Origin of the sequence: Methylotenera sp. (genome assembly GCF_029945535.1) — a bacterium.
Taxonomy (GTDB): domain Bacteria; phylum Pseudomonadota; class Gammaproteobacteria; order Burkholderiales; family Methylophilaceae; genus Methylotenera.
The window spans coordinates 1-57,671 of sequence record NZ_JAQSCU010000006.1; the positions used below are offsets into that span (position 1 = coordinate 1).

Here is a 57,671-nt window from a genome sequence, read left to right on the forward strand (position 1 = left end):
ACCTGCCAGTTGTGATTAGTATCGCTGAAAACAGGATGGAGTGACTATATTGGGTCGAGAGCACTAGTTGAGTCGAAAATGAGGACTGTCTGCTTCGTTATTGATTGGAGACATTTGAATTCTTTGTGGATAATTCTTGATAATTATATCTGGCTCTTTTGAAATAATTCTAAATGGCTCATTTCATAGGAATACTCACACCTAAAACCAAAATTCAGCTTTATGCCAATATTTAGTATCAAAATTCAGGCTTATGGCAATAATCTAATTTTTATATGTCAATAATTTGAGTGTATCTATTTGATTTTAATAGGTAGGTAATTTAGCTATATGGAATTACCTACATTTTTTGTGCGATGAGGCATAAGCTGCGATTCGGCTAGCATAAGTTGAGTGTGGGTCAAACCAAAATGCAAATGGCGGATCGAATTGAGATGCAATTCAACATTCCTTATAGCAAATAGTGATTAACCTGGTATTTCAGTATTTAGCGCAAGTTTGCCGATTACGCATAATTGGCAATAAACTGCTCAATCTCATCATTTAATTCAACGTGCGCTGTTAAACCATTCACCCAGCGCTTTGGTATAGAACTTACACCCAATGCAGCACCAAGTATTGCGCCTAACACGGCTCCTCTATGGCAGTTATCGCCGCCAACATTGGTATTAGCAATTAGTGCACCTTCAAAATTATCATGGTAGCGAGCGGCTAGATAGAGTACGGAAGGAAACGATTGGTCGATATAGCAGGCAGGGCTAAGTAAACCACCAATAACATCAATATCTGAGCTTTTGTTGCGGCGAACATTCTGAATAACTTGAGCTGCTGGGAAACCAAGTTTGCTGGCAGCTGCGCAAGCAAGCTGTTCTGTATCTGGATTCACATCATTAAAAATATGAAACAGTAACTCACTGAGCTCAAGTGCGTGGCGTTCAAGCAAGGATGAACGATGCGTAAGACGTTGTTGCGTTAAAGCAGCTGCATTTGTCGTCGCTAAATCACCATCACGTAAGGTAGACATAATGACTATCGGTAAGCTAACCAACCCACCCATTGAGGCTGTGTCATGTCCTTCTGCTCCTGCGCAGTTTTCGGGGGCGATGCCTTTTGCATAGTTTGCAAAAAAGTCACGATGGTAAGATTCTGCGTAAGTATCGTTGTGTCGGTCTGGCTCTGTCATAAAACGAATATATTCGTGCAAAAAATCTGTTGGGTCGTAATGGCCATTGGTAGTAAGGGAGCGCAACAATACGCGAGAGCACAATAAATTAAGGGTGTTATTCCCTGCTTGCATGCCTTGATGGTAATGGCGATTAGGTTGACCCCAATGATGTTTTTTTCCTTTCAGAATCACCTCACCAACAATATCTCCATCTTGCGAACCACGTCCCGCTTTTCCAGTATTCGCTAACGCCATAATAGAGTTTGGATGGTGCGCTTTAGGTGCCTGATAATCGCGTATCTGACCGAAATCTTGCCACAGTGCCGCGATGTTGTAATACCAATGCACAGGCATCGCCAATGCGTCGCCAACAAACATTCCCCACAGGGCACCTCGCATGCGGTCAGCTTTATTGAGTTGATTGGTACTCATGATGTCATCCTATTAATTTAATATTTTGTAAACCAAATCAATAGTTGAGGCCACTATTTGTCGTTGAAGTTCAAACATCAGGCAAATCGAAAAGTACAGTTGACTCTAGGCAATTTCGCTCACCTAGTTGTATAGCTTGGACACTTATTCTCCAAGCGTATTTTCCAAGAAGATTTGATCCCTTCGCTAGCTAATTTAATCGATTATTTACAGGTTTTCTTGTAAGTAGGATGCATAGCCCTTCTTAAGCGTAGCAGACTTTGGTGAAGTTGGCGTATGACTAAATAATTCAATTTGAATTCTTGAGCTGGAGCAAACTCACTTAGCATTACACCAGCTTTTTCGTAGTTTGAAGTATGTCACTTAAGGGTAGGAAGTTTGAGTGATAAATGGCCGCTTTGATACTATTTAAATTTTTATTTTGTCAATGGCCGACTACCGGCAAGCACTTTGCAAATACCAATTCATACGCTTTGGTATATGCTGTCTTATTGGCACTTGCTTTTTGTACATGCCCTATTAAAGAGTCGTTTATATGAAAAATATAATTCTGAAAACTATTATTATCTTCAGCCTGTTTACATTTTTAAATCAGGTCGGTTTTGCTGCTTCAAGTGCAAAAGTCATGGTCGTGGACTTTCCACTTAACGACCTCACAGACTTACCTAACCCACCAGAAGAGCTGGCGAGAATCGCCTATTTCAACGTCACTTTTAAACAGCAATTATCTGATGAAGGCATAGAGGTTATTCCAATGAGTGAACAGATTAAAGCGATATTGGCGGCGCAGTCTGCAACCTATCTGTTTGATCATACTGATATTGCTGCCAGCATGGCTGAAGATAGTGGTGCGGATTACATTATCGTAGGTGTGGCCATGAAGCCGACTTATCTATTTGTCTATCCGAGGCTTTTGTTGGTGGATATAAAGACGAAGCGGAAGGCCTTTAGCGCTTACGTCCAGATGGAAGGTTCTTGGTTGGAAAAAGACACCACTGCAAGTAGCGCAAAAAACCTTGCAAACAAGGCCATTGTTGAACTAAAGAAATTGGCAGGACCTGCAAACTGATATGAATCAGGTCTGTTTGCATTACAGTTGCTTCGGATTGTAGACGCTGAGGTAGATATGCCGATATGGGCGACTCCATAAGTTAGTGCCGTCTGATATCAGGCTTCCAAAAAGCAGTCTTTTGACTTGAAAACTTCGGGCCCAACAAACATTGGCAAAGATATAAACAAAATTGTTATCCACCACCAGTTCAAGCGTAATTTGTGGACACTAGACCGAAATTAAAACCAATATCTAACTTAGCTTTGTAGACCAAGACCAGTCGACTGGTCTAGTTTGAAAACATAAAAGTGCACAAAATCACTAACCAGTAACTCCAAAAAACTCGATTGGCTACATGTGTTGGATTGGTAAATATAAGGTAAAACTTGTACCCATGCTATTCGCATCCCATTTAACTTTAGCACCTATTGCTTCGGCGCGACGCATCTGATTTGATAACCCTCTACCACCGCTCTTTAGGGCTGTATCAATATTGAAACCTTGACCGTTGTCTGTTATGGTCACTACAGCATAGCCATTTTCAACGCCAGTTACAGCGCGAATTTCTGTAGCAGGAGTATGTTTTATAATATTAGTAAACGCTTCCTGTAAAATTCTTAGAATATGAAGCGCCTTATTGGGATCAAGCCAGTCTAAAGGAGGCACGTCCTTAATCTCCCAGCGTAGCTTTATGCCAGAACTCTCTAACCTTGGCCCGATGCGGTAACGCAGTGTCGCCAGCAATAGCAGTAAATCTGCCTCCAATGGTTCCATTGAGTCTATTGCCAGTTTAAGGTCATCGATACAATCTTTAAGAATCTCACTGATAATAATTTCACTAATATTACCGTACTCCACTACACGTAATGCACTAATGAGCGTTGATCCTAAACCATCGTGCATGTCTTGCATCATGCGCTGTCGCTCCTGCGCTAACATTTGGCGTTGTTCAATTTCACGTAAGCGGTGATAGCTTTTCTGTAACTCCGCACTTTGTGCTTGTAGCAAGGTTTCTAAGTCATTGTTTTGCTGCTTAATAGTATTAGTTGCGCCAATATAGCGACGAAATAAAATAATCATGAAAATGAGGAAGGCGCTGATGTTGGTGTAGGGTCCAAGGTAAATACTTTCGATGCTTATATAGTTATTCACCAATAACAAGTCATATATACCGAACATCATGCCTATCACTCCCCAGCCAGCCAGCATCAATCCATCGTTGGATTTGGATAGTCTTGAGTTTTTCCAGCCTACTAGTGAGATAGATGTTCCCATAATAAGTAATAGAATGTATGCAGGCGAAGCAATTGCATAAGCGTTTTGCAAGATAGATGTAAGTGGTAGGGTAAGAACTCCAAAACATAGCGTTATGACTGCAATAAGCCAACTTAACCAGCGTCGTGGACGACCATGCAAGTAGCTTAGGAATACATGTACTAATCCGACTAGCCAGAATAGTGAATTAATGGTCAGCCAGCTAAACCAAGCATCGGAAATGGGTAATGGTTCTGAGCCAAGAAAATAATGCATGCTCCGTAGATATGCCACCAAAGATACGCAAAAAAATAAGCCATACAACCACTCATTACGTTGTTTAATCCACACAAATAATGAAAAAATCCCGACAGCCAAAAAGGCTGCACTACTCATGAAAGGTAATTGAACTTGTAGTGCGTCACGCACATGATAACGCCAGCTTATTTCAGCAGCCTCACCCAGCCAGATGGATGAGATTCCTCCACCTGAACTGCGAGGTCGTTCAATACGAATAAATATCACCTTGGGTGTGGTGGTCCCCGCAGTTTCTTCTAATGGTATCCATAAGGGGATATTCCAGCCATTCCATCCCATATTGGCGTGAGATTGATAAAGTATGTGGCTGTCCCCATAAACGGCAATTCGCCCATCGGTTTTCCAACGTGGGATATAGATAAATTGCGGGTGATTAGTAGACGATAATTTAGGTACATGTAGGCGATACCAAGTCACAATGGTAGGCAAGTTGAGTAGGCCATCGTCTATTAACTTGGGGATTAGCGCAGGTATTAGGGCATGCGGCAGGCTGACAGATTGCCACTTTCCATCAAAATCTACGTCATTTACCGTGTAAGGCGGTGGTTTATATCCGATTCCAGGGGTAGATAACATTTCTGCCGATGTGAAATGAAGCGGCTCAGCAGCGTGTGCAGATGATAAGTAAAGAATCATGCTCAGCACTAGCCCTTGGACTGTGAGCAATAACCATCGATGGTTCTTGTTGTGACTATATTGATCAGAGTTTGGAGCTACAGCCTCAATCACTAAGTAAGCCCTGATTACGTGCTTTATAAATAGCTGCAGCTTTTGAGTTCACTTCAAGCTTAATGTAAATTCGACGAATAAAAGTTAGCACAGTGTGACGTGAGACAGATATCAACGAAGCAATTTCATCAGATGTAAATCCTTTGGTGATATATTCCAGCACTTCTTGCTCACGAGCTGATAATGCTGCATGTTGTTTGGGATTAGCGGATGCTTGTTTAGGTGGGGTGTTATCCTGCCGAAAGCGCGTTAAAATCTGTCGCGCAATTAGCGGACTTATGGGACTACCACCTTGATACAAGCTGCGAATTTCAAAAATCATTCGCGAGGGTTCGCTATCTTTGAGTAAATAGCCTGATGCGCCAGCTTCCAGTGATTGCATTACGTGTAGTTCATCGCCAAATACAGTGCTGACCATGATGTTGCATGAAGGGAATTTTTCATGCGCCTTGCTGATAATATCAATTCCAGAGCCGTCAGGTAGCCCCAGATCAACCAGTAGCACATCAATCGATGTCGTACTAAGTATGTGCAATCCTTGCGCACGAGTGCTGGCTATATTGGTTAATACCATGTCGGGGGCTAATTGCATCGCAGCTATCAGGGCATTCTGAAAATTAACATCATCTTCTACCAGCATCACGCGAATTGCAGGTTGTTGCATAAAATCCTTAGGGATATTTTTTATTGACCGTCTAGTGCAAAGAGGCAAAAGGCCGAACACATGACGAATATTGCCACAATTTTCAAATTACTTTGTCACTAGTTTGGGGGACATACAAATACTACTTCTGCGTTTATTATGGTATTAGTATGGCTATGAATGAATGTGCGGTGCTAAGCACTATAAAAGCATAAAGACTAAGCCTTATGAAATGTTAAATTAACATGCCAAACCTACTGTAAAGTAGGGACGGAAAGCCACGGGTCCTAAGGTGTTGAGGATAGCCAGGTTACGATTTGAATGTAATCTGATTTATCTAGTCCGTGCATCTGCGGACTATCATCATAGGGGTAGTTATGAAGCGTTCCGTCCAAGGTTTTCTTTCTCGTCAGTATATGTGCGTTTTGCGTCGATGTGCTTGGGAGAATGCTTTATCATACTTCATCAACGCCACGATAGCCGTTTCTGGCACCGCTGCTTTTGCGGATGGCATCACCACTGATGGCCGAACCCAGACACAACTCACCGTAAGCGGGAGTGTCACCGACATTACCACCAAGACTGTGCAAGGGGTTAATGCAATTAACTCCTTCCATCGTTTTAATATTGGCAATGGTCAAACGGTTAACTTATACCTGCCGACTGGAACGGCTAATCTACTTAATCTAGTGCATGATGAACGGAGCTATTTTGATGGCGTATTAAATGCGTATAAAGATGGCCGCATTGGCGGCAATGTTTATTTTCTAAATCCACATGGCATGGTAGTTGGCGCTGGTGGCGTGCTAAATGTCGGCAGTTTAATGATGGCGACACCTACAAGCCAATTTATGGATTCTCTTATTTCCCAATCTGGCGTGGTGAATGCTGGTGCCGTTAGTAATGCACTTTTGGGATACATCCCATTAACAGACACTGGATTAATTCAGGTTAAAGGGCGCATCAATGCCGCAAATGCAGTAACGTTGTCCGCTGGAAGTGTTGCAGTTGATGCTGGGGCTAAAGTGGTTGCTGGGCAACAAGCACAGGCTAGTTTTGGTGACCTTGTTAATATTCAGGGCCTTGCAACGGCGTCTGGGGTAGAAGTTAAAAATGGCGTGATTAAAATTACCGCTAGCAATGACGTTAATGTGGCGGGGCAAGTGGCTACAGATGGCATAGCTGGTGCTAATGCAGGTACTGTCGATATTCATGCAGGTTCAAATATTACTCTTGCATCAGGTGCTGACATTAGCGCAAATGGTCAAGGTGCAGCTTCGTCTGGCGGGAATGTAAAGATCTATGCTGAAGGCGATGCCACGTTGGGAGTTGGCGCACACGTTTCCGCTAATGCAGGCAGCAGTGGAGATGGTGGCTTTGTAGAGTTTAGCGCAAAAACTACGGTGAACATTACAGGTGGCCAGCTAAATGCTGGTGCACAAAATGGTAAGGCGGGTACTGTACTTATAGATCCTACTAATGTGAATTGGACTGGAAGCGGTTCCGATGTTTTTTCTGATGGGACTAATTACCAGATACAAGCGACCAAGAGCATTGTGCTGGACAATGTGTTTATTTCTACGCGCAACTTGGCTGCTTCTGATAATAATCGTGCTAATGCCATTTCAGCCGCTTCAGAAGGTAAGTCTGGTGACATTACGCTGAAGGCTACTAAAATTGAGCTAAAAAATGGCACTCATCTACTTGCCGAGGGTGACGCAAATTACTTAGGCGGAAAAGTAACCTTAGAAGCTCGTGACGAGTCAGTTTTACCTTCACTTGGCTGGGCAACGGCAACGGCTCAAATTGATATTAGCAATACCACTATTAAAGCCAATGAAGTGCTTATTGATGCTAAGTCTAATATTGATTCACAATTTGTCTACTCAAGCGAAGATCCTCTGGGTAGTACATTGAATGTGGCAACGGCTACAGCGCAGCAAATTGGTGGCTTCTTAGCATCCTTGGCTGGTGTAGAGTTAGTGGTGTCTGATGTCAATGCTAAAGCCTACGTCAATATCAACAGTGGCGCGAACATTGAAGCCAAGACAAGTGTTACCTTAACAGCTGAGAATGTGACCAAAGCAGGTATGGCAAAGCAATTGCCAAGTCCGGGCGTACAGTTTAATACGCCACTTGGTATAGGTGCACTTTGGGTGAGTGATCAATCTGATGCCAAAGTGACTGTTGGCTCAGGCGCAACGATTAAATCAGCAGATCTGACGGTGCGTGCTCATAACAATGCTTCATTAGAAGGCTCTATAGCTTCTGCAAACAATCAATCAGAAAACTCCAATTTCACAGCTATTGCGGTGGGTATCACAAAAGCGGACGTTAAAGCCACTGCCAACGTAGCGAGTGGCGCAAATATTCAAGTATCAGGCAATTTAACAGTGGCTGCTACTAATGTCGGGAGTTATAGTAATGAGGTGACTTCAGAGACTGGTCCTAATGGTCGTGCAGCAGCAGCAATTGCTTATTCAGATCATCAGTCTGGCGTGACAGCTTCACTGAATGCGAATGTTGGCGATGCGACCAAAGTTCAAGTGATAGCGATTAATGACGTATTAAAGGACCAAGCGGTTGCCTTGTCAAAGGTTGGTGGAGGCGCAATTGATTCTGTTGTTGCATCAGGCAAACGAAAAGTTGCCGCAATGATCGGAGCGGAGGATTTCTTTTGGGGTAAGTTAGGACTTTCTGTACTCAAGCCAGACAATAAGTCATCGCCTACACAACAGTCATTCCGCATTGGCGGTGCAATTGCCTATGATACTAGTACGCATAAAGCCTTAGCTGAGATTGGAGATGGGGCTGTTGTCCACGCAACAGACTCAGTTTCAGTATTATCACGTATTCGTGCTGAGGACATGAAGATTGCAGCCCAATCTGCTGCCATATCAACTTCTGCAAGCAAACCTTCGGCTAACGATACTGCCCGTGCGGCCTACTCTGTAGGATTGGCAATTGGCGATTACACACATGATGCAGTTTCTAGAGTTGGTGTAGATGCAGATGTCACAGCGCCAAAAATAGCAGTTTACTCAGATACGATTCTTCCTATCCGAGATAGTTTGTTATTTGGCAGTAAAGCCGCAACTGATAACTGGACACGCTGGGATGGGCTTGAGACCATTATGGGCGCGCTCAATAGCATTAGTAATATCACGGATGTGTTTAATGGTTTTTCGTCAGCTAAAAGTACATCTGATGGATCTAACGGATCAATTAATCTATCAGGCTCAGTGAGTCTTCTAAGTTATACCGACAATAGCCGTGCAATTCTAGATAAAGGGGCAAAACTTAATGTGTCTGGTAACCAATCAGGCGCTTGGGTAGGTGGTTTTGAGCTACAACCTGAAGTTAAACATTACGATAAATTAACTGGCGCAATATTAGTATCTACCGATTTGGCGGTTAAAGAAGATTTTAATTTTGCTGCACCCGTAAGCGTGCAAGCTAAGCATGATGCAACACTATTATTTCAAGCAGGCGAGATTTTGCCCGCAGAGAGCGGAGAGAAAGGCTTAGGTGTTGCTTTTGACCAAGCTTCTATTGCTAGTGTAACTGAAGCTATTGTTCGTGAAGGTGTCGTTATTAAAGGTATAGATGAAACTTCTAATGCTCAGCCATTAGGCAGTAGAACCTGGACACAAACTGCATCACACGCAACTAATGAAGTGAATGTTTCAGCTGTCAGTAATGAGCGTGTAATTTCGTTAGCCGTGAGTGGTGGCTATGGTGCGACCTTTGGTGCGAACGGCACTTATTCTCAAACGAGCCTAAATAATGCGACCCATGCTTTCGTTGATGACGAAGCCTCGGTTATTGCGAAAAAGTTTAATGTGTCGGCGACAGCGTCGCCTGTACTTTGGTCTCTTTCTGGTGGAATTAATATGTCAAAAAATGCCAGTGTTGGCATAGGCATTGCGATTAATGATGTGACTGGCAATACGCGCGCTGAGATTGCAGATAATGATACTTGGTCTTCGGATGGTGTGGCTAGGGCATCTCTGGTAACTGTGACGGGTGCAAAAATTACATCGCCTGATCTAGCCGTGGAAGCTAAAACTAGCGGTCGGCTTGAGGCCATTGCGGTTACCGGTGCTTTGGCTAATAACGCTCCTAACCCGCCAGGTCAACCTGGTTTTGTTGAGAGAATGAAGAATAAATCTGGCTATACAGCCTTGCTTACTAAAGCCGAAGAGTTAACAAGCACTAAAAAGTCAGACGTCAAAAAAGTAGATGCATCAAGTAGTGCGCAAGAAAAAGAAAAGAAACCACCAAGTTATAGCTTTGCTGGGGCTGGTAGTGGTGCAATTAATGTCACTGAGGTTTTGACAACAGCAAAGATTGATGGGATCACCATTGATCAAACATCAACTAATGCAGCTTCTCTGGTTGTAAGAGCAATAGCAGATTCTGATATTACCGCTGCTACTGGTGCTGCAGCTATTACACGTGCAAATGATCCTAATACTACAAAAACAGTGGGGGTAGCTGGCAGTGTTGCTGTTAACTCTATTGGTAATGGTACGGAAGCGTGGCTCAAAGACAGTAATGTTAGCAACGCTGGAGATGTAACCGTTCAGGCACTCTCTGGTGGAGAGCAATTAGCAGTCGCGTTGGGAATGTCAGTGGATGCGAGTAAGGGAGCCGCAGTTACTAAGTCTGATTCTTTTGTGGGATCGCTATCGCTAACACTCGCGCAAACTGATGATAACGGCGACTCTAAAAATAAGACGGTTGCAAAAATAGATAACTCCACCGTTACGGGTAACGCGGCAACTGCTGATCGCGATGTGGATGTGACAGCCTACAATCGAACCTATATTGGTACAGGTGGAGGCTCACTGTCAGTTCAGGCAGGGTCTGCAAAAAGTGGCACAAGTGTAGGTGCGGCGGTAAGTTGGGCGAATGTGCGTAATGATGTAATCAGTGGTATTTACCGGAGCTCTAGTATTACTCAAGTTGATACAGTCAACGTGCACGCATTTAACGCTACCGAAATAGGTTCAGGTGCGGCGATGGTTGGCCTTTCTAAAGCTGAAGGCGCTAATAGCTTTGCGGGCTCAATGGTCTATAACCAAATTACCAACAATACGACTGCTGCCATTGAAAAATCAACCGTTACTGCTACGGGCCTTGTTGATGTGGAGGCTAAAGATAAAGGTGCTGATAGCTCACTGGAGGCACTTATAGACCCAAGCGGGAAACGTAATAATGTTGCAAAAGGCTTAGATTATTGTGGAGAAGGTGCGGGTGGTGCATCGCCAAGCGGCAATTGTATTACTGCAGTTGCTGGTACAGTGCAGATTGGTGCTGGCAATAACTATGGTGTCTCTATTGCCTATAACCAGATCGAAAATAATTTAACAGCAAGAATTAACGACTCGCTTGTCAGTGTGACGGACACTGCTGTTAGCAATAAAATTAACGTAATTGCTGAGTCAGATACTTCTATCTTAGGTGTCGCTTTTGGTGTGGGTGTGTCGACTGGTAAGTTCTCTGGCGCTGGGTCTATTTCTATAGCCGGTATACAAAACAAGGTGGTAGCAGAAGTCGGACAATCTCTTGTGGCAGGCGTTGCAACTACACTTACTGCCCCTACAGTGACTATTTCTTCGACAGATGATTCGGATATTAATACGCTTGCAGGGCAGGTGAATGTCAGTTTTAAAGCTAGCGCACTGGGTGCGGCTTTTGCTTATAACGAAATCGATAATGAAGCGCGCGCTATCGCCGATAATGCAACCATTACGGCGAGCAATACCGTTGAAATTACGGCAACTGAGAAAGCCAGCATTTCATCGTTATCTGCTGCAATTGGCGCGGCCAAAGAGTCTGCGGTAAGTCTGTCTGCATCACTAAACTTTATCAGTAACGCCACAGAGGCTCGCTTGAGCAATAGCTTGATTGAAGATGGCAGTTCAGGTACTAACACTGTAAAAATTAAAACATCTGATACCTCTACCATCGAATCAATATCAGGTAGTGCTGCAGGTGGTAAGGATAATGGAGCGGGTGCAGCTTTTTCACTTAATCAGATTGGTAATACCAATAGTGCGGTTGCAGAAGACTCAACAATAGACGGTGCTCAAACACTTGAGTTGATGGCCTATGAGAATGCAACGATTTCAACGCTGGCAGCGGCTTTGGGCGCGGGTAGCAATGGATATTCTGGTTCTATTACTTTAAATAATATTGGCCAGTCTTTTGTCGGATCCCATCCAAATACAACGACAGCTGAATTGAAAAACTCTACGGTTAAAAATGGTAATGGCTCCACAGTAACAGTAGAAGGTAAGGATGAATCACAGATTAACTCTATTGCAGGTGCGCTCTCAATTGGCTTGTCTGGATCAGGCTTCGGTGGAGCAGTGGCTGACAATAATATACAAAGTACTGCTAAAGGCACTATTTCAAATTCATCAATACAAAACAACGCTTCACTAAGCGTGAATGGTAAGAATAACTCTAAAATTAAATCTGCATCTGTTGCGGGCGCCGTTGCCAGTGGAACAGCTTTCGCTGGCTCCGCCTCAACTAATCGCACTTCAAACAATACTGCTGCAGAAATAATAGGCTCTGAAATTACGGGCTCAGCATCCAATGTAAATGTTGATGCCACCAATACCTCAGAAATTTCAGCACTATCAGGTGGTGCGGCCGTGTCTTTTGGTAGCGCCGCTGGTGGAATTGCCGTATCCGTCAATCAAATTGATGATACGACAGCCGCACATGTATCAGGTAAAAAAGCACTAAGCAGTGGATATGCCGTTAAAAATATGAACGTTGCTGCTACTTCTTTAGCAACAATGAAGGCGCTTAGTGTTGGCGTAGGCGCTTCAGGGGGTAATGCTGGTGCGGGTAGTATTGCAGTTAATTTAATTAGCAGCGATACCAATGCCTATATTGATGCCGGTGCAGTAGTGAAAGCTGAGAACAATGTAGGTGTTGTTGCAGAAAGTGATAGCAGAATTACCGTTGCTTCAGGTAGCGCTGGTCTTGGATTTGGTGGCGCGGGCATTGGTGTTTCATTTACGGTAAATTCAATAGGAGGTGATACCAGTGCTTATATTGAAGGCGCAACAACGAGCGTAACCGCGCTTGCTAAAGATGCTAATGATACGATGAGCGTCAATACTGGAGAACTTACAGCAGGCGTAAACCTTGCTGACCAGATAGATTTAGCAAAATATAATCAATTAGACCTAAAGAGCAAGAAAGCTAAACAAGATATTACTGGGGTTGCTGTTAATGCTTCTTCTACGCAACACATAGAAAACATTAGTACAAATATTGCTGGCGGTAGTAGCTTCGCTGTAGGGGCTGCTGCGAGTGTTAATACCATCGGCGGAACTACTCAAGCTTATGTGCTCAATGCAAAAATTAATAATGATAATACGGGCGCTGGTGCAGCACAGGAAGTAGCGATTACAGCAAGTAATATTTCCTATGATAATAGCTTTATTGGCACGGTTTCTGTTGGCGGGTCAGCTGGTGGACTTGGTGCTGATACACATTTGATGAATCGAACTACGACCGCATATGCGGCTGGAGGAAGCATTGATGCTAAAAACGCTGTAGGTGTGAAAGCGCTTTCTACACAAGGCGTATCCTCATTGGCAGTGGGCGGTGCAGTAGGCGGTAACGCTGGTGCAGGTACGTTGTCAATGGCTCTGTTCACTAACCATACCGATGCTTATGTTGATAGCACTCGTGTGACAGCTTCTGACTTGGATATCAACGCTAAAAATACTAATGATATGTTCCTTATGTCTGGCGCCGTATCTATTGGTGGCAATGCCGTAGGTGGCGCATTTGCAGTAGGCTCCAGTGATTCTACAACGACTGCAACACTGAAAAATGCAAAAGGTGCTAATCGTGTTGATGTGACTGGAAGTGTGAATGTTGAAGCGACCAATAAAACCGATATTAACCATATTGTTGTCAGCGGTGCAGGCGGCGGTGCAAATGGCATAGCAGGTATGGCAGATGTGAACTTAGTTACTGACAAAACTCTAGCTACGATTGAGAGTTCAGATGTAGGTGCTTCTGCAGATAAAGTTGCTTCTGTAAAAGTTGCAGCAACGCATACTGTCACTATTGATAGTAAAGCTGGCGCATTAGGTGTAGGTATCACTGGTGGTGGGATAGGCGCAGGTGCGAGTGTAAATATAGTAAAAGCTAAAACGGTTGCAACAGTGACTGATAGCAATGTTTATTCTAGCGGTAAAGCAGAAGTTAAGGCATTGAGTGTAACGCATGTTGATGCAACAGCCTTGACAGCGGGTGTTGGTGGTACGGTTGGTATTGGAGGCGCTGCAGTAGTCACTTTAATTGGAGACGATGTCGCTGGCGAAAGTGCAAAAGAAGTAAATAAAGGCGGCTCAGGATCTCTTTCAGCAGTGAATACTTTCTCAAGTGGTGATAAGTTTGCTGATTTGCCTGATACGGGTGCTGGTGGACCACAGATATTAAGTACATCTGATAAAGCCTCAATGAATGCTGATACAAATAAAAGTACTACAGCAGTGACCGGCTCGGCAGGTGGGTACGCATTTAAAACAGCTGCAGAAGTGAATGGTACCAACACCATTACGGCTGGTAGTTTAGATGTTACTGCAACCGATAAAACAGATACCAAAACATTAGTAGGCGGCTTCGGCGCTAGCTTAGGTGGCGGTATTGGTGGTGGTGTAGCGGTAACAACAGTGAAGGCAAATGTGGCTGCTAATGTGTCGGGGACTGCACTTACAACCAATGGCAACGTTAATATAAAGGCCACAGCTGATAATGATCAAGGAAAAACAATTGAAATATTAGCCATTGCGGGTGGCGCTGGCTTAGTGGGTATTGGCGCTGCAGTAAGCTATGCAGATATTTCTAATCACGTAGACGCTAACCTTGTTAGCGGTGCGAATGCTGGCACGGGTACTGTAACCGTTACAGCTGAAGATAATACAGATATTGACTCAGATGCTAAAGGTGCCGCATTAGGCGCTCTTGCTGCTGGAATTGTGGTATCTGACATTTCTAAAAGTAGCATCATCAATGCAGTCGTCGGTGGCGTGGTGACTGCAACCGCGGTGAATATCAGCGCTGCTGATTCAGGTAAAGTCAAAGCGTTAGGTCAAAGTGCGGCAGGGGGCTTGTTAGGTGCTGGAAGTGGGGCGTTTGTGAGTGCTTCTGACGACTCAACAATTACTGCTAAAACGGCTAACAATTCAACATTTAATCTTGGCACGAGTACGCTTAGTGTCACAGCAACGGCGACGCCACAAACTGAAGCTGAGGCAGATGGAGTAGCCGTTTCAGGGGGAGTTGCTATTGGCGCTTCTATTGCGGATGCCAAAGCAACTACAACGATAGAAGCCTCACTAGGCAGTAGCAATACCATTAATGCTGGCGGATTGACAGTCACTGCTCAGCAATTACGCAGTGGTAGCAGCGAGAGTGCTAAATCAACAGCGTGGGCGGCTTCAGGCGGGTATTTGTTTGGTGGAAGTGCAACGACCAGTGATGCCGATGCAGTTATTCATGTGAGTAGCTATGTTGGCAGCAACAGCACCCTAAATTTAGGCTCGGGCACAGCAACTGTTAAAGCGAGTGTAGATTCTAAACAATACTCCAAAGCTAGTGGTATTAACGCCGGTATCGTTGCTGCTGGGTTCAATGATGCGACCGCGACTTCAGATAATTTAATCAATGCTTATTTAGGGACGGGTGTAAAAGTAACAGCAGGCACTCTAGATGTTAATTCAGGTGGTGCAGATAATAACTTAGCCGACGCTATTGCAGGCTCAGGCGGCGTGTTCTCAGGTGCAGCATCTGTTGCTAACACTTCAACTAAGAGTACAACTAAAGCCTATATTGATAGCAGTTCTGCTGCACGCAATATTGCTGTTACGAACTTTAAGCTTACAGCAGACCACACTTCAAATTTCAACAGTACTGTAGACAGCACCAACGCATCTGTGGTTGGTGCAAGTGGTGCATATGCGCATAACAAAGTGGATAAATCCGTTGTTTATGTAGGCATTGGTGATGGCGTTAATATTGCTGCAACCAGCATAGATGTAAACGCAAATAACCGTGTTCATAAGTCAGCCGTTAGTGGATTTAACGTAGTTTCAGCATCAGGTGGCTTGTTTGATGCGGCCGCTACGCATAGCGATACGGTAGTAAACCTTGATACAGATGTTGTGATTGGAAGTAATGCCAAAATTGAAGCTTCAACGGCTAGCCTTAATACACAAGGTCATATGGCAATCAATGCGCTTAATGACGTTGAACTATTTGATGCTGCGAAAATGGATTCTGGCGGTGCAATTGCGCTAGCTAAGGCTGAGTCTTTTATCTATAACGATCAAAATGATGCTGATATTACTGTAGGGAGTGGAGCCTTAATTAAGAGTGATAACACCATCACACTTGAAACAAAAACACTCGCTAAAGCCGATACCGAAGTTCAATCAAAGACCTATGGTCTAGCCGGTGCAGCTCAAGGTAGTTCTATTAGTAGAGTTGGAACTAGCAACGAAATTTCAATCAATGGCGCACGTCTAGAAAGTGATGAAAATGTTGTACTGCGTGCGGGTTTTAATAATGTAATTACCGCAGATGCTGAAACGCGTTTATGGAACAGAACGCTGCTCCCTGTAGAAACTAGCCCAGATGCACATGGGCAAATTACGCAAGACAATAAAATCACTGTAGGTGCTTACGTACCAAGCATTGGAGTCGCACCACAGGGTGCAAGTTCTGAAGATCAAATTGATCGTGCTGCCATTGCTTCAGTAAAAGACATTTACTTACAAGCCGGTGAGGGTACGCATACCACGCGTGGCTATGGTCGTGGTACAGATCTATATCGAGAGTTGATAGCAGCATTCGTTAAATTATTTGGCGCAAATATCAGCTTGGACATCACTGGCGGATCAACTTCTGATAATTCGAAATCTAGCGTTGCCATGAATGGTACGGCATTTGCAGGAACCCACTTTCATCAAATTCTTCAAGTAGAACAAGATGGCAGCATCAGTAAGCAATCTGAAGGCATGGCCGATCCAACTTATAGAAATAATGTGGATTTAGCGCGAGATATTCAAGCTAGAATTAATTCACTTCAGGCTTTGGTCAATGAGTACAAAAACGATAATCCTGATATTGCTAATGGTTTTCAGGCAGATATTGATACCTTAAATGCTAAAAAAGCTAGACTTGGTGTTGGCGCTACTGCCGATTTCATGGATATTCACCCAGCAGCTGCCTATACTGGGTATATCTTTGTCAATGGTGACTCTTTGACGGGTACAGGAGAGTTATTAGCACCAGGCGATGCAAAAATTGAAATTATCAATAAATCTAACAAATTTCTTGATATTGGAAAGTATGCTGGCGTTGAAAATAGCTTATTTATCTCGGGCGATTTGGGTGGTGTTATTACACTAAATGGCGTGCGAGTCAGTAAAAACAGTGAAATAAACGCCATTAATCAAGATGGAAAGTCGTCAAGTTTCAGTCATATTCTCGATCGTCAAACTTCAGATGATCCTGTAATTCTGGTACAGAATACTTACGAAGATCCAATCAACCTGAATGCTCTTAATCCAGAGATTCATATTGATGGAGATATTAGCAATACTAGGGGGCTAGTTAAAATAGATAGCCCAGGTAGCGTTCAGGTAAGCTCCAATATTGTCGCCAAAACTATCGTGATTAACACTAAGGGCGATTTTATTAAAACTTTCACCACAGGATTTACGCATCAAGGTGGAGACCCTACGCTGAATCTACCTCAGAATTATGCTCCCCTTACATACACTGGCACAGATGGACATGTATATCCTTACACCTTAGATTTATATTACGAAGATCTGTTAAGAGGTATTTACCCTAACAATACTGCTCATCCTACTTCAGGGGTTATTACTACGACTAGGACTGATACTGTCACTCCACCAGTTCAGCTGTCTTCCGTAATCGCGGGTAATAACGTATTTATCAGTGGCGAAAAGCTCAATATCAACGGCTTGATTCAAAGTGGTCTTCCAAGCTTCAATGTGAATATCACGCAGACAGTTGCAGACGCTGCTGTAGCAAATGCAGGAACATGGATACCTGTTGCTATGCAAGAAAACGGGGAGGCTGTTGCAGATTTATTTAGCCCTAAAGTACGTTATGTGAATGGCCAAATTGAGTTGCAAAGCCTAGCTGTGAGTGGTGGATATATTCAACTTTATGGCGATATATTTAGTACTGGCAATGGCCGTTTAAAGGTACTTGATGGTTACGGTAAAATTGTTGTCAATAACACCTCTAATAAAAACTTGGCGGTTAATAGGCTAGATACGGGTCCAGGTGTGGCCGGTATGATTAAGATCACTGATACCAGTACAAAATATAACGGTAAACCTTTAATTACAACCATTACGCTAGAAAATGATGTGATTAAGTACGCCTATGAAAATATGAACCTTGCTGATTACAGACATCCTAGTGGTGTTTCGTATGGCAGCACTCGAACAGGGGCTTACAATACTCGTGCAGATCGTAGGTTGGAATGGATGGATGCAGATGTTTATACAAACTACGAGTGGGCTACATATACTAAATCTTGTTATGCAGGATGTGGCTGGGGCCTAGGCGACCTTCTAAGCGCCGATCCTGGAAATCAGACTGGAGGCGCGAGCTCTCATACAAGCTACGTTCGCCCAAATGGTGAATGGCTAGCTGATTACAACTACACAAGTGCAGCGCGACCTGATTATAAGGTGGACTACCAAAAAACAATTTCACCAGTGGATTACAAAGCTTTTGAAAGTGCTCATTACTGGACTGATACTTGTGTGGCGAACATATGTGTTGATGATCGTGAATATTATGAAACTAAGAGAGAATGGCGTTGGACAGAGAGTAACTACTATGTGCATAGCTTAAATGCCTCTAAGCCAATTTCTATTGAGTTTTCAGGTTTTAAAACGGGTGAGCTTACTGTAAACAATGCCTCTAAAGACCTGCAGTTGCAAGGTGCTGTGCGTAACCTTACGGGTACCACAACACTAACTGCCGCAAGTATTAATGCGGCAGATACAGTGATTGTTACTGCAAAGGACCTCAATTTGACAGCAAGTGCGGGCAATATTGGTATTGCCTCTCTTACAAATGACGCATCAAGTTATATCAAAACAAATCTGCAAACTGGCGGTAAGCTTAATGCCACGGCTACAGGTGGCATTGCATTGTGGGAACAAGATGGATCAATGTCTATTCAGGGCGCTCATGCTGGCGGCATCGTAAATATTAAATCTGATGGCGATTTAATTAATGTGGCAACTGGAGTTGCAGTTTCTGGCAGCAGTGTTCGCCTGACATCTGACAATGGTGCTATTGGATCTGGCACAGCTATGTTGGTTGACACTACTTCGGCCACTGGTAATTTATCTGCGTTAGCTGCTAAGTCAATTGATATTACAGAGAGCACAGGAGACTTACGCCTAGATAGCGTGACTTCTATAGGTGGTGATGTCAATCTTACCGCCCTTAACGGCAATATTATTGATGACAATAGTGTTTATAAAGTAGATGTTGAGGCAAAAGCTGCATTACTTGCTGTAGCAGACCGTGCCGGTCTACGTGGCACAAGCGCTGCTGAAAGCGAGCAAAATACTGTTAAAGGCTATAACCTTGCTAAACAACAGGAGTATGCGCGCTATTGGCAAATGCGTAATGTGCACAAGGATAGCAATGGCGCTTATGTGGCCGATGCTTATTCAACCACTTATGCTTATCACTTAACTGCATCAGATATAACTGAACTAAAAACAAACCAAAACTGGACTGACTTGCAAGTCAGCCAATATGAGGCGCGTCAAACTACCATTTACCATAAAGCGAACCAGTCATTTGGTACGCAGGCTTTTAGCGCTTCATTTGCTTATGATGTTAAAACTCAAGATACAGCCACCTATCAGCAGTTGATTGCAGGTAGCACATGGAGCGATGAGCAGATTACCAACCGCGTAGCAGCAGGCATATTTAAAGATACGGCTGATACGGAAGTGTTGATAGAAGACGCTAACGTAGTAGGGCATAACATCACCTTAACAGCAAATAACGGTGGTATAGGCGCTGAAAAAGCATCTAAATCTATTAGCTTCGTAAATCCTAATGCATGGACAGATGATGAACGTCTTGCCTTGGCCGCGGCTGATCGTAAAGATACCGTGATTGATTACGATGCTAAAACCATCACTATTCGCCAAAAGGATGACATTGACATTACCTTGAAAAATGCAGGACAACTGATTGCGAATGCTGAGTCTGATATCTACATTGGTTCAGAAGATGATATTCGTGTTAAACAAGTTGCTGCCCCTGTTAATTTTGATGTAAGAATCAAAACGGGTGCTGCATTAATCAATGTTGCAACTTCAGGCGCAGCAGTTACCGGACGTGATATTACAATAGAGGCGGGTGGGGCTGATTTGGGTTCAAGTGCAACTCCATTCTTGATTAATGCATCAGGTACACTGACAGCACGAGCAAACGGTGATTTATACGTCAATAACACTTTAGGTAATATGCGTCTGGAGCAAGTATATGCAACCAATTTGGCCAAGTTAACATCAGTGGGTTCTATTGTTGAAGATCCGAATAATCATAATCTTCAAACAGATATTCAAGCCTCACATATCTGGTTGACAGCGGCGACCACTATTGGCGAGGCTGATGTTACTGGACTGAAGTATTTGGATATAGGAAGTGATAAGCTTGGCTGGGTTGATATGTCTGCCCCAGATGGTATCTATGTATATAGTCCATCTAAATTCCTTAACCTTCGTAATATAAATGCGGGTAATGGCGAAGTGAATATGAATTCATTTGCGAGTAGCTTTGGCATTATTGGTAACGTTACAGGAAGAAATGGCGTAACACTTAATGCAGGTGAAGCTATTCTCTTTGATATTAATGGAAGTGTTGTCAGTTCAAATGGTGATATAGCATTGAGTAGTTTAGGATATTGGCTAAATAGTTCGTCTGACCCATTATTAGCTGAAGATCTTACAAAATATGGTTTAAGGATGGTTGCTGGCTCATCAATATTAGCCGCAGGAAATGTAACGGTTAAAACTACTTATGATATGGTGCTAACATCGTTGAGCGCATCCAATAATGTGGTTCTAGATTCAACTGGTGGGTTAACAATTAAAGGATTAGTGCATAGCGATACTAGTGTAAGCGTTAAGGCAGATAATGATGTATTACTTGATGGCGGAAGTATTACAACGCTAGGTGCAGTGGCAATAATTGCTGGTGCAGATGGTACTGGTAGCGTAGTGGTCGAGCCAGAGTCGACTGGTGCATATGCCATAGATACTGCTTCAACATTAGCAATAACTGCTGCTAATGATATCGTTCTTAAAGGCCGCATCCGTGCACTGGGCAATAACACCCTTAAAGCTGGCGATGACATACAGTTAAAGGGTGGCAGTTTAGCTAGCAATGCTCAAGTGAGCCTTACAGCCGGTACTGATGGTACGGGTAATGTGGATATTGGTGCGGCATCGAATGGCGGTAATGCCATTTACACACCTGCAAGTATTGATATTACTGCGGCAGACGACATTAACATCAGTGGTGATATTCGCGGTGATGTTGGTTTGGTTCTAAATGCTGTAAATGGTGGTGTAAATATGACAGGGGGTACACTTAGCACTGGTGGACAGCTGAATATTGCCACAAGCGATACGCTAACGATAGGTGGTGACATATTTGGTGGATTAGGTGTTGGGCTTAGCACGCTAAATGATGTTGTATTTGCAGGTGGTAGTGTTAGTAGTAACAACGACGTTAGGATTGTTGCAGGCACCGATGGTACCGGTAGTATTTTTGGCAGTGCTACAAGTGGGGTAGATATTATTGCACTGGGTGCTTTGACCCTTCAGGCTCCAAATGGCATCGGTGAAGGCGCACCATTAGTCGCTCAAGTAACGAGTCATGCAACACTTTTATCATCCAATATCAACGCTGATATTTCAACAACGCCCTTAGCAAATCCGTTGTCATTAACGGTTTCTGATATTGGTGGGGGACCAGCGGCAAACGTAGTCATGCATGTTGCATCTGATAAGCAAGTGAGCTTTGAAACTTTCAACGTGGGCACAGCAGAAGTTACTGCTGAAACACCAAGTTTGCAGTTGCCCAATGGCAATATCACGAACTATGCTGTGTTTAATATGCCGCATTACGCTACTCGTATAGACACTTTGAGTCGCGCTCAGCATCTTGGATATGATGTGAATGCCTTTACACTGAATGGTAGTTTTAGCTTAAATGCATTAGAAAACTCTGTTGCGATTGATTCTTTCATACTCATTAAGAATCCTAATTTACAAGTGATGGGTAACCCTACCGATTATGTTGAGAACACTGTTGAAGAAAGTTTGCAGCTCCAACAAATAGGCAGAAATGGTAATAATCCATTGCAATTTGAAATTGGAAGTTTCGGTCTAGCTGCGCCTGATGACGATGATGTTCTAGTGAATGTAACCACAGACTGGATTGGCCCAACTAGTCAATTAGCCCCAGTAACCACTGAAAATAAAAAAGAGATTTAATCAATTGAAAAAACTACAAAAATATTATCTTTCAGTGCTGTTAGGTGCCATTAGCTTTCCTGCAAATGCGGCAGTATTGCCATCGGTTGATCCTGCAGCAATTCAAAGACTGGATCAAGATCGACTAGACTCCTACAAGCAGGAGGAGAATCTTAAAAAAGCCCTGCCTGTTGCACCAGAAGTTACCTTGCCAGATCAAGATTCTGCTATTAAAAACGCCTCAGATATTAAAAACATCCCTGTTGCCAAGTTTGATATTGATCACTCAGATTTACTTACAGACGATGAACTTAAGCAGATTTTATCGCCATATCAGGGACGTGACGTTAGCTTAAAGGAGCTTTTTGAGGCTGTATCGAAAATAAACCAACTTTACGATGCCAAAAACATTAAAACAGCGCGCGCCATACTTCCTCCTCAAGAAGTTAAAGGTGGAACAGTCAAAATTCAGCTAGTTGAGGCTAGGCTTGGCGGAATAATAATATCTGGCGTAAAGGAAGTACGTAGTGGTTTCGTTGAAGATCGTATTCACGTAAAGCCTGGCGAATTGATTTCTGTCACTAAGCTGGAAGAAGATCTTATAAGGTTTAATGCGCTGTATGAACCAAAGTTACGTGCTGATGTTAGAGCTGGCGCGGAAGTTGGCAAGACTGATATTACTATCGAAGTACAAGAGGCAGAAAAGTACCACCTCACTACTTTCGCGGATAATGCAGGTCGGGATACCGTTGGTGAAAGTAGAATTGGTGCGATTTATAAGGTCAATAATTTGTTGGGTGTTAACGATAGTATTCAAGTTGTTGCAACCGGCACAAGTGGTTCTAGAAGCTATGGGTTCAGTTATTCAATTCCAGTCTCAAAAGATGACATGCGTCTAGATGTTTCATATAACTATGGCAATATTAAAATTGTGAATGGTCCGTTCGTGCCACTGGATATTACTGGGAGCTCAAGGGATTTAACGGTTGGGCTAACGCAACCTTTTTCGGTTGGTATTAATCGTCAATGGGCGGCCTATAGCCGACTATCTTCTAGAAATTCGATTAGCAAATTCAGTGGCTTCACGCAACAAGACCTTGATTTAAATGTGATTGCGTTAGGCTTGAGCGGTGAAGCACACTACAACACTTATGCTTGGTCGCTGGATAATAGCCTTAATTTTGGCACAAAGTCATTCGGTGGCGAAGACAGTTTCACTTACTATCGCGTCAATGCCAGTCGTGTGGATAGATTAACTGATCGACTTCAATTGTTGACTAAAGCTGGACTTCAATATTCATTTACACAAGTTATCCCTTCGGGCGAACAGTTTCAAGTTGGTGGCTTATACTCGGTAAGGGGATTCTCTGAAGGTTTACTCTCTGGTAGAAATGGCTATTTTGGTAGCGTAGAGTTAAGAGCAGCACTTAATTCTCCCCCACAAAATTCACCAACGGGCTTTCCTCCGCTTGTGCAAGGCTTGGTATTTTTTGAACATGGTGCAGCACTACCATACAGGCCAGGGCAGAGTATCACCAAAGATGATTATTTAACCAGTGCTGGAGTTGGTCTTATGATGGATTTTGGAAGCCGAATTTCCACTAGACTTACATTCGCCTACCCGTTAGATAAAAACCCTAATGAAATGAACCAACGTTCACCCAGAATATCTGCAGGAGTGAATGTTGCTTGGTTTTAAAAGTAATTATCTTGGTTTTTAAAAAGTGCTCAAAACGTCGAACAACTCCTTTGGGAGTTTTGCATCCAGACCTAAGTTTGGATCTTCTGCATAGGGCGCAAGCACTAGTTCGCAATGGGCTACATTATGGAAGCACAATGCTGAAATTGTACCCGTTAGGAACTCGCAGGTTATACCTATTCGTTGTGTGCAAAAACGCAACAATTGCCTAGTTTAAATCTCAACTTATTCGATCTCTAATCGAACTAACTAATTGATTCTATTAACTGTGTAATCGTAGCAAGTGTAGCCCGTAATCCTTACGGGCTACGCTTGCAATATTTCTAGATGGTTTTAAACAGCTTGGCTTAGCTTTAAGCTAATTCAGCTAAACGCTCTAAATATACGGTTTTAAGCAATGGCGCGAGGTTAGGGATTTTTAGGGCTTTGTTGAGTAGTTGTTTAGGATCATCTGTGGCTAGTGCTAAATCTAGTTTTTGTAAAATAAGCGCGGTGCGAATAGTAATTGAGTCTGTTGCGCGGTCTAGCAGTGTGATTTCATCGCCAGCTTTTATAGAGCCTGCTGTGAGTACACGTTGGTAAAAGCCGCTGCGGCCGCTGTTTAAAAAAGTTTCTAGTATGTCTGGTTGGCCTATTTTGTGTCCAAACTTAAAACATGGGATTCTAGGCATCGTGACTTGTACGATTGCTTCACCAATTTTCAGGGTATCGCCAATTTGAATGGAGTCTTCATTAAAACCAGAAATGGTTAAATTTTCACCAAAAGTTCCATATGGTAAATCAGTTAAACCAAGTGTATCTTGCCAGTAAGCATAATGCTCAAAAGGATAGCTGTATATGGCTTGGTGCTCTCCGCCGTGGACGGCTTTGTCGGCTTGGCCATCGCCATTTAAACCCAGTTTTGCCAGCCAGACTGGTCGTTTCACGGGAAGTTTGTAAATACCCGTCAACACTGGCAACTCATCAATGATCACGATTTTTGGCTGTGCAATATTAAGTGAAATCAGTTTCATTGTGATTAATCATTTGAGTTTATTTGAGTATTTATATTATCAGATATATTTGATGCTTTTTTAAATACGCTAATTTACGTAGGTGGCTCACAAGGCAGTTCATCCGTATAATCAGCTCTTTTTTTAGAGTACCTTTTCCAATGTGGTTTAAAAACACCTTCATTTATCGCCTTGTTTCAGAAAACACTATTTCACCTGATGTTCTTAATGAGAAGCTGACTTTAAAACCGCTATTACCTTGTAGCGGCCTAGATAAGCAAAGTCGCGGCTGGGTTCCTTGCTATGGCGATAAACTAGTGCATAGTGCCAATAAGCAAATACTTTTTGCTTTAGGCGTAGAGCAAAAGTTACTACCTACCACTATTATCAATCGCTTTGCCAAAGAGCGCGCGGCGGAGATTGAAGCGCAGCAAGGTTATAAGGTTGGTCGTAAAGAGATGAAGGAGCTTAAGGAATCCATCACAGAGGAGCTGTTACCAAGAGCATTCTCGCTTCAGCGCACCACTTACGCATGGCTAGATACAGTGAATGGCTATCTGGTGATAGACGCAGCTTCATCAGCAAGAGTAGAAGAGCTATTAGAGTTGATGAATAAATCACTAGATAATTTACCGTTTAAACAATTGCATACTGCAATTTCACCAGTGGCTGCGATGACGGATTGGCTAGCTGGAAATAATGCACCAGCAGGCTTCACCATTGATCGTGAGCTGGAACTTCGTGCTACAGGTGAAAGCAAGGCGACTATTCGTTATGCAAATCATGAGTTAGAAGGTGAAGAGATTCTCAAGCATATTGCTTCAGGTAAACGCGTCACTCGATTAGGCTTAACTTGGAATGACAGAATTTCATTTGTCCTAACGGAGCAAATGCAAATCAAGCGAATTGAGTTCTTAGATATTATCAAAAATGAATCTAATGAAATGGCCGAAAATGCTGATGAGCTATTCGAGCTGGACTTTACGCTAATGGCAGGAGAGCTCGCTAAGATGCTTACTGATTTGACTCATGCGCTAGGTGGCGAAGCTGGAGTTTCTTAACTGATCCTTAATTTGTGTAAGTGCTGTGCGGAACTAATTGTCAGATTAGCTGTAATATAAAGAAGCTAATCTGTCATTACTTACCAATTCAAATTGCCATACAATAAAAGCCCATGAACACTTATCCACTGCCATTATTTCCTCTGAATTTGGTTATTTGTCCTGGGGGATTGTTACCTTTAAGAATATTCGAGGTCAGGTATTTGGATATGGTACGAAACTGTCTCAGAAATAAATCACCTTTTGCTGTTGTCACGGCCTTGCCAGAAGGTGAGACTGATACGCAGGGTAACTTTCCATTTGCAAATGTAGGTATGTTAGTTAATATTGTAGATGCTGATGTCACTACCGTTGGGCTGATGATGATTCGTTGTGTCGGGCAGCGCCGAGTTAATGTTGAATCGTTCAAACAACAAAAAGACGGCTTATTGATTGGTGAAGTCAGCGACATTGCCAATGATCTTGAATCGCCTATTCCTGAAGATCTGCAAATGGCCAGTATCGGACTTCAACGGCTACTGGAGTCTTTAACTGAAGAAAATATCTCTATTGAGAATTTGCCTGTTATTGAGCCCTACCAGTTTGAAGATGCTTCATGGGTTGCTAATAGATGGGTTGAGTTGTTAGATTTGCCATTACTTCAGAAGCAGCGCCTGATGCAACTTGATAGCCCCATTCTCAGGTTGGAGCTAATCCATGATATTTTGGATGCTGGCTCACGCAAACTAGCTTAGAGTCATCTGCATGGACAAGATTAACATCGAGAATAGTTTCCATCTCGAATTCATTGCTTACTTCTCTATGCATTTAGAGAATCTGTATTGCGAAATGACCAATAGTAACAATACCAAGCAACGAGATCGCTACATGCAACTCATCGCTCATATCCAAGAAGCCTCTTTTGAGTCGGCCTATGAAAAGTACAAACACATCTCTTTAGCTGATACAGACATTGAGAGCTTTACTGAATCAATGATAAAGATGGCTCAGCGACTGGCCAGAATTGATATGGGTTTGCCATTAGTCATTGAAGATTGAGAGGTCAGTGCTTAGGTTTTATTTAGCCATGGATCTGCTTCTGGAAACATAACGTTGAAATTGTGCTAATTAGGGAAATCGCAGTTTATGCCTGATCGCCTGACTCCAAAGAAAGTGTGGATTACTGTGGATTTAATACTGCATATGCACAGAAATACACTTAGCACCAAGATTTTGGGTCAACTATTCCCTCTGCTTTAAAAGCGGGTTTACAGAAAAGGTAACCTTGAAAAAGATTAATACCAAAGCTTAATAAAATGTCTCTTTCAGCGATTGTTTCTACACCTTCGGCAAGTACAATTACATTTAGCTCTTCACACATACGAGTCACCGCTTTGATAATAGTTTGGCGTGGCTTGCTTGTGTCAACATCACGAATCAGATCCATATCAATCTTGATAATGTCAGGTTGAAAGTTAGCCAATAGATTTAGACCAGCGTAACCAGCACCAAAATCATCAAGGGCAGTTTTAAATCCTAACTTCTTGTATTCTGTCACTATGTTTAGGAGATGCTTTGTGTCCTGAACTATTTCTTGCTCGGTAAATTCAAAAATAATGTTGCTGGCTAGAAAGTTGTATTTTTTTGCAGCCTCTAAAGTCGTGCTGATACATAGCTCTGGCCTGTATACCGCGTTAGGCATAAAGTTAATTGATAGCATTCCTTTAAGCTTTAATTCAGCCGCAGTTCTGACTGCTTTGACTCGACATGCTTGATCAAAACGGTATGTGTTGTCGTTGTTCACTTTGCTTAAAATAGTATGCGCGCCTTCTCCATTTGGGCCTCTAATAAGAGCCTCATGCGCGAATATTGTTTTAGTATTAATATCGACTATTGGTTGAAAAGCATATTCGAAGTCGAAATCCAATTCAATACTGTTTTTGCAGCCTACACATGGGGATGACTTCGTTTTAGGTCGATGATGAATCACCGATGTAGCAAAATTACTCATACAGGAGCCCTAAATAAAGATAACAAAACTAATCAAATGCCAAACAATTATATCTTTAAGACTAAGTTTTAAATCGGTAAAAAGAAGCAACAAATTAGCTTAATTCTAATGGCCCAAATGCCGACTTAATCGGTTTTAGCGCACTGAATTAAAAGATGCATCAACAGCCAAAGACCTTACGTTTAGCCCGTAAGTTCTTTGTAACTGCAAACAAATATTTTAATTTATTTTTAGCAGCATCGTTTTCTTGTCTGCTCCGCTGCTCGACACGTTAGCAGTGGATTTAAGGTCAAAAGTGCTGAGGTTTCAACGTTGGTGGTTTATCCGTGAAGTGAAGACTGGAGAGTTCGCACGACTTCCAATTTTATCCAATAGAACCATACGTCATTAGACACCTATAAAATTAGACACCTATAAAAAAATTAATCTTTCAATGTTGCCATATCGATCACAAAACGATATTTCACATCACCTTTTAGCATACGTTCATAAGCTTCATTAATATCTTGAATGGCAATTACTTCGATATCAGACGTAATATTATGCTCAGCACAAAAATTAAGCATTTCTTGCGTTTCTTTGATACCGCCAATTAATGAGCCAGCAATTTGCCTGCGCTTGAATATTAAGTTAAATATACTAGGTGAAGGATGCGCATGTTCTGGCACCCCATTCAAGCACATGGTGCCATCACGTTTTAATAGTTCAACGAATATATCTAGGTTATGAGCCGCAGCCACTGTATTGAGTATGAAATCAAAACTCTTTAAGTGCGCTTGCATTTCATCTGGGTTTTTAGAGATGACAACTTCATCTGCTCCTAAACGTTTAGCATCGGCAATTTTGTCTGGAGAAGTGGTAAATAACACCACATGCGCACCCATGGCATGAGCAAGCTTCACCGCCATATGGCCAAGACCACCTAGGCCTACAATGCCTACCTTACTACCAGGACCAACTTTCCAGTGTCTTAATGGTGAGTAGGTTGTTATGCCTGCGCACAATAATGGCGCTACTGCCGCTAAGTCTAATTTATCTGATATATGCAATACAAAGTGTTCATCCACCACTATTTGGTTTGAATAACCACCATATGTCATCTTACCTGTATGCTTATCAGGGCTGTTGTAAGTGAATATCTCTTGATCACAATATTGTTCTAAACCATCGGTGCAATCTTCACAAACACCACAAGAATCTACCAAGCAACCAACACCCGCTAAATCTCCAATTTTGAATGCTTTGACATCTGCACCTACACTCACCACACGACCTACAATTTCATGTCCTGGAATGACGGGGTAAACAGCGTTTTGCCATTCGTTGCGTGCTGTATGCAAATCTGAATGGCATACGCCACAAAATAAAATCTCAATTTGTATATCTTTTTTACCTACATCGCGACGCTCAAAATTGAATGGCACTAATTTCTCTTTAGCAGAATGTGCGGCATAGCTGATTGCTTTATTCATTGATTACTCCTAATTAATTACTAAAACTCTAGCTTGTTTGGCTTAATGGCATCGATCAATAATGCGTTATCCCGCCCAGTAAAATAGTATAAGTTGTAGGGTTGGATATCACGCAATTGAACCCACAACCAGTTGTCTTATGAGATGCATTTTTGAAACTATCATTACTGATATTCAAATAACAAATTGCGCAACACCATCACTAAATGACCAGTCAATGTCGTGGTTTTCAGTGATAGTAATCAACACATTAGCAGCAGGAATGCCAGGGTTTTCTGCTAGGTTTTCAGTGACTTTCTTGTAGAAAGCTTGTTTTGATTTGTTTGATCGACCAGCTCTCATGACCAAATGCATCATCACGCGATCCCCTTCACGTTTCTGTAATTGCAGACATTCTGGATCGAGTTGATGGATAATCTGATAACGGTCATCATCAGGAAAACTCATGGTTTCAATTATCGCTGAGTTGATTCCATCGGCAACCGCCTTAATGTATGCAGGTGATTTACCTTTAAGTATCGAAATGTTCACAAGAGGCATGATTCTTCTCCTATTGGTTTGCGTTCCAAACATGTGTACGAGCTAGCCAGTTGCCTTCTGTAGTCAGCTCAAACACACCTGTGGTAATGCCGCCAAATGATGGAGTTTCACCGTTGGCTTCTGCACCTTGGGCACTCCATCTGGCAACCTGATAAATCATTTTATCGGAACCGCCCACTTCGATAATCTCTAACGTGTGATTGTGGACTCCACCATCAATAAAGCTTTTAAATAGATTTTCGATTTCTGCATGGCCTACTAGCGTCACTCCATTTCCTGGAGAGAGTGTGGCATTTTCTGTATAAAGTGCGGCTAAGTCTTGAACGTTACCGCTATTAAATGCTTTGTTCCATTCAGTGTTTATCGCTTCGATAATTGATTTTTTGTTCATATCTTACTCCTTATAATTTATAAAATAATTTCATCATCACAATCAAGTTGATTAGCTGGCTAACTATATGATCAAAAAAAAGTCAGTCAAATACGTGACTTTGCTCTTTTATAAGCATTAACTGCATCAGCAGATTATCTCTTTGTTGCACAGGGATAGCGCCCATCATTTTCTTAACACGTGAGTAGTAATCAGGCATGACCTCATCCAGCTTAGCTTGGCCTGCTTCAGTCAGCTTTACCGAATAGCTTCTGCGGTCAACATCCCCCTCTTGGCGAGCTATCAGTCCATCTCTCAATAGTCCGTTAATAAGGCCACTCATAGTGGCTCTACTCACTCCAGATTTGTCGGCAAGTTCAGATGGAGTCGTTGTCAGGTCATCTTCACGCATTAACAAAATTAATACCCACCACCTGCCTTGAAGCAAACCATGTGTGGCTAGAAACCGATCTAAGGAATCGGAAAGCTCGGTGCCAATTCGAAGAATATTCAAGTAGTGAATAACTGAGTCAGAGTCCACTTCTGCATAACGCTCGGCGAATTTTCTGAGGACTTTTGCGTCTGGAAGATCTTTTAATTGAAGCATATTAGTTATTATAGTTAGCTGGCTAACTATGTCAATCACTATTAAATATTTTTCTGCCTTGCACCATTGCGTGTTTATTGCAAAACGCTCACACCGTCATTCTCGCGTAGGCGGGAATCTATTTAGCGTCAGATAATGATGTGAATAAATCCACAAGTAATTATCTGAACTTAGTTTCATAAAATTAAGGGTTAATTAACTAGTCTTCGATAGGGCTTTTATATCTAGACAACCAATGAGCATAAGGTGGCGGTAGAACCCAAGCTGGATCTTTTTTACCTAAGACTTTTGCAGCATGATATGGCCAGTTTGGATTCTCCAAGTGAGCCCGCCCTATCATCGCTAAATCCAACTGTTCATTGCGTATGGCTTGATCGGCAAGTTTTGGCGTACCAAATCCCCATGCAGAAGAAACGGGCATATTAGCCTCATTACGTACTCTCTGAGCGATAGGTGCCATGAATGCAGGTCCCCATGGGATATTTGTATCTGGTATGGTGAATCCAACACTGACACTTAGCATGTCCAGTCCAAGTTGGCGCCACTCATTAACCAATTGAATGGATTCGCTCATGGTTTCTTCATCTTTACCATCGAACTCCAGCACACCGAATCGTGCAGTTAATGGCAAGTTCTCAGGCCAGACAGCCCTAACAGCTGAAAGCGTATCACGTGTGAATCGGGCTCTATTCTGATAGCTACCACCAAACTCATCCGTGCGATGATTAGAGTGAGTCGAAGTAAAGCTCTGGGCTAAATAGCCATGAGCAAAGTGCATCTCTAACCATTCAAATCCAGCCTCTTTGGCGCGAAGTGCAGCGGCTACAAAATCACCTTGTACTCTTTTGATGTCATCAATGGTCATTTCACTCGGCACACGAGGCAAATCGCCACCAAATGCGATGGCAGATGGTGCTATTGGCTGCCATGCACGAGTATCGCCAGCGGCAATATGGTCATCGCCTTCCCACGGCACATTAGCACTTGCCTTACGTCCGGCATGGGCAATTTGGATGCCTGGTATAGCACCAGCCGCTTTGATTGCGTCTGCGATTTCACGCAGTTGTTCAGTTTGAGCATCGTTCCATATTCCCAAGCAGTTTGGGGTGATACGCCCCTCAGGTGAAACGGCGGTTGCCTCTACAATCACTAGGCCGCTTCCGCCGCGTGCCAGACTTGCATAATGTACTTTGTGCCAATCGTTCACTAGGCCATCTTCAGCCATGTATTGGCACATAGGAGGAATCGCAATTCGATTTTTTAAGGTGATATCTTTTAATTGAAATGAAGAAAATAAATCTGCCATGGTGATCCTCTTGTTTGATAGTTAGGTAATGGCTAGTAAATTAAGCCAACTTGTTATTCCAATGTTCCAATATAATCGAACATTGGAATAATATCAAGAGTTGTGGTAAATTTTGTCTATGAGACAGATTAAACACCCCGCCATAGAGCAAGTAGAGTTGATTGAAATTCTCTATGCGCTAGCAGACCCTACACGCATGGAAATTGTTGTTCGCCTCGCCAAGGCAGGCAGAAAGTTAACATGCGGGGAGCTTGACCTGAATCGACCAAAATCAAGTATGTCGCATCACTTCAAAATATTACGTAGCGCGGGTCTTGTTGAAACAGTAGTTGATGGCACTGAACACATGAACTCTTTACGGCTAGCAGAGATCGAGCAGAAATATCCAGGTGTTCTTGAGTCTGTACTCAAAGCCACACAAGATTCTGCTGCCCCTGATTCCCTTTGAAAAATACTGCCTAGACTTAAATGTGTTAGCTAACTTTCTGTGACTCTATTGGGTCGTCTATCGGCAGAAGCAATCTGAAGCGTGGTCATTTACAATGCCTACGGCCTGCATCCAAGCATAAACAATGGTTGGACCGACGAATTTAAATCCGCGACGTTTCAGCTCTTTTGATATTTCTTCAGAAAGAGGCGTCATGACAGGCACGCTTGACCCGTTGCCATTGAGTACTTTTCCTTCAGTGAAAGACCAACAAAAGTCACTAAAGCTTTCGCCGCGCGCTAACATTTCACAATAAACTTTGGCACCTGCAATAGTTGCTTGAATTTTGGCGCGTGCGCGAATGATTCCCTCGTTATTCATGAGTCGATTAATGTCATCTTCATTGAAACTGGCAACTCTCGCGGGATCAAAGTCTGCAAAAGCCTGACGGAATGCCTCACGTTTACGCAGCACAGTAATCCAAGATAGCCCGGCCTGAAACCCTTCTAGCATCAGAATTTCCCACAGCATACGAGAGTCTCTTTGCGGAACTCCCCATTCACTATCATGATACGCTTGCATAAGCTCATTACTCTCAGCCCATGCGCAACGTTTTTGGGGCTTAGTTTCAGCTGAATTTAAGTGTTGACTCATTTTTTAACCTGAAGCTTTAGAATGTATATATTAATTGTAATAGAACCAGTGAATTTAGAGGTGAATAGATGCCGATTTGTAGCACTTGCTTTGGGGCGGTTTTAAAGATTTTAAAAACCCCTAAAACCGATACAGTTTATATATGTTTTCTACAGACATTCTAAATTTAGCCATAAATCATAGAATTAGTTGCTAAAACTATTACTTATGTCGCTATGGAATTGATATAAGATTGAAGTAAAATTTACAGACACAGGCAAAAAAGCTGTTTGGCAGTAACTACGGGCTTTATTGATGAATCTACAAATAAAAGATGACACAAACATTGCCTTAGGTCTCACCTGGCGTTATGTCTTTGCTTTGACTTTGATCGCTGCGCTATCTACATCTGCATGGTTTAGCCTTGAACTGATTATATCTAAACAGAAAAGCACTGCCGCCATAGTCAATATAAGTGGACGTCAGCGTATGCTAAGTCAGCGCACGGCGCTGCTCTCGAATTTATTAGTCCACGTACAAGCAGATCAACGTCCAAAAATTCACCGTAAGTTAAGAGAGAGCATTGAGCTGATGGCTCAATCTCACTTTGCATTGATACATGGTGACAAACTGTTAGGCTTGCCCTCAACGATGTCAGAAACAGTCAATGCCATGTACTTCAAAGGCGAGAATCCACTGAACACACAAGTTGATCGTTACATTAAAAACGTTGATGAGTTGCTTGCAGCAGATGATAATAATTTGACAGCTGATAATGCAACCTTAATCCTCATCACGAATACGGCACTGACTAGACTAAGCTCGTCTCTAGACAAGATGGTGCATCAGTATCAGCTAGAAGGCGAGGCATCCATAGTCCGGTTGGAAAAAATTGAGACCATCTTATGGACATTGACTTTGTTGCTACTGGCGCTTGAGGCGGCGCTTATTTTTTATCCATTTGCAAAATTTACAAAACTAGCAGTTGAAAAATTGCATCAAATAACGCGTGAATTAAAATTTCATGAAGAGTATCTTGAAACTATTATTGAGCAGCGAACAGTGGAGCTTAGCATTGCGGCTACTGCATTCGAGTCTCATGAAGGTATATTAGTAACGGATGCCAATAATGTCATTCTTCGGGCAAACCAAGCATTTTTAAAAATCTCTGGTTATAGCGAAGAAGAAGTGATCGGGCAGTCACCACGATTGTTTAGGTCTGGAAAACATGAGGTTGGCTTCTTTGATGCCCTATGGAGCAGTATAAATAATACAGGCATGTGGGAAGGCGAAATATGGAATAAGCGCAAGAATGGTGAAGTGTATCCGGTACATTTAACTATTACAGCAGTTAAAGCTAACAATGGCAAAGTCACTAACTACGTATCGACACTGACTGACATCACTGTGAGTAAGGCCGCAAGTGATGAAATTCAGAGGCTTGCATTTTACGACCCACTCACGCAGCTACCAAACCGCCGACTATTGGTTGATCGACTTAATCAGGCGCTAGCCAACAGTGCACGTAGTGGCCAAAGAGGCGCATTACTATTTCTTGATCTTGATCATTTCAAAACATTGAATGACACGCTGGGTCATGACATAGGTGATTTATTATTACAGCAAACTGCTACGAGACTAATGGCTTGCGTGCGAGAAGGTGACACGGTGGCTCGCATAGGTGGCGATGAATTTGTTGTATTTATAGAGAATTTAAGTGATCAACCATTTGACGCTGCCGCTCAGGCGGAGATGGTAGGTGAGAAAATATTAAATGAATTGAACCTACCGTACCTACTTTCTTCACACCAATATTTCAACTCTTCAAGCATCGGAATCACGCTATTTAACGGTAGTGAATTAGAGTTGGAAGAGTTGCTCAAGCAAGCCGACATTGCGATGTACCAAGCTAAAAAAGCGGGTAGAAACACGCTACGTTTCTTCGATCCCAATATGCAAGATGTCATCAATGCGCGTGTCGAGCTAGAGCGAGATTTACGCCAAGCCATTGAGAGCAATGAATTTCAGCTCTATTATCAATTGCAGGTTGATGGAGATGGCCATTCATTGGGAGCTGAAGCATTGATTCGTTGGAATCAACCTAAACGTGGCTTGGTAACACCATTCAACTTTATACCGCTAGCAGAAGAAACTGGGTTGATTCTACCTATTGGGCAATGGGTATTAGATGCTGCTTGTGCTCAGCTCAAAGCTTGGGAACAGAATCCACTTACAGATCATCTTTCTTTATCCATTAATGTCAGTGCTCAGCAGTTCAAACAGGCAGATTTTGTGTCAAAGATACAAGCCACAGTTCAACACTATGCAGTTAACCCAAACCTGTTGAAACTCGAACTGACTGAAAGCATGTTGTTAGATAATGTTGAACACATCATTGTCACAATGGTCGCATTACAGGCCATTGGAATACGTTTTGAATTGGATGATTTTGGAACTGGTTATTCATCTCTTCAATACTTAAAGAAATTGCCATTGCAACAGTTAAAGATTGATCAATCATTCATACAAGACATTACTGAGGACAGTAGCGACCAAGCCATTGTTAGAACAATCATTGCTATGGCACGCGGGTTAAACATAGATGTCATTGCGGAAGGTGTAGAAACAGATAATCAATTAGCATACCTAAGAAATTATGGGTGTAACCATTTCCAAGGCTATTTATTTGGCAGACCTGCGCCAATTAATGAGTTTGAGACTTTACTTGAAAATAGCCGCCGATCTCCAAGAGATGTCTTTTTAAGGAATTTAGCTAGCAGTAAGTAAAATTAAACAAACTGCTTCACTGGGTCATGAGCTTAGCAGCAGTAGGCTGCGGTAGGTGCTTTTTAACCTCAAAAGAGCTGTGACTCTTAACGCGTATTCACTAATTCATTTTAATAATTGCATTCCTAAGCATGACATTTTCTAAATTTTGAGTATAATTCGCTCCCAGCAAAATGCCGGATTAGCTCAGTTGGTAGAGCAGCGCACTTGTAATGCGAAGGTCGTCAGTTCGATTCCGACATCCGGCACCAGTTTTAAATCTAGAATTTCTCAATTGTAAAAAATCAAGTCTAAGCAATAATGTCTTTATTGCGCCATAATTGCCTAAGCAAAGCGCCCTCCCCCAAACGGCTTGTATGTCACCGCAGAAACTACGGCACACCAATGACTTTTAAATACTCCTCAAGCGTAATGGCGATATTTTCAAGTGATGATTTGGCTTTAGCCAAATCATCATCACTTTTTAAATGTAGTTTTTCTAGCAGTGATTTATGCTCTTCAATCGCTTTGATGTGTTCGTTAAATTTGTGATCTTTTGAGTCCTTGGTCATGATGATTCCCCTCTTTTTCTTACCGTTAATTTCAAATTTTCACTATTTCATCATACGCTTTTGCTGATTTAGCTCAAGGAGCATCAAAGAATAGAATGGGATGCTAGTAGGGTAGGTAACTTGTTACCCATGCGGTGGAGTATGGCAAGGTCAATTACGAGTGGGTTCAATAACCCACCCTATGATTGGCTGGTGTGTTGGTGATTGCTTATTGATGACTATAACTATTGCTAAGCCATTAATACTAGTATGCTGCCTGCCATCATGACTAAGCAGGCGAGTAACTTTTTAATGGTATTTTTTTCGTTAAAGACTTTGTAGCCTGCAAACACTTGTAAAATCATGCCTAGCTGAAACAGTGCTAGTGCGTAAGCCACCATCATATTGGCGAGTAGTAGCAAAGTAAAGTACTGCATCACAAACACCATTACGCCGATGACAAAAATCGTGCGTAGGTGTTTTCTTGACGCTTGCAGATTATCTTTCATACCGCCAGTTAGAAATAGCTGGTTGCTTAATAGCACGAGTGCAAAGCCGATGAGTGACCAAAACACCATGGTGGCGAGTGCGCCGCCGAACATCACCGATTTTTTAAGAAAAATAGTGCCGATGGCGAATAAGAGGATTGAACAAAACCTTGCTTGTACGCCTTGGTCTTTTAACAGATTTAAAATGCGATTGCCTTGCAAACCGCCTGTGGCTGGTGTTAAAAAATAACTGCCAGCTATGATCACCAAAACGCCGATTAAACCTTGCAAGCTAGGTATTTCATTTAGAAAGACGATGGCTAACAGCATGGATGCAACGACTTTGTAGGCGTTAAGCGGGCCAAAGACTGAAAGCTCGGTTTTAGAGAGTGATATCACTAGAAACATCCATCCGCCTACATCAAACAGTGATGCGAGAAACGCATTGAGCCAGAACGCATTACTTAATTGACCGATTTCAATCACGCCCAATAGCGAGGCGGCGAATAAACTTAAAACAAAATAAGTGGCGGCGACAATAAAGAATGGATGCAAGCCTTGCTGCGATAACTTTTTTTGATAAATGTTAGAGCCTAATGAAAATATTAAACGGCCAAAAATGTAAACGAATTCCACTGTAATGAATGTGCCTGGCGCTGTGTACGAGGCTCAATTTTAACCGTTAATGGAGAAAAGGCTTAGTTTTGATTGCTGTTAAATACATTGATTGCAATAGTACGTTCGTTGAATGCTCGTCATAATTTTTTTAAATTAAATTCGTGAATTAAATACACGGCCTTGACGGAAACGGCCGTTCTCAGTATAGTGCCGGCCTTCGGCGTGTAGCGTAGCCTGGTAGCGCGCCTGCTTTGGGAGCAGGATGTCGGGAGTTCGAATCTCTCCACGCCGACCAGATTTAAATAGATTTATCTAATTGGTGGCAAACCCCAATTAACAAAAAAGGAGCTTCGGCTCCTTTTTTGTTGGTGCGGCTAGATGGCGTCTTTTAAGGCAAACGGCGGCGTTTTATGCCATTGAATTTTCGCCTGCTCAAAATCATAATCTGCAATGGTGCGCAATACGCCACCAATTTCAGCAGGGTTATAGCTCATTAAGCTGATTTTGTTCACTGAATAGCGAGTTATGTCGAGCTTAGTAAAACTAGCTAGCTTTAAGCTGACCTCACTACTTAGCCAGGCGTCGGCATAAAGACCAACGGTGATATGCGGAATGTATTGATCATGTTGATTTCGCGGCATGTCTAAGTTGAGGCATTCATGTAGAGCGGCAATGCTATTGTGAGCGTCTTTAACGTGGAAAAATGGTACTGAAGAGAAACTGGCTAATGCATCTATTTCAATTTCAAATGGCTTTAAGTTTAATCGGGTTAGATTTGCCAGCTGTGCTTCAAGCAAGCTTGCTCCAAAATCGTCAGTCTGCTTAACTTCATCACTTAAAAAACCGCATACACATAGCGTGATATGTGGTTTACGAGCATAGTTTTCTAAAAGTAACCCAGCGAGATGCTGCTCAGCCGCAAACACTTGCTGACGTATTTCTGGCGTATCTACATCGATTGCCCAAATGGCATAGTGAGGCCTGCCCATGTGCCATTCGTGAAAGTCTCGATTGACGTTTTTGATAGTGTGGCGGCGCTTGGTGAAGTTAGTACGCGCATAAGCATGATCATTCATATCCATTGGGTTTAGTTCAATATGGTTCTGTTTAATACAGCTCTGTTTAACATGGCTTTTTGATAGTAATATCTAGGATTCGCACTGTCTATGCCCTGTCTCTATGCCCAGGATATTAAAATAAGTGGCTGATAATACGTAATTGTAAATTGCAACTGATAGAATTATCCATAAATCGTGTTTTTCAGCGAAATTTACCAGTTTTAAATGACACGTGATTCACTGAATAAATATTTCCCTTCTAAGTAAAGCCAATTCAACAATGATGATTGCTAATATCTCCGATATTCACGCTGTTTCTGAAGCCATACGCGACGCTGTGGCGCCCGTATTTCTACTCACAGGGATAGGTTCTATTCTCGGCGTATTGATTGGCCGTTTAGGGCGTTCTATAGACCGTGCGCGGTTGTTAAATGATATGCCGCGCGAGAAGCGCGAAAAATTTAGTCATGAGTTCAAGATTGTTATAAAACGCACCAAATGGCTGAGGCGAGCAATTGGCCTAGCAACGCTGGCGGCCTTGTGTGTGTGCGTTTCTATTGCAACTTTATTTATTTCAGTTGAAACCGGTTTTAAAATGCCGCATGTAGTGTTGCTGGCGTTCATTTCGTCGATGTTTTCGGTGATTTTGGCATTGCTATGCTTTTTGCGCGAGATTGTACTGGCTTCGCGTGAAGTGATTGTGTCATTCAATCATGATTAAATGGCGGGCAAATATACCCGCCGTTTAAATTATATTCCTGCCTGAGCTTCTGCTTCTTTTTCCTCTTTAGGTTCTTCATGCAAGGCGAACGTGCTGGTGGATTTAGCGCCAGCATTTTTACCTTTGAGTTTAAAGCGCAAACGTAATTCGGTGAGTGAGTCTGCATTTCTTAAAGCATCTTCTTCAGAAATAACGCCATCTTCACAGAGCTGGAACAAGGCTTGGTCGAATGTTTGCATGCCTTGTTCGGTTGATTTAGCCATAATTTCTTTCACCATGCCTGTTTCGCCTCTTAAAATAAGGTCTGAAATCAAGGGTGAGTTAAGCAGAATCTCAACCGCGGCACTGCGCCCACCACCGACTTTTGAAACTAATCGTTGGGACACAAACGCTCGTAGATTCAACGATAAATCCATATGCAATTGCGCATGACGTTCTTCAGGGAAGAAGTTAATGATGCGATCAAGCGCTTGATTGGCGCTATTGGCATGCAAGGTTGCCATGCAAAGATGTCCGGTTTCCGCAAAGGCTAGCGCGAACTCCATGGTTTCTCTGTCACGAATCTCGCCAATCAAAATAACATCAGGCGCTTGGCGTAATGTATTTTTCAGCGCATTAAACCAGCCGTTAGTGTCACGCCCTACTTCGCGGTGAGTGACCAAACAGTTTTTGCTTTGATGTACATATTCCACAGGGTCTTCTACCGTGATGATATGACCGAAGCTGTGCTCATTGCGGTAGTCAATCAGCGCAGCCAGTGTGGTAGATTTGCCCGAGCCTGTACCGCCAACCAAAATCACCAAACCGCGCTTAGTCATCATCACTTCTTTGAGTACTTTAGGTAAGCCTAGATCTTCAAAGTTAGGTATTTTTGTGGTGATGGTTCGCAACACCATGCCTATTTTTTCTTGCTGTAAAAACACATTCACCCGAAAACGTCCAATTTCTTTGGGCCAGATTGCAAAGTTGCATTCTTTTTCTACCGCAAACTCGGCTTTTTGCTTGTCATTCATAATGGCATCAGCAAAGGCTTTGGTGAGTTCACCTGTGAGCTTTTGCTGCGTGACGGGCGTCATTTTGCCATCTATTTTCATGGCTGGTGGAAAATCTGCTGAGATGAATAAGTCTGACGCTTTTTTGTCCAACATGGCACGTAAAAGATTGTGCATGTAAGCCTGCGCTTGTTCGTTTGTCATGTTTTCAACTGCCAAAAATAGGGTTATAAGGGTTGGTTAATTGTTATTATTGCATGGAATGTGTGACATTGATGCGTAACTTCTAATGAAAACATATGCGCCACGACCCTCATAGATGTTGGCTTGCAAGCCATCTGTTTTAGGCTGTATGATGCGCTAGCAGCTTTAATTTTCAACCTGAGTAAAAACCAGCCATGTTCACTATCCCTTCCATGTGGAATATTATTATTTCTACCATCGTGTTCGTGATTGCGGCATGGTATCTCCATCGCTTGTTAGATGAGCATGGCATGCCCAAAGGCATGACGCGTGGATTATTGGTGTTTGTGTTGGCTTATGTGGTTTCTTGGGCATCTGGCGAACTGGTAGATTGGTCGCGCGAGAAAATGTTTGGCCCTGAGCCAGTGTCAGAAACACAAAAAAATCTAAATGAGGCGCTTGATGTGTTAAAGGCGAACGGCATTACTGCACCTTGAGGCTGCAAGTTAGCTTGCAAGCTAAATTCGAGCGAAATTCCGAACTAAGAATGTGAAATATTATAGAAATTGCAAAATATTCTAATATTATTCAATCATGCTTGGAAAATTTCCTAAATTTCATGTAATATGCGCACCTCGTTAGTCAGGCAGGGTGCTTAGCTCAGTTGGTAGAGCGTCGCCCTTACAAGGCGAATGTCAGCGGTTCGACCCCGTTAGCACCCACCAAATAACACAAAAATGTGACTAAGCCGTTCCTAATTTTAAATTTGAGAGTGCTGGTATTTTGAGCACTCTTTTATTTTGTTGAAAATAAGAGCGCATTAATTAAATATTGTTGATATATAAAGTTTTATGGAGTGGTAGTTCAGTTGGTTAGAATACCTGCCTGTCACGCAGGGGGTCGCGGGTTCGAGTCCCGTCCGCTCCGCCAATTAAAAAGCCCTACAAGCTAAATGCTTGTAGGGCTTTTTTCTTTTCTGCAGAGATTACTTTTTAGCCGGTAATTTAGCAGCAGTACCTGTGCTACCAGCCGCACCTGTTTTTGTAGGAGCGGCAGCGGCTTTTTCTGGATGAGCAACTTTAACACCAACATCTGAGCGCATATGTGCTGAGGTAACAACGCCAGTGTCAGTCGGGCAACCGCCCATCACAGTATTGCATTGGTAAGCAAATGCTGTTTGTGAAGAAAGTGCTAGCGCTAAGACGATGATGTTAAGCTTCATAATAAACCCCATATTCAAAAAATTTAAAGATGATAAGTAAGATACGCGGATTATTTCATATTTTTTTAACTTTGTTTGTCATTATTTGTAATTGATTATTTCATTTTGTATCTGCTTACGCAGTCTTATCTATATGTTCTTGCTCTGTTATTTGACATTGAAGGCTAGTTAATCGCGCGCTACTTTGCTGGTATGTACTTGTGTGAATCTGGCACACCGCAGCTTAGTTATTAAGCGTACTATTACTCAGACTGATATTTTTCAGCTGTGATAGTCTAAGGTAAAGATGCGCGCACGCTATAAACATAAAAAACCATTTTTGCATCGCAGCCGTGAATATTTAGATGCGCCCATTCATGCAGTAGCGCATCATAAACGTGGTATTGCTTTGCAGTTTGCGCGTTTCCGGGCGGCGGGTTTGGGTGCACTCTCGGCGTTCCTCGCAGTGCTTGGTCCAGGTTTACTCGCAGGACTTTCAGACGATGATCCAGCCGGTATTACCACTTACTCAGTACTTGGCGCTGACCACGGTTATCGATTGCTTTGGATTATTCCTGCTTCAACCATTTTACTTATCCAGTTTCATATGATGGCGGTGCGTATAGGCGCGGCGACTGGCAAGGGTTTTGTTGGTATTATTCGTGAGAGTTGGGGGCATGGCTGGGGATACTTTGCGGTGATTGGCTTGTTATTTGCAAATTTCGGTACGATATGTGCAGAGTATGCAGGTATTTCAGCGGCAGGTTCTTTAATTGGTATTCCGTCATGGATTAGCGCACCGATTGCTGGCGTACTGATTTCTCTAATTGTTGTGTTGGGTTCGTTTCATAAGGTGGAGCGTATTCTGCTGATCGTGTCTTCAACCTTAGCGCTCTACATTATTGATGGCATTCTAGCTAAACCAGATTGGTCGCAAGTTTGGCAAAACTCCATTGTGCCGCACATGCCGACCAGCTCTATCGGATGGATAGCGATTGCTGCCACATTAGGCACTACACTTGCACCGTGGGGATTGGCGTTTATTCAGTCTTATGCGGTGGATAAAAAGATTACTGTCGCTAATTTGCGTTGGGAACGGGTCGATGTGCTGATTGGTTCGGTACTGACAGGTGTGATTGGTTTAGCAATTGCCGTGGCGTGTGCCGCAACGCTTAATCGCGCTGGCGTACATATCAATGATGCAAAAGATGCCGCGCTTGCGTTAAAACCACTTGCAGGCTCTTTTGCAACGGTGTTATTTGGTGCTGGTTTGTTAGGTGCATCGTTATTAGCCGCCGCGATTGTTCCATTGGCCACTGCGTATTCGATTGCAGAAGGTATAGGCGCGCCAGCTTCGCTAGATTTAGATTCGAAACACTTTCAATTATTTTATGCGGCGTTTGTCGGCTTAACCGTGGCTGCTGTCAGTGTGGTATCGTTGCCAAAACTGCCATTGATTCCACTTATTTATACCAGCCAAGTCGTGAATGCCATCATGTTGCCGCTGCATGTTGTGGCGCTTTACTTATTGGCGAGTGACGCTAAGGTGATGGGTGACGCGCGTATTGGTGTGAAAGCGCGCATCGCCAGCTGGATTAGCATCGTCTTGATTATTGCGTGTATTGCCGCTTTAGCGGTGAGTTGGGTTAGATCTTAATGCGCGATTGAGGTGGGCAGAAGTAAGCCCACCTTGATGATGTTTTGGACTTTTAATGAGCAGAATATTTATGTTCTTGGGCCAAGAAAGTCTGGTTTACCAAGCTCTACACCGTTGTGGCGCAAAATATTGTAAGCAGTAGTCACATGAAAATACACATTTGGATTGGCCCATTTCAACAGGTAATCTTGCCCAGTAAATTTCAAATCAACCTTGCGCACCGTAATCGTCACTTCGCGAGATTCGCTACCTTCTAATTGTGCTGGTTTTACCGTATCTATAAACGCAATGGTTTTGGCAATGCGTGCGTGTAGGTCTGCAAAGCTTGTTTCGTTATCTTCGTATTTTGGCACTTCAAGCCCAGCCAATCTTGCCGCCGCACCCTTGCTCATATCGGTGGCGATTTGTACTTGGCGAATGAGCGGGTACATATCTGGAAAAAGTCGTGCGTTGAGAAAAACAGCATGCTCAATTTTTTTCGCATCTGCATGTTCTTCACCAATTTTTAAAATAGTGGCTAGATTGCTTAGTGCACGCTTCAAAGGTGGAATAGCTATTTCATACATGTTGAGCATATTGATTTCCTAAAATTAGAGATTGAATTAGGTGTAAATCATACGCTTAACGTTAGCCAAATTTTTATTATTTTTTGATTTATATCAAAGTGTCTAATTAGACATAAATCGTATTATTTAGCTTCTTATGCTGGCTGGTGAAGGAGATAACAAGGTGAGCTTTTTAGGATGGCAAGGTATAGCATCATTTGTTGGTATTGTGGTTTTGATTGGTTTGTTGCTAGTGGTATTCGCAAAAATAACTAAGTAGCTATTTGTTTGTTGCCCGACTGTTGGACTTGTTCAAAAAATAATCCACCTAATTTTACGCATCAGCCTATGATGAAGCCACGTTTAACGTTAGGAGAATTATCATGGCTAAAGGTCAAATTAAGAGTAACAAAGAAACCAAAAAACCTAAGAAAAGCAAAGATGTTGTAGTGCCTTCAGGCTCTATTATTCCAACAAAATCGAGCACGCTCAAAAAGTAGAGTCAGTTACCTTACCTGTAGATTAAGTGTAAATACGAGTTTTTAGTCTGCAGGGTGCAACACTAGCTAAAGCAATTTCAGCTGAAGCTTTTTAACCGAGGCTTTCGTGCGCTTCTTGGAAAGTCACTTCCTCAACATGATAGTAGTGATCTTCATACCAAACAGTCCAGTCTTCCGCACTGTGTAATGCTATATCGCGTTGTGAGTGCTCACTCACTAAGTTATTTTCTTCATCTACCACTTGATAAATAATCATTTTGCACCTCGCTTATAAGCTACATCTAGAGAATTCCTATTTTGATAATTTGCATCTTGTTACTATTACATCGGCAAGCTTGAGCACAAACTTTAGTGTTCATTGATGCTTGAGCTGGTAAGTGAACAATATCAAATAATTGTGGTAATCAATTCAACGAAAACGGGCTGATTATTAGCCCAATTTAAGGATGTAAAAAAGCCCGCTACGCATGGTGAGTGCGCAGCGGGCTTTTAGAGTGAGTCTAAAGCTGAGTTGCTTTTATTCTTTCACTGTTGGAGGGCCTTTAAAGCGTTTGCTTTCGCCAAACACGTACCAGAACAGACCCATTACCACTAGCATGGCAATCGTCACATACAATACTTTTTCGTTAGGTGGTTGCACGCCTACGAATACTAAGAAGCCACCACCAAGCACCGCTAAAACAGCGATTGGTTTAGATAAGCCACCTAGATTAAACGGACCTTTATGCGTCCAGGTTTTACCTTCCGCCAAGATGCCGGCTGCAGTTGGCATAATGTATGAAATGTAAAGAAACACGGCACAACCAACAGCTAATACGCTAAATGCTGCCGCGTACAAGGTTGCTAACACCGATAGAATGGCTGAAACCCAAATCGCCGCCACTGGTGTTTTTAGAGTTGGGTGTACTTTCTTTAATGCGTCTGACGCTGGTAAACCGCCATCGCGCGCAAATGCAAACATCATGCGTGAGGTTGAGGTTAAGCATGCCAAACCGCATAAAAAGTTAACTATGAAAATACCTAAACCTAAAACAGTTTTAAGCGCAGGTGGCAAGGTGCCTAACAATGAATCAAAGAATCCAAAACCTTGTTTTACACCGCCCGCAACATCTGGCATGACTAATACAAAAGTACAAATCATCACGTAGCCAAAAATGGCAGAATAAACCACAGAGCTTACAATGCCTTTAGGTACGGCTCTTGCGGCATCGCGTGTTTCTTCTGACGTGTGAGCGGAGGCATCAAAACCCGTAATGGTATAAACCGCTAACAACAAACCTAGTAAGAATGGCATCACCATACCTTCAGATTTTGGCCATACGCTGCCTTCAGCACCAGTAAAGTTGGTGAAAGTATATAAGCGTGAAAAATCTAATGGTGTTGTGTTGTATACCAATAATGAAACGGTCAGCACTGTGGCAATCAGCATGATGAGATAGCCAGATAAATCGGTGACCTTAGTGGTAAGTTTTGGAAAACGGTAGATGAGTATGGCCTGAAGAATGGTGAACGCTGCAATATATAGTGTTTGATGCATATAGCCGTAGCCTGAAACATCAATGCCTAATATCGGCGCTGCCAGTCCTTTAAAGAAAAAGTCATAAACGGCAAAGTTAACGGATGCCACTACAAAAATCAGCCCCAGTAAGTTAAACCATGCCGTACACCAACCATAGCCTTTACCGCCTAAAATTGAGCCCCAATGATATAAGCCGCCAGCTGTTGGATAACTTGATGAGATTTGTGCCATAGCTAATGCCACAATGGTTGCAAACCCAGCCCCTACCAGCCAACCTATGCCTACAGATGCGCCACCAGCACCACCTAGCGCCAATGGAAAAGCAGAAATACCGCCCGCCAGAATACAGATAATTGAAAAGGAAATCGCAAAGTTAGAAAAACCACCCATATGACGGTGCAGCTCTTGCTCATACCCCATTTTTTTTAGTTCTGCGGCATCCTGCTCTGCTGCCGAGCCTGCGTGTATTGTCTCACTCATTTTCTTACCCCCTAGATTTTAGTAAAAAAGCTTAAATTTGATGCGTTTAAGATTAAGTCTAATCGATGCTGCAAATACTAATTTTAGTCATTAATAAAACAGAACAGCTGGTGTAGATGTGTAAATGTAAAACAGTGTAGCTTTTCTAGTATAGATTTAAAATGGCGTAATGCAAGTACCAGTTTTTAATAAGTATTAAGTACCATTTTATGTCGTTAAAATTTTTTGATTAAGTACTCTTACACACTTAGCATTCACCAAAATCCAGCTTGCGGCTTTGTAAAAAATAGTCGCATAATGTATGTCATCAAATGACACATCACGCAGTAGTCAAATAGTGGCAAAGGTGAAATGCATCATGACATATAGCTATATTGCAGGCGCGCATACTTATCAGTTTGCTGATTTGAAAACGGTGATGGCGAAAGCCACTCCAGCTCGTTCGGGCGACTTTCTTGCTGGAGTAGCTGCAGAAACCTATGCAGAACGTATGGCTGCCAGAATGTGTTTGGCGCAAGTCCCGCTGAAGCGGTTTTTAGAAGAATTGATGATTCCCTATGAAACCGATGAAGTTACTCGCTTAATCATCGATACGCACGACAAACAAGCATTTACTGAGATTAGTCACTTAACCGTTGGTGATTTCCGCGATTGGTTACTCTCTGATATTGCGGATACCGCCACTTTAAAGCGCGTGGCAAAAGGGATTACGCCAGAAATGGCAGCAGCAGTGAGCAAGCTTATGCGCAACCAAGATTTGATTTTAGTCGCAAAAAAATGCACTGTCATTACCACTTTCAGAAATACCATTGGCTTGCCCGGCCATATTTCTGTGCGCTTGCAGCCCAACCATCCGACTGATGATACGCGCGGTATTGCGGCTTCAATGTTGGATGGTCTGCTGTATGGCGCAGGTGATGCGGTGATTGGTATTAATCCTGCAACGGATAGCCTGCCAGCGCTGATGGAGCTGTATTATTTGATTGATGATGTCATCAATCAGTACAATATTCCTACACAGTCATGCATTCTTACTCATGTGACCAACCAGATTCAACTCATTGAACGTGGCGCACCTGTGGACTTAGTGTTTCAGTCGATTGCAGGCAGTGAAAAAGCCAATAAAAGTTTTGGTATTGATATTGCCTTGCTGAAAGAAGCGCAATCTGCCGCGCTGTCACTCAATCGTGGCACGGTGAAAAATGAGTTGGGCGAGAGCAACGTCATGTATTTTGAAACAGGTCAAGGCTCAGCATTATCAGCCAATGCCAACTTTGGCGTAGACCAACAAACTTGCGAAGCGCGCGCTTACGCGGTTGCACGACATCTATCGCCTTTGCTTACTAATACCGTTGTGGGTTTTATCGGCCCGGAGTATTTATACGACGGTAAACAAATCATACGTGCTGGTTTAGAAGATCATTTTTGCGGAAAACTGCTGGGCGTGCCTTTGGGTTGTGATGTTTGCTACACCAACCACGCAGAGGCTGACCAAGATGATATGGATACCTTGATGACGCTGCTGGCCACGGCTGGTTTAACTTTCATCATGGGCATTCCGGGCGCTGATGACATTATGCTCAACTACCAGACCACTTCATTCCACGATGCGCTTTATCTACGTAAAGTGCTTGGTTTACGTGCCGCGCCAGAGTTTGAACGGTGGTTAAAAGCCATGAATATCATGGATGCACATGGTCAAGTACAGCCAATCTCACATGTGCATCATATGTTGCAAAACATGCCCAAACATTTACTTAATGCTGCTTAAATCATGACGGTTAAACAAGATAACATTACCAATATAGACGCTTTCAACATAGATCCATGGCAGCAGCTTAAAAGCTTCACGCGCGCGCGCATTGCAATTGGGCGAGTGGGTAGCAGTTTGCCAACTAGCGAAGTATTAGATTTTGGTTTGGCGCACGCCATGGCACGTGATGCCGTGCATTTGGCGCTGGATGTCAGTGCGCTAGAAGCCGACATCAAAACGCAGCAGTTCACGACTATTCAAGCAAAAAGTATGGCGCCAGACCGCGCCAGCTATTTGTTACGCCCTGATTGGGGTCGTAGGCTGCATGAGCAAAGCTTGATGCGCCTTCAAAACGTCAGTCAGACTAAACCGATTGATTTTTTGATCGTCATTGGCGATGGCTTATCTTCACTCGCCGTGTCGCGCCATGTCGTGCCGCTGCTTGCAGAAATGCGTAATCATTTGCCGAGCGATTGGCACACAGGCCCTGTCGTGATTGCTAGTCAGGCACGTGTGGCGATAGGTGATGAAATTGGGCAAGCGCTCAATGCCAAAATGGTCGCTATGTTGATTGGTGAGCGTCCAGGTTTGAGTTCACCTGACAGTTTGGGCATTTATCTGACTTATCAACCTAAACTAGGTTTGAGTGATGCAGATAGAAACTGTATTTCTAACGTGCGCCCAGAAGGCTTGCAATATGACGCTGCTGCTAAAAAGCTTATGTGGTTAGCTAAAGAATCCATGCGGCTAAAAGTGTCTGGCGTGGCTTTAAAAGACGAAAGCGATATGCCGGAAATTGCGCAACAAACTTCGCTAGAGTAGCCGCTTACATCACTTTACAGCAACTTTGCATACTATGTTTTGCCTGTAGCGCTTGCAATCATTGCCTTGATTGCCAATTGCCTAGCCTTATCGCTTTCATCAATTTGCTCTGGGTCTTCTGTATAAAGGGTCAGTATTTTTTCTGCAGCTTTATATTTTTTTAACTGTACAAGTTTTTCAGCAAGGTTGAGCACAATATCTTGATCATTAAACCGCTTGATTTGACCATTTAAAGTAATTGCCTGATTAGCCCAGAGATTAAAAAATTCGTTTGATACCGTAGGTTCAGTCGCGAGTGCGTTCAGCACGTCTAAAATCGCTAGTATGTGATATTCAGTGACACTTTTAAGCGGTTTAGATCGTGAAGTTTTAGCAAGCCTGCTTAATGTTTCGGCTTTTGTATCCACAACAAAAGGGATTGTGACATCAATTAACGCCTGCCCGCCCTCAACTGAGGCTTTGAGTAATTGGGCGATCAAATCATCTGCGTACTGCTCATAAAAGCTAGTGCAGGCTGGTGCATTTTCATTTTTTAGAGACTCCCATTCAATGACTTGTTTGATGAGGTCGATTTTCTGTGAAGGTGTGCTGCCCATCGTCTGGTTGAGTGTCGTTGCGACTGATTGCCAATCGCAAATCTCAGGCGTTTTTCCAGGTCTTGCCCATTGAATTTTTGTAATGACTGATAGCTGGTTGTTTAATCCAATTTCTGCGGCACTGCCTTGCTTCCCAAGCCTGCCAGTAAATACCGAGCCATCCTGAAAAAAGTGTATGTAAATTGCCCGAGTTAAACTAGCTTCGCTATTGGCCTGTATTAATCGCGTTTTTGTCGTGTAAGGAAAATTACCAGCTTGCATTTTTGGTACGGCTGAATAATGTGAAATCTTTTGAGAACTATATACAGTGGCTCCATAGCCATCTGCATCTGTCTTGCCATTGACGATAGTGGCTACATTGCCGTCTGCTCTATAGGCGATGAAAAGGTAAGGTTTATTTGCCCAAGGTTTTTGGCTTACAGGATCTAGCACCTTAATGCGCAAGCTATATTTACCAAGTCCAACCGAGCTTTCAGGCGTTACATCAGACAACTCCTCGGCGGCTAGCACAGGTAATATCAGGCATAAATTTAAAATAACGCTGTATAAAATACACCTAAAAGCAGCCATGTTTGCGATACCGTTTGTTTAATGATTATTTCTAATTTGAAACAAGTATAACGCGTGAATTTTGGATTGTCTTTTTAATGGAATGGCGGTATTCCCTATTAGTCATTAAAATTTAGTTTTCTGTTGCCTCAACAAATACATTGAGTAGCTTATTAACCATTGGCGCAATCAGTAAAATAGCAATAAAAACGATAGGCCATGCGGTAATAAACGCACCTAGCCATTGCCTAATATAGTGTTCTTTTGAAGCTGAATGTAAATAGATAATGATGCCAGACACTATGAGCGCCGTATTGCATGACATGACTAATGCAAATAGCATAGTGCGAAAGCGAAGCGGTATTTTTTGATTGAGCACGTTAAAGATCCTATTAAATTGGTCGTCAATACAGGCTAAGAGTTAGACTTAGCCTGCATCAATTAGCTTCTTACCAAGGTAAGTTTTCACCTAGGTGTGAAAAGCTACCATTTGCGCCATCACTAGCGAGGGTCGCTAAAAGCACGCTGGTTTTACCGCCATCGGCTAACTCCATAGGCGCACTGCTGCCGCCAAGTTCAGTTTTTACCCAGCCTGGATGCGCAGAGTTGACTTTGATATTGGTATCACGCAGTTCATGCGCTAGATGCACGGTATAGGCGTTTAGTGCGGTTTTTGAGGCGTTGTAAGCAAACGCTTTTGCTGGATCTATTGGTGAATTTGGCATGCTATGCAAAGTGAGAGATGCCAAGATGCTGGAGAGATTTACAATGCGTCCCGCAGGCGCTTTTTTGATAAGCGGTAACAGTTTTTGCGTAAGTTCAATGACAGCAAATAGATTGGTTTGAAAGGTTTCTTGTAATACCTGAAGGCTAACTGAGCTGCTGTTGCTGCCCATCAATGGTTCTTGCAGTATGCCTGCATTATTCACCAAAATGTCCAGTTTTCCATAGCGTTTATTCAAATGCTCAAAAGCTTCGTCTGCTGATTTAGCTTGGCTTGCATCGTAGTGAATCGCTTCAGCTTGGTAGCCAAGCGCTTGTAGTTCTTTGGCGGCTATTGCGCCTTTTGCCAAGTCACGTACGCCAAGTACTAGTTTAATACCGAGTTCGCCTAAACCTTTGGCAGTTTCAAAACCTATGCCGCGATTAGCGCCAGTGATAAATGCTACTTTGGTTGTTTCCATTTTTTAATCCTTTTAGTTGACATGATTTAATTGCTGAAATATATTTTGTACCGTTTGGTAAATAAATAATAGATCAGTAAAAATTATTTGTCAAATATATTTGTACCTGATGGTACAATATTATTTTTCATGACCGTATGAGTGATGTGATGAATACAGAAGTCCCAACAAAAAACCAAACAAAAGAGGTCAAGCAAACGACTAAACAACGTGGTCGCCCGCCCTCATTTAATCAAGATGAAGCGCTAGAGAAGGCGCTTCATGTATTTTGGTTGCATGGGTATGAAGGTACATCGATGGCTGAGCTGACAGAAGCACTTGGTATGAATAAACCTAGTATTTATGCAGCATTTGGCAACAAAGAGGAGCTATTTAGAAAGGCGCTTGCTAAGTATCTAGAAGGCCCTGCGGCCTTTGTCGCAGAGGCATTAAATCAGCCAACCGCTCACAGGGTCGTAGAAAATTTTTTGTTCGGAGCTGTTGAGTTTTTAACTAATGCCAATACTCCGCGAGGTTGCATGGTGGTGCAAGGCGCGCTGACTTGCGGAGAAGCTTCGGCACAGATACAAAAGGAACTGATGAACCATAGGCAAAGTTATGAGAATGCTTTAAAACAGCGCTTTGACTTAGCCGTCACTCAAGGCGATTTGCCACCACACACCAATAGCGCTGCATTAGCCAAATACTTAGCGACCATGCATCAAGGCTTATCCGTTCAAGCGACAAGTGGCGCTACTCAGGCAGAATTGACCGAGGTGGTGAATTTAGCCATACAAAACTGGTCTGCAAAAAACTAATTTGCTAAAGCTGGCTAATGCAATTGATGCAGTTCTAACTTTCTAAGTTGTGGTGCAGCTTTAGCGGTGACTGCAACGATGCTCAAAGTCATCATGCCGCCAAATATTACGGATGGCACTAAGCCCAATAAGCGCGCTGCTAGGCCAGACTCAAAAGCGCCTAACTCGTTAGATGAGCCAATAAAAATCCCGTTGATGGCCGACACTCGACCACGCATGGCATCTGGTGTAGCCAACTGCAAAATCGTGGTACGCATCACCACTGAAACGCCATCAAAAATACCAGAAAGCACCAGCATTGCGCCCGCCATCCAGATGTAGGTGCTTAAGCCAAAACCAATGATACATAAGCCAAACCCTGCTACCGAAGCCAATAACCAACGACCTGCGTGAAGATTGATGGGGTTACGCGATAACCAGATGCCCGTCATGATAGAGCCGATGGCAGGTGCGGCGCGCAATATGCCCAGCCCTTCAGGCCCGTAGTGATAAATGTCGTGAATGAAGGCAGGCAACATGGCCACTGCGCCACCAAAAAGCACGGCGAACATGTCTAGTGAAAGCGCCCCCCAGACAATTTGATTATTAAATACAAAGCGCAAACCTTCGCCGATGCTGGTGAATACAGACGGACTGTCTGTTGGCGCAGCTGGCTCATCAATTTTAATTGACCACATCGCAATCGCAGCCGCTACACATAAAGCAGTCGCCATTGAGTAAGCAAACGTTTTGCTAGCAAAGCCGACCAGCAAGCCACCTATTGCAGGGCCAGCTATCAAGCCTGCTTGAAAGACTGAGCTGCCAATGGCGGAGGCTCTAGCATATTCTTCACGCGGCAAAATGATGGCAAACAAAGTGCTGTAGCTAGGTGCAATAAATGCACGCTCTATACCAGTCAGCATGATAGAACCATAAATCCAGTAACTGGCTGATGCACTATCACCGATTAATCCCATGGTCAGCATGGTGAGTGTGAGTGCGTTAACACCTAAAGCAACGGCCGCTAAAGTACCAAAAAATCGACGTGAGCAATAGTGATCAACCGCATGCCCTGCAAACAAGGCGCAAGTAAAGTACGGAACTACTTCAGCTAAACCAATCAATCCAAGTGCTAGTGTGTCGTGTGTAATTTCATAAATATGCCAGCCAACCGCCACCGCCATGATTTGGTAAGCCAAAACCATGAGGATGCGGAAAGAGAGTAATTTAAGAAAAGCGTGATGGTGACGAGTGAAAATATGCATGAATAAACTTATAACATTAAAACAACTAAGATTAAAACAACTCACATTAAAACCAAAGTGAGATTAAAAAATGTGCAAAATAACTCTAAATGCTAAAATAGCCAGCAGTGCTGTGAATAAGGCAGTAAGGCTATGCAAATAGTCCGATGAGTCGTCATTGACCTAGTGTGACTCTGCCGATATAGATTAGGCGCACTATTTTAGCGAATGTAAAAAATGCTATTTTGGCACACGCCACAAATACCAGCTAGCAATCGTGCGATATGGGCTCCACGCTTTACCGATTTCTGTGATTTCTTTGCGTGTAGGTGCAGCATCTAGCTTCTTCAGTCGTTTATAACCTTGTACGATGCCAAAGTCATCGGCAGGCAGTACGTCCATACGCACCATAGTGAACATCAGTAGCATTTCAACCGTCCAGCGACCTATGCCTTTAAGTGTCACTAGGCGCTGAATCAAATCTTCATCAGCCATAGCATCAGCGACAGTTCGAGTTGGCACAAGCCCAGAAATGGCGCCTTCTGCAATGCCTAGTATCGTTTCAATTTTACGTGCAGAAAACCCGCAAGCCCTTAAACTATCAAATTCTGTCGCTAGTAATTGTGATGGTGCGGGGAAAGCGTCATCATAAATACTCAATAATCTTTTGATAATGGCATCGCCAGCTTTGGCATGCAATTGCTGATAGGCTACTGCGCGGATTAATGCCTCGTAGGGCTCACGCGTTGGTTTAGGTTCAAATTGACATTCGCCAACAGTTTGAATTAGCTGTGCCCAGTCAGCATCTAAACTCGCTAGAAAGTCGGTGGCTTGCCGAAAGTGGAGAGTATTTGTCAGCATTTATTTATTCTTGCTTTGGGTCAAGAGTATAGATGAGTAATCAAGTTAATATTACCTATGTGATAGTAATTTGATTAAGTGAATCACACAAAACTTTAGGTCGGAGTGACATAAAACATCATGATAATTCAAATAAATAAACCCAATTCAGAGAATGCAAAGAAACTCGCACTATTTAACCTTGGCTTTCGTCCATTCTTTTTAGGGGCGAGCGTTTTTGCCGTTATTTCAATGGCTGCTTGGATGCTTGTTTATTTCTCTTATGTATCCGTGAATGTTGAGAATATCTCTATCAGTCAATGGCATGCGCATGAAATGCTGTATGGCTATGGTATGGCTGTAGTTGCAGGTTTTTTACTCACCGCAGTTAAAAATTGGACAGGGTTACCAACCGTGTTTGGTAAGCCGTTAATGGCATTATTTGCGCTTTGGTGCGCGGCTAGGTTGTTATTTCTGTTTGGTGCTGCACTGTTGCCTTGGGCTGCAAGTGCAGACTTATTGTTTGGCTTGATGTTAATCGTTGCGATTGCAATGCCTATTGTTAAAGCCAAACAATGGAAGCAACTCGCAGTTGTCAGCAAGGTGATTTTATTGTGGGTTGGCAATATCATTTTTTATCTTGGCTGCTTTGGTATGCTCACAAGCGGCATGCAATATGCAATTAATGGTGCAGTATTATTGTTTATCAGCCTGATTCTAATGATAGGTCGACGCGTGATTCCGTTCTTTATAGAACGCGGCACTAAAAGCAGAGTCCAGCTAAAGCAATATAAGTGGTTAGACATCAGCATATTGGTATTTTTTGTCGCTTTATTTATTAACGCGATTTTTATACAAACACCTTATTTAACCGCCCTGTTTGCTTGGGTTTTGTTTGCATTAAACGGTTACCGTTTATTCAATTGGCATGCAGCAGGAATATGGCGCGTGCCTTTGTTATGGAGCTTGTACTTGTCAGCTTGGTTTATTAACGTAGGCTTTTTCTTTTACGGATTACAAGCGCTATACAGTAGCTTATCTATTCTGACTTTACATATTTTCACTATCGGCGGCATAGGTTTAATGGCGCTAAGTATGATGTCGCGTGTGGCTTTAGGCCATACAGGGCGAGATGTTAGAAAGCCTTCTCGTTGGATAGGAGTAGCTTTTGCTGGCTTGGTTGTCAGCGTGCTATTTCGTGCCTTTGTACCGATGCTCGCACCACAGTTTTATATGAGCTGGATGCTAGTGGCAGCAATGTTATGGATATTGAGTTTTACCATTTTTGTGGTGATTTATACGCCAATCTTGCTCAAGCCAAGAACGGATGGCGCATTCGGTTAAGCATTGATAATGCAGGTAATTTAGTGCTTTTAAGGTACTATCTGCCTTCGCTTAATCAATCAACATTATTTACTCATGCAAAAAGAAGTTAAAGAGAAACCTAATTACGCTATTGTGGCTGCAGTTCAAATCCCAAGTGTGACAGATATTGAGTTTGAAGCCTCGTTAAACGAGTTGCGCGAACTCGCAAAAACATTGGGCTTTACTGTAGTTAAAACCTTTGTGCAAAAACGCGCAGGCTTTGATGTGACGGCTTACTTAGGTGCGGGAAAACGTCAGGAAATACGTGATTATGTGAATAATGAATACGAAATAACCGAGGTTGATGAGGTTGTTGCGAACTTAGGTGACGTTGAAATCAACACGCTGTTGGTTGATCACGAAATATCACCGTCACAGGCACGTAATCTTGAGCTGGAAGTGGGTTGCGTGGTGATGGATCGCACCATGGTGATTTTGGAGATTTTTCATCGTAATGCGCGTTCTCGTGCGGCGCGTGCGCAAGTTGAAATTGCTCGCCTTGGCTACATGGCACCACGCATGCGTGAAGCGGCGAAGTTAGCTGGCTCACAAGGTCGACAACGTAGCGGTGAAGGTGGTCGTGGCGCGGGTGAATCGCAAACCGAATTAGATAGACGTAAAATCCGTGACCGCATCGCCGAACTACAACTTGAAATTGTCGCGATGGATGCTGAACGCAAAACGCAACGTGCACGACGTCAAGAACGCCAAGGTATTGCAGGCATTGCTTTAGTCGGCTATACCAATGCCGGCAAATCTACCCTGATGCGCGCGCTAACAGGTAGCGAAGTCTTGGTCGCCAATAAACTGTTTGCAACTTTGGATACCACAGTTCGTTCTCTTTACCCAGACAGCGTGCCGCGCATTCTTGTCAGTGATACCGTGGGTTTTATTAAAAACCTGCCGCATGGTCTAGTTGCTTCGTTTAAATCAACGCTTGATGAAGCCTTAGATGCCTCATTGCTGCTGCACGTAATTGATGCAAGCGACCCTGGTTTTGTGCGCCAGCTTGAAGTGACTAACGAAGTGCTGGAAGAAATTGGTGCCGATGTTGTGCCGCGACTGCGTATTTTCAACAAAATTGACTACGTTGGTGATGCGGCAGCGCAAGCTGAATGTGAAGCTGCACTGCGTGCAAAGTACCCAGATTGCATCGTGATGAGCGCCAAGCGCCCTGATGATGTTGCTAAGTTGCATCAGACTATCGTTGCATTTTTTCAGCAGGATTTGGTTGAGGCCGAACTTTTTCTACCTTGGTCAGCGCAGCAGTGGCGTGGAAAAATCTACGCAAGCTGCCAAGTGCTGGAAGAGCGATCAGATAACGACGGCGCATTTTTAATGGTTCGCGGAGAAGCAGAAGCTATCAATAGGCTGCGCGAGCAAGTTCAAGGTAGCAGCTTAGATTAACTTTTTAGATGGTTAGTTATTTAAATGATTGGCCATCTAAAAATCAATAAAACTGCACTACGCACCAAAATGGTGTCGCTAAACCGCACCGTCTGCGTGCGTAAGCGGATAACTTTTCAGTTTAAAAACTTCAACTTTAGTTAAATAGCATAATTAAATCAGCTAGATAGGCGTTATTAATTACATTGGCACGCTAATTGCTTTTATGTAATCAAGCATTAAAGGTAAGTTGCCATGTTAAAAGTAATGATTGTTGATAACGATTTGGAGCGTACCAAACCACTCAAGCAATCATTGCTAGATACGGGGTACGACGTAATCGCACATCTTAAAGATACGGTTAACCTAGATGATGCCTGTTGCGAGTTGCAGCCAGATATTGTGATTATAGATACTGACTCACCAAGCCGCGATACGTTAGAGAACATTTGCGTGATGACCATGAACGACCCGCGGCCGATTATGATGTTTACGCATGATGGTGATAAAGAACAAATTAAGTTGGCAACGCAAGCGGGTGTGTGTGCTTATGTAGTGGGTAGCATACCAAATGAACGCTTGCAGCC

At 42.9% G+C, this 57,671-nt stretch carries 42 protein-coding genes, 4 tRNA genes and 1 riboswitch (1 of these 47 running past the window's edge); of the genes, 21 read left to right on the forward strand and 25 right to left on the reverse strand.

Annotation, left to right across the window (positions count from 1 at the left end):
• Positions 1–505: 505 nt before the first annotated feature.
• Together PSU72_RS01150 and PSU72_RS14410 are read right to left on the reverse strand one after the other, a co-directional pair.
• Positions 506–1,597, reverse strand: a complete 1,092-nt coding sequence (locus PSU72_RS01150) for an ADP-ribosylglycohydrolase family protein (protein WP_300429830.1) — start codon at positions 1,595–1,597, stop codon at positions 506–508.
• 119 nt (positions 1,598–1,716) lie between these two features.
• Positions 1,717–1,797 carry a DUF4113 domain-containing protein gene (locus PSU72_RS14410; RefSeq protein WP_367186075.1) on the reverse strand — a complete coding sequence of 27 codons (81 nt, stop codon included), beginning with the start codon at positions 1,795–1,797 and terminating at the stop codon, positions 1,717–1,719.
• A gap of 335 nt (positions 1,798–2,132) precedes the next feature.
• Between PSU72_RS14410 and PSU72_RS01155 the strand changes: the two genes are divergently transcribed.
• On the forward strand, positions 2,133–2,666 hold the full coding sequence (locus PSU72_RS01155) for a DUF2380 domain-containing protein (protein ID WP_300429832.1): 534 nt from the start codon (positions 2,133–2,135) through the stop codon (positions 2,664–2,666).
• A 333-nt stretch (positions 2,667–2,999) separates the two neighbouring features.
• On the opposite strand, the gene PSU72_RS01160 is transcribed toward PSU72_RS01155, so the two are convergent.
• Together PSU72_RS01160 and PSU72_RS01165 are read right to left on the reverse strand one after the other, a co-directional pair.
• Positions 3,000–4,856 (reverse strand): ATP-binding protein, encoded by a 1,857-nt coding sequence (locus tag PSU72_RS01160; protein WP_300429834.1) that lies wholly within the window; start codon positions 4,854–4,856, stop codon positions 3,000–3,002.
• A gap of 85 nt (positions 4,857–4,941) precedes the next feature.
• Complete coding sequence (locus tag PSU72_RS01165; protein ID WP_300429836.1) at positions 4,942–5,613, reverse strand: response regulator transcription factor; 672 nt, start codon at positions 5,611–5,613, stop codon at positions 4,942–4,944.
• A gap of 216 nt (positions 5,614–5,829) precedes the next feature.
• Positions 5,830–5,910, forward strand: a riboswitch (cyclic di-GMP riboswitch).
• A gap of 59 nt (positions 5,911–5,969) precedes the next feature.
• On the opposite strand from PSU72_RS01165, the gene PSU72_RS01170 reads away from it, so the two are divergent.
• Both PSU72_RS01170 and PSU72_RS01175 read left to right on the forward strand, forming a co-directional pair.
• A complete protein-coding gene (locus tag PSU72_RS01170) occupies positions 5,970–22,214 on the forward strand; it encodes a leukotoxin LktA family filamentous adhesin (RefSeq protein ID WP_300429837.1) in 16,245 nt (5,414 codons plus the stop codon).
• A 4-nt stretch (positions 22,215–22,218) separates the two neighbouring features.
• A complete protein-coding gene (locus PSU72_RS01175; RefSeq protein ID WP_300429839.1) occupies positions 22,219–23,892 on the forward strand; it encodes a ShlB/FhaC/HecB family hemolysin secretion/activation protein in 1,674 nt (557 codons plus the stop codon).
• Between the two features lie 353 nt (positions 23,893–24,245).
• Here the strand turns inward: PSU72_RS01175 and PSU72_RS01180 are convergent, their stop codons facing one another.
• Complete coding sequence (locus PSU72_RS01180; protein ID WP_300429842.1) at positions 24,246–24,905, reverse strand: MOSC domain-containing protein; 660 nt, start codon at positions 24,903–24,905, stop codon at positions 24,246–24,248.
• Positions 24,906–25,045: 140 nt separating this feature from the next.
• Here PSU72_RS01180 and PSU72_RS01185 point away from each other — a divergent pair, with 140 nt between their 5' ends.
• The 3 genes from PSU72_RS01185 (at position 25,046) to PSU72_RS01195 (ending at position 26,983) form a co-directional block, all read left to right on the forward strand.
• The gene (locus tag PSU72_RS01185) at positions 25,046–25,945 is read left to right on the forward strand and encodes a recombination-associated protein RdgC (protein ID WP_300429844.1); all 900 of its coding nucleotides are present in this window, start codon (positions 25,046–25,048) and stop codon (positions 25,943–25,945) included.
• A 113-nt stretch (positions 25,946–26,058) separates the two neighbouring features.
• The gene (locus PSU72_RS01190) at positions 26,059–26,679 is read left to right on the forward strand and encodes an LON peptidase substrate-binding domain-containing protein (protein ID WP_300429847.1); all 621 of its coding nucleotides are present in this window, start codon (positions 26,059–26,061) and stop codon (positions 26,677–26,679) included.
• A 94-nt stretch (positions 26,680–26,773) separates the two neighbouring features.
• A complete protein-coding gene (locus tag PSU72_RS01195) occupies positions 26,774–26,983 on the forward strand; it encodes a hypothetical protein (protein ID WP_300429849.1) in 210 nt (69 codons plus the stop codon).
• A gap of 160 nt (positions 26,984–27,143) precedes the next feature.
• Here PSU72_RS01195 and PSU72_RS01200 read toward each other — a convergent pair whose 3' ends face one another.
• From PSU72_RS01200 to PSU72_RS01225, 6 genes are all read right to left on the reverse strand, one after another.
• Positions 27,144–27,935 (reverse strand): EAL domain-containing protein, encoded by a 792-nt coding sequence (locus PSU72_RS01200; RefSeq protein WP_300429851.1) that lies wholly within the window; start codon positions 27,933–27,935, stop codon positions 27,144–27,146.
• 422 nt (positions 27,936–28,357) lie between these two features.
• Positions 28,358–29,407 carry an NAD(P)-dependent alcohol dehydrogenase gene (locus tag PSU72_RS01205; protein WP_300429854.1) on the reverse strand — a complete coding sequence of 350 codons (1,050 nt, stop codon included), beginning with the start codon at positions 29,405–29,407 and terminating at the stop codon, positions 28,358–28,360.
• Positions 29,408–29,581: 174 nt separating this feature from the next.
• The gene (locus PSU72_RS01210; protein ID WP_300429856.1) at positions 29,582–29,947 is read right to left on the reverse strand and encodes a tautomerase family protein; all 366 of its coding nucleotides are present in this window, start codon (positions 29,945–29,947) and stop codon (positions 29,582–29,584) included.
• Positions 29,948–29,957: 10 nt separating this feature from the next.
• Positions 29,958–30,338 (reverse strand): DUF4440 domain-containing protein, encoded by a 381-nt coding sequence (locus tag PSU72_RS01215; RefSeq protein WP_300429858.1) that lies wholly within the window; start codon positions 30,336–30,338, stop codon positions 29,958–29,960.
• 82 nt (positions 30,339–30,420) lie between these two features.
• On the reverse strand, positions 30,421–30,924 hold the full coding sequence (locus tag PSU72_RS01220) for a MarR family transcriptional regulator (protein ID WP_300429860.1): 504 nt from the start codon (positions 30,922–30,924) through the stop codon (positions 30,421–30,423).
• A gap of 199 nt (positions 30,925–31,123) precedes the next feature.
• Positions 31,124–32,230, reverse strand: a complete 1,107-nt coding sequence (locus PSU72_RS01225; RefSeq protein WP_300429862.1) for an NADH:flavin oxidoreductase/NADH oxidase — start codon at positions 32,228–32,230, stop codon at positions 31,124–31,126.
• 118 nt (positions 32,231–32,348) lie between these two features.
• Here PSU72_RS01225 and PSU72_RS01230 point away from each other — a divergent pair, with 118 nt between their 5' ends.
• The gene (locus PSU72_RS01230; protein ID WP_300429864.1) at positions 32,349–32,678 is read left to right on the forward strand and encodes a helix-turn-helix domain-containing protein; all 330 of its coding nucleotides are present in this window, start codon (positions 32,349–32,351) and stop codon (positions 32,676–32,678) included.
• A 57-nt stretch (positions 32,679–32,735) separates the two neighbouring features.
• On the opposite strand, the gene PSU72_RS01235 is transcribed toward PSU72_RS01230, so the two are convergent.
• The gene (locus tag PSU72_RS01235) at positions 32,736–33,311 is read right to left on the reverse strand and encodes a DNA-3-methyladenine glycosylase I (protein WP_300429866.1); all 576 of its coding nucleotides are present in this window, start codon (positions 33,309–33,311) and stop codon (positions 32,736–32,738) included.
• Between the two features lie 294 nt (positions 33,312–33,605).
• On the opposite strand from PSU72_RS01235, the gene PSU72_RS01240 reads away from it, so the two are divergent.
• Both PSU72_RS01240 and PSU72_RS01245 read left to right on the forward strand, forming a co-directional pair.
• A complete protein-coding gene (locus tag PSU72_RS01240; protein ID WP_300429868.1) occupies positions 33,606–36,077 on the forward strand; it encodes an EAL domain-containing protein in 2,472 nt (823 codons plus the stop codon).
• Between the two features lie 175 nt (positions 36,078–36,252).
• A tRNA-Thr gene (locus PSU72_RS01245) sits at positions 36,253–36,328 on the forward strand.
• A 120-nt stretch (positions 36,329–36,448) separates the two neighbouring features.
• Here PSU72_RS01245 and PSU72_RS01250 read toward each other — a convergent pair.
• Both PSU72_RS01250 and PSU72_RS01255 read right to left on the reverse strand, forming a co-directional pair.
• Positions 36,449–36,628, reverse strand: a complete 180-nt coding sequence (locus PSU72_RS01250; RefSeq protein ID WP_300429871.1) for a hypothetical protein — start codon at positions 36,626–36,628, stop codon at positions 36,449–36,451.
• A 230-nt stretch (positions 36,629–36,858) separates the two neighbouring features.
• The gene (locus PSU72_RS01255) at positions 36,859–37,731 is read right to left on the reverse strand and encodes an EamA family transporter (RefSeq protein WP_300429872.1); all 873 of its coding nucleotides are present in this window, start codon (positions 37,729–37,731) and stop codon (positions 36,859–36,861) included.
• 200 nt (positions 37,732–37,931) lie between these two features.
• Between PSU72_RS01255 and PSU72_RS01260 the strand changes: the two genes are divergently transcribed.
• Positions 37,932–38,008: transfer RNA gene (locus PSU72_RS01260), tRNA-Pro, on the forward strand.
• Between the two features lie 79 nt (positions 38,009–38,087).
• Here the strand turns inward: PSU72_RS01260 and PSU72_RS01265 are convergent.
• Entirely contained in the window at positions 38,088–38,795 is a 708-nt protein-coding gene (locus tag PSU72_RS01265; protein WP_300429874.1) for a 2'-5' RNA ligase family protein, read from the reverse strand.
• A 256-nt stretch (positions 38,796–39,051) separates the two neighbouring features.
• On the opposite strand from PSU72_RS01265, the gene PSU72_RS01270 reads away from it, so the two are divergent.
• Positions 39,052–39,492, forward strand: coding sequence for a DUF2721 domain-containing protein (locus PSU72_RS01270; protein ID WP_300429876.1), 441 nt, complete (start codon positions 39,052–39,054; stop codon positions 39,490–39,492).
• A gap of 29 nt (positions 39,493–39,521) precedes the next feature.
• Here PSU72_RS01270 and PSU72_RS01275 read toward each other — a convergent pair whose 3' ends face one another.
• Positions 39,522–40,688 (reverse strand): PilT/PilU family type 4a pilus ATPase, encoded by a 1,167-nt coding sequence (locus tag PSU72_RS01275; protein WP_300429878.1) that lies wholly within the window; start codon positions 40,686–40,688, stop codon positions 39,522–39,524.
• A 194-nt stretch (positions 40,689–40,882) separates the two neighbouring features.
• On the opposite strand from PSU72_RS01275, the gene PSU72_RS01280 reads away from it, so the two are divergent.
• The 3 genes from PSU72_RS01280 to PSU72_RS01290 all read left to right on the forward strand — a co-directional run bounded on the left by PSU72_RS01280 (position 40,883) and on the right by PSU72_RS01290 (position 41,597).
• Positions 40,883–41,164, forward strand: coding sequence for a hypothetical protein (locus tag PSU72_RS01280; protein WP_300429881.1), 282 nt, complete (start codon positions 40,883–40,885; stop codon positions 41,162–41,164).
• A 152-nt stretch (positions 41,165–41,316) separates the two neighbouring features.
• Positions 41,317–41,392 (forward strand) — tRNA-Val (locus PSU72_RS01285).
• Between the two features lie 128 nt (positions 41,393–41,520).
• A tRNA-Asp gene (locus PSU72_RS01290) sits at positions 41,521–41,597 on the forward strand.
• 55 nt (positions 41,598–41,652) lie between these two features.
• Here PSU72_RS01290 and PSU72_RS01295 read toward each other — a convergent pair.
• Positions 41,653–41,889: a hypothetical protein gene (locus tag PSU72_RS01295; protein ID WP_300429883.1), complete on the reverse strand. Its 237-nt coding sequence runs from the start codon at positions 41,887–41,889 to the stop codon at positions 41,653–41,655.
• Between the two features lie 286 nt (positions 41,890–42,175).
• On the opposite strand from PSU72_RS01295, the gene PSU72_RS01300 reads away from it, so the two are divergent.
• Positions 42,176–43,525, forward strand: coding sequence for a divalent metal cation transporter (locus PSU72_RS01300; RefSeq protein WP_300429886.1), 1,350 nt, complete (start codon positions 42,176–42,178; stop codon positions 43,523–43,525).
• Positions 43,526–43,593: 68 nt separating this feature from the next.
• On the opposite strand, the gene PSU72_RS01305 is transcribed toward PSU72_RS01300, so the two are convergent.
• The 3 genes from PSU72_RS01305 to PSU72_RS01315 all read right to left on the reverse strand — a co-directional run bounded on the left by PSU72_RS01305 (position 43,594) and on the right by PSU72_RS01315 (position 46,569).
• A complete protein-coding gene (locus PSU72_RS01305; RefSeq protein WP_300429889.1) occupies positions 43,594–44,100 on the reverse strand; it encodes a DUF1993 domain-containing protein in 507 nt (168 codons plus the stop codon).
• Positions 44,101–44,661: 561 nt separating this feature from the next.
• On the reverse strand, positions 44,662–44,826 hold the full coding sequence (locus PSU72_RS01310) for a hypothetical protein (RefSeq protein ID WP_013149354.1): 165 nt from the start codon (positions 44,824–44,826) through the stop codon (positions 44,662–44,664).
• Between the two features lie 261 nt (positions 44,827–45,087).
• Positions 45,088–46,569 (reverse strand): amino acid permease, encoded by a 1,482-nt coding sequence (locus tag PSU72_RS01315; RefSeq protein WP_300429895.1) that lies wholly within the window; start codon positions 46,567–46,569, stop codon positions 45,088–45,090.
• A 358-nt stretch (positions 46,570–46,927) separates the two neighbouring features.
• On the opposite strand from PSU72_RS01315, the gene PSU72_RS01320 reads away from it, so the two are divergent.
• On the forward strand, positions 46,928–48,340 hold the full coding sequence (locus PSU72_RS01320; RefSeq protein WP_300429898.1) for an ethanolamine ammonia-lyase subunit EutB: 1,413 nt from the start codon (positions 46,928–46,930) through the stop codon (positions 48,338–48,340).
• Between the two features lie 3 nt (positions 48,341–48,343).
• Entirely contained in the window at positions 48,344–49,144 is an 801-nt protein-coding gene (eutC, locus tag PSU72_RS01325) for an ethanolamine ammonia-lyase subunit EutC (RefSeq protein ID WP_300429901.1), read from the forward strand.
• A 32-nt stretch (positions 49,145–49,176) separates the two neighbouring features.
• Here eutC and PSU72_RS01330 read toward each other — a convergent pair whose 3' ends face one another.
• The 3 genes from PSU72_RS01330 to PSU72_RS01340 all read right to left on the reverse strand — a co-directional run bounded on the left by PSU72_RS01330 (position 49,177) and on the right by PSU72_RS01340 (position 51,473).
• The gene (locus PSU72_RS01330; protein ID WP_300429904.1) at positions 49,177–50,310 is read right to left on the reverse strand and encodes a hypothetical protein; all 1,134 of its coding nucleotides are present in this window, start codon (positions 50,308–50,310) and stop codon (positions 49,177–49,179) included.
• 112 nt (positions 50,311–50,422) lie between these two features.
• The gene (locus tag PSU72_RS01335) at positions 50,423–50,668 is read right to left on the reverse strand and encodes a DUF2798 domain-containing protein (RefSeq protein ID WP_300429906.1); all 246 of its coding nucleotides are present in this window, start codon (positions 50,666–50,668) and stop codon (positions 50,423–50,425) included.
• Between the two features lie 70 nt (positions 50,669–50,738).
• The gene (locus PSU72_RS01340; protein WP_300429909.1) at positions 50,739–51,473 is read right to left on the reverse strand and encodes an SDR family oxidoreductase; all 735 of its coding nucleotides are present in this window, start codon (positions 51,471–51,473) and stop codon (positions 50,739–50,741) included.
• Between the two features lie 149 nt (positions 51,474–51,622).
• Between PSU72_RS01340 and PSU72_RS01345 the strand changes: the two genes are divergently transcribed.
• A complete protein-coding gene (locus tag PSU72_RS01345) occupies positions 51,623–52,270 on the forward strand; it encodes a TetR/AcrR family transcriptional regulator (RefSeq protein ID WP_300429911.1) in 648 nt (215 codons plus the stop codon).
• 14 nt (positions 52,271–52,284) lie between these two features.
• On the opposite strand, the gene PSU72_RS01350 is transcribed toward PSU72_RS01345, so the two are convergent.
• Positions 52,285–53,514: an MFS transporter gene (locus tag PSU72_RS01350; RefSeq protein WP_300429913.1), complete on the reverse strand. Its 1,230-nt coding sequence runs from the start codon at positions 53,512–53,514 to the stop codon at positions 52,285–52,287.
• 219 nt (positions 53,515–53,733) lie between these two features.
• Positions 53,734–54,354: a DNA-3-methyladenine glycosylase gene (locus tag PSU72_RS01355; RefSeq protein ID WP_300429914.1), complete on the reverse strand. Its 621-nt coding sequence runs from the start codon at positions 54,352–54,354 to the stop codon at positions 53,734–53,736.
• 120 nt (positions 54,355–54,474) lie between these two features.
• Between PSU72_RS01355 and PSU72_RS01360 the strand changes: the two genes are divergently transcribed.
• The 3 genes from PSU72_RS01360 to PSU72_RS01370 all read left to right on the forward strand — a co-directional run.
• Entirely contained in the window at positions 54,475–55,677 is a 1,203-nt protein-coding gene (locus tag PSU72_RS01360) for an NnrS family protein (RefSeq protein ID WP_300429916.1), read from the forward strand.
• A 75-nt stretch (positions 55,678–55,752) separates the two neighbouring features.
• Positions 55,753–57,105, forward strand: coding sequence for a GTPase HflX (gene hflX, locus PSU72_RS01365; protein ID WP_300429918.1), 1,353 nt, complete (start codon positions 55,753–55,755; stop codon positions 57,103–57,105).
• Positions 57,106–57,339: 234 nt separating this feature from the next.
• On the forward strand, positions 57,340–57,671 hold the 5' portion of the coding sequence (locus tag PSU72_RS01370; protein ID WP_300429920.1) for an ANTAR domain-containing response regulator. 244 nt of this gene lie beyond the right edge of the window; the window shows 332 of its 576 coding nt (coding positions 1–332); the start codon lies at positions 57,340–57,342; the stop codon falls past the right edge of the window.

Excerpts from the sequence above, each read along its gene's own strand:
- PSU72_RS01150 (WP_300429830.1), bottom strand. The coding sequence starts at position 1,597 with ATGAGTACCAATCAACTCAATAAAGCTGACCGCATGCGAGGTGCCCTG.
- PSU72_RS01155 (WP_300429832.1), top strand. The coding sequence starts at position 2,133 with ATGAAAAATATAATTCTGAAAACTATTATTATCTTCAGCCTGTTTACA.
- PSU72_RS01160 (WP_300429834.1), bottom strand. The coding sequence starts at position 4,856 with ATGATTCTTTACTTATCATCTGCACACGCTGCTGAGCCGCTTCATTTC.
- PSU72_RS01165 (WP_300429836.1), bottom strand. The coding sequence starts at position 5,613 with ATGCAACAACCTGCAATTCGCGTGATGCTGGTAGAAGATGATGTTAAT.
- PSU72_RS01170 (WP_300429837.1), top strand. The coding sequence starts at position 5,970 with ATGAAGCGTTCCGTCCAAGGTTTTCTTTCTCGTCAGTATATGTGCGTT.
- PSU72_RS01180 (WP_300429842.1), bottom strand. The coding sequence starts at position 24,905 with ATGAAACTGATTTCACTTAATATTGCACAGCCAAAAATCGTGATCATT.
- PSU72_RS01185 (WP_300429844.1), top strand. The coding sequence starts at position 25,046 with ATGTGGTTTAAAAACACCTTCATTTATCGCCTTGTTTCAGAAAACACT.
- PSU72_RS01190 (WP_300429847.1), top strand. The coding sequence starts at position 26,059 with ATGAACACTTATCCACTGCCATTATTTCCTCTGAATTTGGTTATTTGT.
- PSU72_RS01195 (WP_300429849.1), top strand. The coding sequence starts at position 26,774 with ATGACCAATAGTAACAATACCAAGCAACGAGATCGCTACATGCAACTC.
- PSU72_RS01200 (WP_300429851.1), bottom strand. The coding sequence starts at position 27,935 with ATGAGTAATTTTGCTACATCGGTGATTCATCATCGACCTAAAACGAAG.
- PSU72_RS01205 (WP_300429854.1), bottom strand. The coding sequence starts at position 29,407 with ATGAATAAAGCAATCAGCTATGCCGCACATTCTGCTAAAGAGAAATTA.
- PSU72_RS01210 (WP_300429856.1), bottom strand. The coding sequence starts at position 29,947 with ATGCCTCTTGTGAACATTTCGATACTTAAAGGTAAATCACCTGCATAC.
- PSU72_RS01215 (WP_300429858.1), bottom strand. The coding sequence starts at position 30,338 with ATGAACAAAAAATCAATTATCGAAGCGATAAACACTGAATGGAACAAA.
- PSU72_RS01220 (WP_300429860.1), bottom strand. The coding sequence starts at position 30,924 with ATGCTTCAATTAAAAGATCTTCCAGACGCAAAAGTCCTCAGAAAATTC.
- PSU72_RS01225 (WP_300429862.1), bottom strand. The coding sequence starts at position 32,230 with ATGGCAGATTTATTTTCTTCATTTCAATTAAAAGATATCACCTTAAAA.
- PSU72_RS01230 (WP_300429864.1), top strand. The coding sequence starts at position 32,349 with ATGAGACAGATTAAACACCCCGCCATAGAGCAAGTAGAGTTGATTGAA.
- PSU72_RS01235 (WP_300429866.1), bottom strand. The coding sequence starts at position 33,311 with ATGAGTCAACACTTAAATTCAGCTGAAACTAAGCCCCAAAAACGTTGC.
- PSU72_RS01240 (WP_300429868.1), top strand. The coding sequence starts at position 33,606 with ATGAATCTACAAATAAAAGATGACACAAACATTGCCTTAGGTCTCACC.
- PSU72_RS01250 (WP_300429871.1), bottom strand. The coding sequence starts at position 36,628 with ATGACCAAGGACTCAAAAGATCACAAATTTAACGAACACATCAAAGCG.
- PSU72_RS01265 (WP_300429874.1), bottom strand. The coding sequence starts at position 38,795 with ATGGATATGAATGATCATGCTTATGCGCGTACTAACTTCACCAAGCGC.
- PSU72_RS01270 (WP_300429876.1), top strand. The coding sequence starts at position 39,052 with ATGATGATTGCTAATATCTCCGATATTCACGCTGTTTCTGAAGCCATA.
- PSU72_RS01275 (WP_300429878.1), bottom strand. The coding sequence starts at position 40,688 with ATGACAAACGAACAAGCGCAGGCTTACATGCACAATCTTTTACGTGCC.
- PSU72_RS01280 (WP_300429881.1), top strand. The coding sequence starts at position 40,883 with ATGTTCACTATCCCTTCCATGTGGAATATTATTATTTCTACCATCGTG.
- PSU72_RS01295 (WP_300429883.1), bottom strand. The coding sequence starts at position 41,889 with ATGAAGCTTAACATCATCGTCTTAGCGCTAGCACTTTCTTCACAAACA.
- PSU72_RS01300 (WP_300429886.1), top strand. The coding sequence starts at position 42,176 with ATGCGCGCACGCTATAAACATAAAAAACCATTTTTGCATCGCAGCCGT.
- PSU72_RS01305 (WP_300429889.1), bottom strand. The coding sequence starts at position 44,100 with ATGCTCAACATGTATGAAATAGCTATTCCACCTTTGAAGCGTGCACTA.
- PSU72_RS01310 (WP_013149354.1), bottom strand. The coding sequence starts at position 44,826 with ATGATTATTTATCAAGTGGTAGATGAAGAAAATAACTTAGTGAGTGAG.
- PSU72_RS01315 (WP_300429895.1), bottom strand. The coding sequence starts at position 46,569 with ATGAGTGAGACAATACACGCAGGCTCGGCAGCAGAGCAGGATGCCGCA.
- PSU72_RS01320 (WP_300429898.1), top strand. The coding sequence starts at position 46,928 with ATGACATATAGCTATATTGCAGGCGCGCATACTTATCAGTTTGCTGAT.
- eutC (WP_300429901.1), top strand. The coding sequence starts at position 48,344 with ATGACGGTTAAACAAGATAACATTACCAATATAGACGCTTTCAACATA.
- PSU72_RS01330 (WP_300429904.1), bottom strand. The coding sequence starts at position 50,310 with ATGGCTGCTTTTAGGTGTATTTTATACAGCGTTATTTTAAATTTATGC.
- PSU72_RS01340 (WP_300429909.1), bottom strand. The coding sequence starts at position 51,473 with ATGGAAACAACCAAAGTAGCATTTATCACTGGCGCTAATCGCGGCATA.
- PSU72_RS01345 (WP_300429911.1), top strand. The coding sequence starts at position 51,623 with ATGAATACAGAAGTCCCAACAAAAAACCAAACAAAAGAGGTCAAGCAA.
- PSU72_RS01350 (WP_300429913.1), bottom strand. The coding sequence starts at position 53,514 with ATGCATATTTTCACTCGTCACCATCACGCTTTTCTTAAATTACTCTCT.
- PSU72_RS01355 (WP_300429914.1), bottom strand. The coding sequence starts at position 54,354 with ATGCTGACAAATACTCTCCACTTTCGGCAAGCCACCGACTTTCTAGCG.
- PSU72_RS01360 (WP_300429916.1), top strand. The coding sequence starts at position 54,475 with ATGATAATTCAAATAAATAAACCCAATTCAGAGAATGCAAAGAAACTC.
- hflX (WP_300429918.1), top strand. The coding sequence starts at position 55,753 with ATGCAAAAAGAAGTTAAAGAGAAACCTAATTACGCTATTGTGGCTGCA.